We start from the raw sequence: 53910 nt of genomic DNA, 5'->3' as shown, positions 1-53910 counted from the left end.
CGCATGTGGTCGACGGCGCGGCGCATGACCTCGGCCTCCTCGTCGGCACGGGTGTGCCACTCGCAGCCGGGAACCAGCGAGCCGCAATGGAATTCCTTCATGGGATTTTCTCCTTTCCTCCTGGGAGCCTGCGCCTCTCATGGGCACACGAAGCTCCGCCACCTTTGTTGCGCGCCCTGTCGTAGCAGTCGGTTTGGGGGCACGTATGGGGGAACAAGCATAACACGGTTCGGCGGTTTTGGTTGCCGTGGGCGCGAAAAAGGCGGAGCAGCGCTGCTCCGCCTCTCTACGCTAACCCGGAGAAAGACCAACTCGGTCTAGTTCCGGGCGGTCCGTCACTTCATGATCTTGACTGCCTCGGCAACTTTGTTCTTGCCGCTCATGTCCCAGGAAACGCGAACCTTTTCGCCGGCCTTCAGGCCAGGATCCTTGAAGGTCTTGGGCAGCGTAAAGGTGGATCCATCGTCCAGAACAAGGCTCATGGCCGTTCCGTCATAGGTCTTGACCGTTCCCGTGGTGTGCTTGACCGCGGCAAAGGCGATCGAACCGGAAGCGAGAAGGGCAGCGGCGGCAGCCGAAACAATGAGTTTGCGCATGGTAAGTACTCCTGGAAAAATGCGGGCATTCGATTGGGAAAATGCTCCGCTTCGTTAAGGGCCGTCTGGTTGCGTCGAGTCGCAGTTCGGGAGCGAACCACCGGCGCTTCCCGACCCGGAAACGACAAATAATCCTTTTATTTCAATTGCCTATTAGACGAAAAAGATAATCAGGGCGCCACATTGCATGCCCAGATTCGGCGAATGGGACAGCTTTGCGGCTCACGCTCCGCTCACCGAATTTTTACGGCCACCTGACCTCCGGCGGCAGGCTTGACAGGATCGAGGCGACATTGCCGCCGGTCTTCAGGCCGAAGATGGTGCCGCGATCGTGAAGAAGGTTGAATTCGACGTAACGGCCGCGGCGAATGAGCTGTTCGTCGCGGTCGTCATCGGTCCAGTTTTCGTTGAAATGGGCCCGAACCAGGTGGCCGTAGACGACAAGAAAAGAACGCCCGACATCCTGGACAAAATTCAAATCGGCGTTCCAGCCGCCTTTGTCCTCAGCTGAATGCAGCCAGTCGAAAAAGATGCCGCCGACGCCGCGCGGCTCGTTACGGTGCGGCAGATAGAAATACTCGTCGCACCAGGCCTTGAATTTGGGGTGGTCGGCGACCGCGGCGTTCTTCTCGCAGGCAAACTGCATGGCGCGGTGGAAGGCGATCGTATCGGGGTCGTCCTCGGTGCGGTGGCGGTCGAGCACCGGTGTCAGATCGGCACCGCCGCCGAACCAATGGCGCGACGTCACGACCATGCGCGTGTTCATATGCACGGCCGGCACCTTGGGGTTCCAGGGATGCGCGATCAGCGAAATGCCTGATGCCCAGAAGCTCGGGTCTTCCTCGGCGCCGGGCATCTGCTTCCTGAATTCTGGCGAGAACTCGCCATAGACGGTCGAAGTGTGGACGCCGACCTTCTCGAAGACGCGGCCCCGCATCATCGACATGGTGCCGCCGCCGCCCTTGCCCTGGTCGCGTTCCCACGGTGTCTTTTCGAAGCGGCCGGGCGACCATTCGGCCAGCGGTCCCTGCAGTTCCTGTTCGATCTGCTCGAAGGTCGCGCAAATGCGCTCGCGCAGCGTCTCGAACCAGAGCCTGGCCTTCATTTTCTTCTGTTCGATGTCGGCTGGCAGGCCTGCCGGTATTTCTGGTCGTTCCAAATCAGGTCTCCGGTCTCAGCCGACAAAGGACTCGTCTTTTCCGGGCGCGATCCCTAATCTCTTAAGGGCAAGGGTCAAGTCCCGTCTGACCACGAGCAAGGAGTTACCTCGTGCGCACCCCGGCCAGACCGCCGCTGCACGGCCTGAAGAAAAGGCTCGACCGTTCGCGCGCCGAGCACGAGCGCATGCCGCGCGACGGCTTCCTTCGCGAAACCTTCGTCCTGCCGCGCTCGGATGCGCGGCTCAAAGCCAAGGAATGGTTCGAACGCTTTCCCAAGCAAGCCTACTGGACCGAGATCGAAAGCTGGTTCGAGCGGCCGGGCGACGTCATCGAATTCACGATACGGCGGCTGCCGGCGGCGGATTAGGACTCCACCAGCAGCCGCCTTGCCCCCGGCCCTTGGGCACTCAACCGGTCTTCCTTGTTCCGCAGTGGGCATTTGTCGATCGACATGCAGCCGCAGCCGATGCAGTCGGTCAGGCCGTCGCGCAGCTTCTTCAGTTGGCTGATTTTCTGATCGAGGTTGTCGCGCCAAGCCGTTGAAAGCAGATTCCAATCCTCGCGCGTCGGCGTGCGGCCTTCAGGTAATGATTCAAGTGCAGCGCCGATTTCGGCTAGCGAAATGCCGACCTCCTGGGCAACCCGGATGATGGCCACCCGCCGCAGCACATCGCGGCCATAGCGTCGCTGATTGCCGGACGTGCGGTGGCTGCGGATCAGCCCGCGCGCCTCGTAGAAATGCAGCGCCGACACCGCCACGCCGCTGCGCATGGCCACCTGGCCGACCGTCAATTCCTTTACCGGAGCCATCTCGATTTTTCCGCTTGACCTCAACTTAAGTTGAGCTTGTAGCCAAGAAAACGTGGATGTGCAAACGAAGGAGAAGGCGATGTGCGCCTGGACGAAGATGACGGGAGTTGACGGTGAACCGCTAGAGCAGTTCACCATTTCACGGAAACGGTTAACTGCTCTAAGTCCTTGTCTTGACGCAATTCCGGACGGAAAACCGCTTCGCACTTTTCCTGGAATTGCTCTAGCCGAGCTGCCGGATGGCTTCGCCGGCGGCCATGGCGACCGACAGTGCGACGTTGATGCTGCGCGTGCCCGGCTGCATCGGGATCGTCAGCCGCGCATCCGCCGCCTGATGGACAGGATCCGGCACGCCAGCGGATTCGCGACCGAACAGAAGAACGTCACCTTTGGCGAAGGCGAAAGCCGTATAGGCGGTCGCGGCTTTGGTGGTGAGCAGCACCAGCCGGCGCGCGCTCGCTTGGCGCCAATCCTCGAAGGCGTTCCAGTCGACATGCCGGGTCAGGGCAGCCATTTCGAGGTAGTCCATTCCGGCTCGTTTGAGCGCCTTGTCGGAGAGCGGGAAGCCGGCCGGCTCGATGATGTCGACGCCGAGACCGAGGCAGGCGGCGAAGCGCAGGATTGTTCCGGTGTTGCCGGCGATGTCAGGCTGGTAGAGGGCGATGCGGAGACCAGAGTTCATTTCCGCGTCTTTCTAATAAGTGGCAGATCGGCCACAGCGGACTCCTGGTTTTGGAAATTGCTGGACCTGCGGGTGGCCATTTTCTGCGAAGTCGATTATACCGCACGCATTGTCAACCCGAACCGATGGAGGGGTATTTCATGATGACCATGCACATCCAGCGCCCCTCTCGTGGGCTTACCTGCCTGCCGGCGGTATCGGTACGACGATTTACCTGACTTCTGAGATCTGATCGCACCGATTCCCGCCGAACCCAGTTTTCGGCTTTCGAAGGAATCCTGCGATGTTTTTCAACCTGTTGAAGGGGCCAAGCGCCCCACCTGAGCGTGTCCTGACCGAGGCCTGTTCTCGCGTCCCGACCGATGCAATCCGCGCCTCCCGCCGAATGCCGGCGCACGATGTTGCTTCGCCTTTTTATCTCTATTTTCACACGGAGGACGGACCGATGTTCGATCCCTACAGAATACCTGGTTCAAGAAGCCTGCACGAGCGCAAGACGGCGACCTGGGCGTTGCTGATCGGCGAGACCTATTCGTCGGCGGTTCACGCCGAGAGCCGCCGGCGTCCGCATCGCGGCATGTTGCCGGATGTCGATTTCTCGCGTGCGGTTCCCGACCACAGCCGGCCGTCGTTGGTGCGCCGGATCATCCGGCTGATCCGACCGGGCACGAAAAACCGGGCTGGCGGCGGCGTGCCGTCAGCTCAGTCGAACGCGGCTGTCGGCGAAAAGCCCGCAAGTCCCTATATTGCGCGAAGCAGGACCGATGGCCCGGGTGATTCCGGGCCGTCGGTCCCCGACTTCGTACGCTCCGGGGACCTTTCCCACGCCGCGTGAGCGGAAAACTGATTTGTGAGCATCACTATGTTTACCTGGTTTGAAAAAAGGCTCGATCCGTTCCCCGCAGCGGAACCGGTCGAGCCGCCGAAGACACTGGTCGCCTTCTGCGTGCATTATACGCGCGGCGCCTGGCCCTATATCCTGATCGACGCGGTGCTGGTGACGGCAATCGCGGTGGCCGAAGTGTGGATGTTCGGCTTTATGGGCCGCATCGTCGACTGGCTCTCCGGCCAGAACCGCGAAACCTTCCTGCAGACCGAGAGTTGGAAGCTCGCCGGCATGGCGTTCGTCGTGCTGTTTGCGCTGCCGGGCACGGTATGGCTGCATTCGCTGCTCAACCAGCAGACGCTGATGGGCAACTACCCCATGCGCATCCGCTGGCAGGTGCACCGCTATCTCTTGAAGCAGTCGATGAGCTTCTACCAGGACGAGTTCGCCGGCCGCATCGCCACCAAGCTGATGCAGACAGCGCTCGCCGTGCGCGAATGTGTCATCAAGGTGATCGACGTCTTGAACTACGTTATCGTCTATTTCCTCGGCATGCTCTTCATCGTTGGTTCGGCCGACTTGCGGCTGGCGGCCCCGCTTGGCGTCTGGCTGCTCGGCTATATCGGGCTGTTGCGCTACTTCATCCCGAAGCTTGGCAAGGTCGGCGAGGCGCAGGCCAATGCGCGCTCGACCATGACCGGCCGCGTCGTCGACAGCTACACCAACATCCAGACGGTCAAGCTGTTTTCCCATGCGCGCCGCGAAGCCACGTTCGCCAGGGAAGGCATGGCAGGCTACCTCGACACGGTCTACCAGTCGATGCGGCTGGTGACGGTGCTTTACGGCCTGCTCTACATCCTCAACGCGCTGCTCCTGTTTTCAGTAACGGCGCTGGCGCTGTGGCTGTGGCTCGGCCAGGCGGTGACGATCGGCGCTGTCGCAGTGGTCATCGGCCTGGTGCTCAGGATGTGGGGCATGTCGCAGTGGATCATGTGGGAAATGTCCGGCCTGTTCGAGAACATCGGCACGGTGCAGGACGGCATCGCCTCGATCTCGCTGCCGCGTCTGGTCGAGGACCGGCCGGGGGCGAAGGATATTGCGGTCACCAAGGGCGAGATCCGCTTCGACGACATCCGCTTCCACTACGGCAAGCAGAAGGGTGTCATCGAGAGCCTGTCGCTGACGGTGAAGCCCGGCGAGAAGGTCGGCATTGTTGGCCGCTCGGGTGCAGGCAAGTCGACGCTCGTCAACCTGCTGTTGCGCTTCTACGATCTGGAGAACGGCAGGATCCTGATCGACGGCCAGGAGATCGCATCGGTGACGCAGGATTCGCTGCGCGCGCAGATCGGCATGGTCACGCAAGACACCTCGCTGCTGCACCGGTCGGTGCGCGACAACATCCTCTACGGCCGCCCAGATGCCACGGAAGAGATGCTTGTCGAGGCAGCCGGGCGGGCCGAGGCGCTGGAGTTTATCGGCGGGCTTTCGGACCACACCGGCCGTAAAGGGTTCGACGCTCATGTCGGCGACCGCGGCGTCAAATTGTCCGGCGGCCAGCGGCAACGCATCGCCATTGCTCGCGTTATGTTGAAGGACGCACCGATACTTATCCTTGACGAAGCGACGTCGGCGCTGGATTCCGAAGCCGAGGCCGCCATCCAGGAGAATCTCTACAAGCTCATGCAAGGCAAGACCGTCATCGCCATTGCGCACCGGCTGTCGACCATCGCGGCGATGGACAGGCTCGTCGTCCTCGACAAGGGTCGCGTCATCGAGGAAGGGTCGCACGAGGAACTCGTCGCCAGCGGCGGGCTCTACGCGCAGCTCTGGCAGCGCCAGTCGGGCGGGTTCCTGCTCGACGACGGCCCGGTCGATGCCGCCAATGACGCTGTGGCCAAGGGAGAAGCCGCGGAGTGATGACTTCAGCATGATGACAGCCGTCTATCGCTGGTTCGAGAACTGGGTCTATCCGTTCAGGGAGCCAGCGACTCTTCGGCCACCGTCAAGCGTCGGCGGCTTCCTCTGGCACTATGTCGGCCAGGCGAAGTTCGCCTTCTTTGCCATGCTTGTCATCGGCGGCATCGCGCCGTTGATCGAGGCCGGGCTGTTCTACTTCGTTGGGCGGCTGGTCGACATTCTCGACCAGCTTCCCGGTGAACGCAGCTGGCACGCGCTGTGGACCGCTGCCGGGCCTGAGCTGGTGTTCATGATCGTGGTGGTGTCGGTCATCCGCACCGTCGTCGTCGGACTGTCGGCGCTGGTCAACGAACAGACGATCACACCGGGTTTCTACAATCTGGTGCGCTGGCAGGCGCACCGGCATGCATCGCGCCAGTCCTACACCTTCTTCCAGAACGATTTCGCCGGCCGCATCGCGACAAAAGTCTGGCAGGCGGGGCAAGCGACCGGCGACCTGATGGAGAGCTTCATCGAGGTCATCTGGTTCATGCTCATCTATACGGTGACGACGCTGGCGCTGGTCGCCGGGCTGGATCTGCGCCTGGCCGTGCTGGTGGTGGTCTGGATTCTCGCTTTCGCCTGGCTGGCCAAGCTCTATCTGCCCTCGATCCGCAGGCATGCCGAGGCCACGGCTGAAGCTGGCTCGATGATCAATGGGCGCATCATCGATTCCTATTCCAACGTGCAGACGCTGAAGCTGTTCTCGGCCGATGGCGACGATCGCTACATCCGGAACGGCTTCGACATCTATCTCGACGCGCTGCGGCCTTTCACCCGCCGGTTGACCGGCGTGCGCATGGCGCTGACGACGCTGTCGGGCATCATGATCACCGCGATCGGCTGCTTTGCCGTCTATCTCTGGGTCGAAGGGTCGATCACCGTCGGCGCCGTCGCCTTCACGCTTTCGCTGGTCCTGCGGCTCAACATGCTGCTCGGACGGGTGATGATGCAGCTCAACGGCATATTGCGAAACCTCGGTGTGCTGGAAAACTCCAAGGCGCTGATCTCGCAGCCGCTTGGGCTTGTCGATGCGCCGGATGCGAAGGAGCTTGTCGTGGCCGGCGGTCGCATCGAGGTGAAGAATGTCGAGTTCCACTACGGCAAGGGTTTTGGCGTGCTGAACGGGATCAACCTTGTCGTCAGGCCGGGCGAAAAGGTCGGGCTGGTCGGGCCGTCGGGCGCCGGCAAGACGACACTCGCCAATCTGATCCTGCGGCTCTACGACCTCGAGAGCGGACAGATCACCATCGATGGGCAGGACGTGTCGAAGGTGACGCAGAACTCGTTGCGCGCCAATATCGGCGTCGTCAGCCAGGACACCGCGCTGTTCCACCGCTCGCTGCGCGACAACATCAAGTTAGGCATGCCGGATGCAACCGACGCCGAGGTGGTCGCGGCGGCGAAGAAGGCCGAGGCGCATGATTTCATCCTCGGTTTGYGCGACAACCGGGACCGTGCCGGCTACGAGGCCTTTGTCGGCGAGCGTGGCGTCAAACTGTCGGGCGGCCAGCGCCAGCGCGTGGCGATCGCCCGCGTCTTCCTCAAGGATGCGCCGATCTTGATCCTCGACGAGGCGACCTCGGCACTCGATTCCGACATCGAGGCGGCGATCCAGGAGAACCTGACCCGGCTGATGGAGAACAAGACGGTGATCGCCATCGCGCATCGGCTGTCGACCATTGCCGCACTCGACCGGCTGGTGGTGCTGGACGGCGGCCGTATCGTCGAACAAGGCACGCATGACGAACTGGTGGCGCTGGACGGGCTCTATGCGCGGCTGTGGAAACGGCAGTCCGGCGGCTTCCTCTATCACGAGGAAAGCGTGCTGGAAGAGACGCGGCCGGCGGAGTAGAACGCGATCATGTCGGTCAGAATGCCCTCGAATTTTGGACAAAGCAGCGCGCAGGAGAGCGCGCTCGACCTGCTCGGCCACGAGATCCTGGCCGAAAAAGCGGCGGCCCTCGGCCGTACCGGCCAGCGTGTCGAGGAAACGCTGAAGAAGCTGCGCGAGAATCGTGAGCAAGACCAGCGCGCCCGGCTGCTGAAGGAGGCTGCGGAGGCGGTGCACGCCTATTTCATCCAGCGTGAACTCTGCGGCTTGCGCCGGCATGAGTCGGTGATCCGCGAGTACGACATCCCAAGGGCGGTTCTGGTTAGGCTCGGCGCCAGCTAGAGATCATCGGCCGGCAAACAATCATTCCAGCCATTCGGTGATGAAGCTGCCGCTTTCGTGGATGTCGGTCGATTCGAGCGGGCCGGGTCCAAGATTGGTGAATTTGTGCGGTGTATTCGGCGGCACGATCAGGATCTGGCCGGCCGTGGCCTCGATCTGCTTGTCGCCGATCGTGAACAGGCCGGTGCCCTGGCGGATGATGAAGATCTCGCAATAGGGGTGGGTGTGCAGCCGCGGGCCGCCGCCGATCTCCGGCTGGTAATTGAAGATCAGGCAGGAGTTGGAGCCGTAGGCGCTTAGTTGCAGTTCGCCTTGCCAAAGGCCGGGCGTCCTGGTCCAGGTCTCGCGGTCGATGATGTGTGCCATATCGGCGAGACTAGATCACGGCAACCTGTCCTGTCGAGACAGGGCGGGGAGCCTCGGATTTGCTGAGATTCCCCCGTTATTTAGCCGCCTTTGCCGGCCGTTTGGCATCTGGCCGACTGACACGCTGTTCTGTCCCCGCGACAATCTGCCCTTGTGGCCTCACCCCGCTGGACAAAAACGGGCTTCACGCATAAACCGAAATCCAAATGCCGGAGGAATTCGCTAGCTTGTTCGCCATGCGCTGTCGGGCCGGCGCGATGGAGCGGGGAACAAAGCTCGACCGCCGGCTCGGAAGAGGCGAAAGGATCAGGCACCCGTGAGCGCAACCGACACCCAGGATCCCAACCGTCGTGATTTTCTTTACGTCGCCACCGGCATGGCCGCAGTGGTCGGCGCAGGGGCCGTCGCGTGGCCGTTCATCGACCAGATGCGCCCCGACGCCTCGACGCTGGCGCTGGCCTCGGTCGAGGTCGATGTTTCCTCGCTGACCCCTGGCATGTCGCTGATCGTCAAATGGCGCGGCAAGCCGGTCGTGGTGCGCAACCGCACCGAGCAAGAGATGAAGGACGGCGAGACCGTCAACCTTGCCGACCTCAAGGATCCGATCGCCCGCAACGCCAATCTGCCGGCCGATGCGCCTGCGACCGACGCCAACCGCACCACGCCCGGCAAGGAAGCCTGGATGGTGATGGTGCAGGTCTGCACGCATCTGGGCTGCATTCCGCTCGGCCAGGAAGGCGATTTCGGCGGCTGGTTCTGCCCGTGCCACGGTTCGCAGTACGACACCGCCGGCCGTATCCGCAAAGGCCCGGCGCCGGAAAACATGGCCGTGCCGGTATTCAAGTTCATTTCCGATACCAAAATCCTTATCGGTTGAGGCAGGGGATATTTCGATGAGCGAGGGACACTCGACCTATACGCCCAAGACCGGTATCGAACGCTGGTTCGACGCCCGCATGCCGCTGCCGCGCATGGTCTATGACAGCTTCATCGCCTATCCGGTGCCGCGCAACCTGAACTATGCGTGGACCTTCGGCGGCATCCTGGCGATCATGCTGGTGGCGCAGATCCTGACCGGGATCGTGCTGGCCATGCACTATACGGCCGACACCAATCTCGCCTTCAATTCGGTCGAGAAGATCATGCGCGACGTGAATTCGGGCTGGCTGTTGCGCTATATGCATTCCAACGGCGCTTCGTTCTTCTTCGTCGCCGTCTACATCCACATCTTCCGCGGACTTTATTACGGCTCCTACAAGGCGCCGCGCGAGTTGCTGTGGATCCTCGGCTGCATCATCTACCTCCTGATGATGGCAACCGGCTTCATGGGCTATGTGCTGCCCTGGGGTCAGATGAGCTTCTGGGGCGCCACCGTCATCACCGGCTTCTTCAGCGCCATTCCGCTGGTCGGCGACTGGATCCAGCAGCTGCTGCTCGGCGGTTTCGCCGTCGACAATCCGACGCTCAACCGCTTCTTTGCGCTGCACTATCTGCTGCCGTTCATGATTGCCGGCGTCGTCGTCCTGCACGTCTGGGCGCTGCATGTGGTCGGCCAGTCGAACCCGACCGGCATCGAGGTCAAGTCGAAGACCGACACCGTCGCCTTCACGCCCTATGCGACCATCAAGGACGCGTTCGGCATGATAGTGTTCCTGTTCCTCTTCGCCTATTTCGTCTTCTACCTGCCGAACTTCCTCGGCCATCCGGACAATTACACGATCGCCAACCCGCTGAAGACGCCGGCCCACATCGTGCCGGAATGGTACTTCCTGCCGTTCTACGCGATCCTGCGCGCCATCACCTTCAACATCGGGCCGATCAACTCGAAGCTCGGCGGCGTGCTGTGCATGTTCGGCGCCATCGTCATGCTGTTCCTGGTGCCGTGGCTCGACACGTCCAAGGTGCGCTCGGCGGTCTATCGCCCTTGGTACAAGCTGTTCTTCTGGCTGTTCGTCGCCGACGCTGTCCTGCTTGGCTGGCTTGGCTCGCAGCCGGCGGAAGGCGGCGGTCTGTTGACCCTCATGATAGGTGAGGTCTCGGGCAACTACGTTGGCTACGCTCAAGCGGCGACACTGTTCTACTTCGCCTTCTTCCTGGTCGCGCTGCCGGTGCTGGGCCTTATCGAGACGCCGCGCAGACTGCCGAATTCGATTACCGAGGCGGTGCTGGAGAAGAACAAGGGTGCCGGTGGGGGACATCCGGCCGGTGCGACCTCCGCGCCGGAAACCAAGGGCTGAGCGAGAATCTAAGGGGATTTGGCATGAAGAAGATTCTCACCTCGCTCGCCCTGCTAGGCGTGTTTGCTGGCGGCATCGGAGCGGTCGGCACCGTGGCGATGGCCGCTGAAGAGGCGCACAACGCGGCAGCACCGACGCATTTCCCGATCGACGAACCGAAGGAAATGGACTGGAGCTTCGCCGGCCCGCTCGGCACCTACGACAAGGCGCAGCTGCAGCGCGGCCTGAAGGTCTACAAGGAAGTCTGCTCGGCCTGCCATTCGATGAATTTAGTGGCGTTCCGCACGCTGGAAGGCCTGGGCTATTCGGAGGCGCAGGTGAAGTCCTTTGCCGCCGAATACACCATCCATGACGGTCCCAACGATGCCGGCGACATGTTCGACCGCCCGGGCAAGCCGTCCGACTATTTCCCGGCGCCGTTCGCCAATGAGCAGGCAGCCGCTGCCTCCAACGGTGGCGCTGCTCCGCCGGACATGTCGCTGCTGGCCAAGGCACGCGGCGTCGAGCGCGGCTTCCCGCGCTTCGTGTTCGACATCTTCACCCAGTATGCCCAGGGCGGCCCGGACTACATCCATTCGCTGCTGACCGGTTACGACCAGACGCCGCCGGCCGGCATGGTGATCCCGGAAGGCACGCACTACAATCCTTACTTCATGTCCGGCGTGTCGCTGAAGATGCCCAAGCCGCTGTCCGACGGCCAGGTCACCTATGATGACGGCTCGCCGCAGACGGTCGACCAGTATTCGCGCGACGTCTCGGCCTTCCTGATGTGGGCGGCGGAACCGCATATGGAAGATCGCAAGAAGACCGGCTTCCGCGTGCTGGTGTTCTTGGCTCTGTTCGGGACGCTGATGTATCTGACCAAGCGCAAGGTATGGGAAGACGTCGCGCACTAAGCGCTGCCAGCCACGTATAAAAAAGGGCGCCGAGAGGCGCCCTTTTGCTTTTCCGGAGGCGGCTTGTCACACGGCCGTCACTGCCGCTGGCGATCCTGTGGCGCCCTCATCAAAGGATCGCACCCATGAAAAGATACGCATCGCTCGCGGCAGGACTGCTGCTGCTCATCGCCGGCTCGGCCGCCCAGGCCGAAGACGCAAAACCCTTCATCACCAACAAGGACGTCGACCTGACGATGATCCTGCCGCCGCCGCCGGCCAACGATTCGGCCGAGACCAAGGCCGAGCTTGGCGCCGTGCTGACGCTGCAGGTGACGCGCACGCCCGAGATGGAGGCCAGCGCCATTGCCGACGCCGAGGAAGACGTCTGGCGCTTCACCAATGTCATGGGGCCGAATTTCAACAAGGAAAAGCTGCCGAAATTCGCAGCCTTCTTCGATCGCGTCGTGGCCACCGAAGGCGCTGTCGTCGACCCGGCCAAGGATGTCTGGAAGCGCCCGCGTCCGCACCAGCTCAGCGACCTCGTCAAGCCGGTGGTCAAACTGTCGAGCTCAGGGTCCTGGCCTTCGGGTCATGCCACTGTCGGCACCATGATGGGCATCATCCTGGCCGACATGATTCCGGAAAAGCGCGCCGAGATCATGGCGCGTGCGGCCGAGTATGCTCACAACCGCGTGGTTGGCGGCATCCACTATCCGTCCGATGTCGAGATGGGCAAGATTTCCGGCAGCGTCATTGCCGCCGTCCTGCTCAACCGCGACGACTTCAAGGCCGAGTACGATGTCGCCAAGGCCGAGTTGCGTTCCGATCTCGGCATGTAAGCTATTCACGACAGTCGGTTTTCGACGGGAAGGGGCGCCAAAGGCGTCCCTTTTTCGTTCATGGCTGTGACCAAGAGGCAGTTCGGCAATTCGCCCGTTGGCACGGCGGCGTCGGATTGATATTCGACGCAGCGAGTTTCTTTCGCCATGGCATTTGGAAATCGATGATGCGGCTACGCGACTGTCACAACTTTTCCGATTTCCGGCGCATGGCGCAGCAGCGGCTGCCGGGGCCGATCTTCAATTACATAGACGGCGCCGCCGACGATGAGGTCACCTACCGCCGCAACACCGAAAGTTTCGAGAGCTGCGATCTCGTCCCCAACGTGCTGCGCGGTGTGAGCGAGATCGACATGTCGGTGACCGTCATGGGCCAGAAGCTGGCAATGCCGGTCTATTGCTCACCGACCGCCTTGCAACGGCTGTTCCATCATCAGGGCGAGCGTGCGGTGGCCAAGGCTTCGGCCAAATTCGGCACCATGTTCGGCGTGTCCTCGCTGGGCACGGTGAGCCTCGAGGAGGCGCGCAAGATCAGCAGCAGCCCGCAGGTCTACCAATTCTATTTCCATCGGGATCGCGGCCTAAACCGGGCGATGATGCAGCGGGCAAAGGCGGTTGGCGTCGAGGTGATGATGCTGACCGTCGACAGCATCACCGGCGGAAACCGCGAGCGCGACAAGCGCACCGGCTTTGCCATTCCCTTCAAGCTCAACCTTGCCGGCATGCTGCAGTTCGCGCTCAAGCCGGGCTGGGCGATCAACTATTTCACCCATGAGGGGTTCAAGCTGCCGCAGCTCGACGAGCATGTCGACATGGGCGGCGGCACGATGTCGATCAGCCGCTACTTCACCGAGATGCTCGATCCGTCGATGACGTGGGACGACGTCGCCGAGATGGTCAAGCTGTGGGGAGGTCCGTTCTGCCTCAAGGGCGTCATGTCGGTGGAGGACGCCAAACGTGCCGTCGAGATCGGCTGCAGCGGCATTGTGCTGTCGAACCATGGCGGTCGGCAGCTGGACGGCTCAAGGGCGGCTTTCGACCAACTGGCCGAGATCGTCGATGCCGTCGGTGACAGGATAGACGTCATCATGGATGGCGGCGTGCAACGCGGCACGCATGTGCTCAAGGCGCTGTCGCTCGGCGCCAAGGCTGTTGGCGTCGGGCGCTACTATCTGTTCCCGCTGGCGGCGGCCGGCCAACCAGGCGTCGAGCGGGCGCTCGAGCAGATGCGGGTCGAGATCGAGCGCGGCATGAAGCTGATGGGCTGCAGTTCCATCGAACAATTGTCGCGCACGAATCTCCGTTTCAGGTAGTCGAACGGGAGCGACCGGTCATGGCGGATACGGACAGGGACGTAATAAGGGCGGTTATCGATCGGCAGTTCGCCAGTCTCAGTTGGGATGAGAACGCCGCGCCGGAATGGGACGGCTTTGCCAACGATTTTCTGGAGGGCGCCAGCCTTTATCCGGCTGCCCGTCCGGCAAGGCGCATCGGCATTGCCGATTTTGTCGAGCGGATGCGCGGCCTGTCGCTCACCTCGCTGCGGTCGTTGCAGGAAACCGTGCTGGGTGCCGATATCTGCGTCTTTGGCAACATCGCGATCGCGGCTGTCGCGGCCGAGATGATTGAGAACGGCGCCGAGACCAACCGGTCGATGGAAATGCTGCTGCTGGTGAAGAGCGAGGGGCAGTGGAAGATCGTTGCCCAGGCGTGGGACAGAGCGAGCGAGGCCAATCCTTTGCCGGATGCGCTTGTTTCGGCCGCCACATCGCGCTAGCCGTTGTCGTCGCGCCTCGCGCCGGGGATCTGTCCCTGCGTCGTTTCACACCTGTCCTGGATCATCCGGAGCCGCCTTATGAAACCTTCGCTCGAAGACACGCTGCTCGCCGCGATCCGCACCATTCCGGACTATCCCAGGCCCGGCATCCTGTTTCGCGACATCACCACTCTGCTCGGCAATGCGCGCGCCTTCCGCCGCGCCATCGACGAACTGGTGCATCCCTATGCCGGCCAGAAGATCGACAAGATCGCCGGCATCGAGGCGCGGGGCTTCATCCTTGGTGGCGCCGTCGCGCACCAGCTTTCGGCCGGCTTCGTGCCGATCCGCAAGAAGGGCAAATTGCCTTACGAGACGGTGCGCGTCGCCTACAGCCTGGAATACGGGCTGGACGAGATGGAGATGCACAAGGACGGCGTTGCGCCGGGCGAGAAGGTGATCCTGGTCGATGATCTGATCGCCACCGGCGGCACGGCGGAAGCTGCGGTGAAACTGCTGAGGCAGATCGGCGCCGATATCCTTGCCGCCTGCTTTGTCATCGACCTGCCGGATCTCGGCGGGCGCGCCAAGCTGGAAGCACTGGGTGTGCCGGTGCGGACGTTGATCGGGTTCGAAGGGCATTAGAGTAGGGAGTAGGGAGCTCCGCATTCCATGCAAGGCGCAGCACTCACTACTGCCTACTGCCTATTCCCTACTTCCTACCCAGCCTTCACCAGCACGGCGCTGTCGAACTCCAGCACCTTGTCGCCTGTCGAATCGATCCCCTCCGAGCGCAGCGCGAGCAGCCGCCAGCCGGGGCGGGTGGCGAGCGGGCGATGGGACAGGGCCGTGCGCATGAAGGTGACGGTCTCTCCGGCATAGACGGGCTTTGGCCATTTCAGATTCTTGAAACCGGGCGAGGGACCGAATTCGGGCACCGGACCCAGGCCCGTCCACCCGGCATCCATGCGGGCCTCGACACTAAGTTTCATCCAGGTTGCCGCGGTGTGCCAGCCTGAGGCGCAGAGGCTGCCGAACACGCTTTTCTTCGCCGCCTCCTCGTCGACGTGAAAGGGCTGCGGATCGTATTTGCGGGCGAACGCCTTGATCGCCTCGGCGTCGAATGTGTGCGAACCGAGGTTGATGGTTTCGCCAATGCGGAAGAACTCGTCGAGGCTCATGCGCCGGTCTCCCGGGTCAGGAACATGACGGTGTTTTCGAGTTCAAAGACGCTTTCGCCACGCTGGTTGAGCAACTCGCTGCGAAACGTGACCAGGCCAAGCTGAGGGCGTGACTTCGACAGGCGCTTGGCCAGCACACCGGTCCTGCCGGAAAGCGTATCGCCTTCCAGCACCGGCTTCTTCCATTTGACCTGGTCGATGCCGGGCGCACCTTGCGCGGTCGAGTCGAGCAGGAAGGCGTCGCACAACATGCGCATGAAGATCGCACAGGTGTGCCAGCCGGAGGCAGCGAGCCCGCCAAGGATGCTGGCCTTGCCGGCTTCCTCGTCGAGATGCATCGGCTGCGGATCGAACTCGGCGGCGAATTCGACGATCTCGGCCGCACTCACCTTTTTGGCGCCGAGGTCGATCGACGCGCCCTCGGTGAAATCCTCATAGGCCCAGCTTTTTCCGGTCATGATCCTAATCCGGTTCAAGGTTGTACGATCACCGGGCATCCGGATGCCGTCCGGGCGGCGTTTGGTCAAGCGAATTCTGTTGGGCCTAAAGCGCCTCGCGTTTGAACGGAAATCAGGCAACGCGCTTTAGTTCTTTGTTTTTATGCATGTCGTTCTCTCAAAACCGGGACCACTTTTGAGCGACATGCATTAGAGCCAGCCGCGGCGGCGGAAATACCAGAAGGGCAGGATCGCCGACAGGATCATCAGGCCGATAGCGAAGGGATAGCCGAGCTCCCATTTTAGCTCCGGGATGATGTCGAAATTCATGCCGTAGATCGAGGCCACCAGCGTCGGCGGCAGGAAGATGACGGCAGCAACCGAGAAGATCTTGATGATGGCGTTCTGCTCGATCGAGATCATGCCCAGTGTGGCATCGAGCAGGAACGAGATCTTCTGCGACAGGAAGGTGGCGTGGTCAGCGAGCGACAGCACGTCGCGCGACACGGTCTTGATGCGGGCGCGGATGTCCTTGCTCATCTTGGTCTGCGTCGCGACATGGGCGAGGAAGCCGGTGAGGCGCTGCAGCGAGATCAGGCTGTCGCGGATCGAGGAGGCGATGTCTTCCTTGCGGCCGATGGCCTTGAGCAGTTCCTGGAAATCGCGGTTGCGCTTGTTCACCTTGGTCGAACGCGCCTCGAAAATGTCGCGCGAGATCGTCTCGATGTCACGGCCTGCGCGTTCGAGAATGTCGGCGAGGCGATCGACGATCGCTTCCAGCAGGCCGATCAGAATGGTGTTGCCCGTGGTGCAGCCGGTCGCCACCTTCTCCGCGCGCAGCGGAAAGGTTTTGAAGGCCTTCGGCTCATGATAGCGGATGGTGACCAGCCTCGGACCGGCAAGCACAAAGGTGACCGGCGACATCAGCGGATCGTCGACCTCGGTCTGCGCCGGCAGAGTGGCTGTCATGAAATAGGCGCCGTCCTCGATGTAGAGGCGGCTCGAAATCTCGATCTCCTCCATCTCCTCGCGCGTCGGAATGGCAACGCCGAGCCAGGTCTCGATCGTCGTCTCTTCTTCCTTGGTCGGGTTCAGAAGGTCTGCCCAGACGACCTGATCGCCATTGGCCACGAGATCATCGGCGAGGCGCAGGCGGTCATTGTCGACGACGAAGGCCTTGATCATCGCCGCTCTCCGTTGGTTGAGCCCAAGAGGTTTCGTTCGATAGCGATGGGTCTTGCACGCGCGGCCGTTCCCCGCGGGGACGGCCAAGTCGCATGCAGACGGCCTTAGACCCGGTGCCAAGGGCAGTCAAGCGAAGCAGCATACCGGTTCTTCCACTTGACGAACCTGTGATCGGCCGCCGTCAGCGCGCCGCCTGCGATCCCGTCCGCAAGCTCAGGTGTTGAACTTGAACAGCAGGACGTCGCCGTCCTGGACGACATATTCCTTGCCTTCGTCGCGCGCCTTGCCGGCTTCCTTGGCCGCCACTTCGCCGCCCAGCGTGACATAGTCGTTGTAAGCGATGGTCTGGGCGCGGATGAAGCCGCGCTCGAAGTCGGTGTGGATGACACCGGCGGCCTGCGGGGCCTTATCGCCCTTGTGGATCGTCCAGGCGCGCGTCTCCTTCGGCCCGGCGGTGAAATAGGTGATGAGGTGCAGCAGATCGTAGCCGGCGCGGATGACCTTGTTCAGGCCAGGCTCGTCGAGCCCGAGCGAGGACAGGAATTCCATCTCCTCTTCGTCGGAGAGCTGGGCGACTTCGGCCTCGATCGCGGCCGAGATCACAACGGTGCCTGCGCCCTGCGCGGTCGCCATCTTCTCGACAGCCACAGTGTGCTCGTTGCCGGTGGCGGCGTCGGCCTCGGCGACGTTGCAGACATAGAGCACCGGATGCGAGGTCAAGAGGTTCAGCCCCTGCAGGATGCGCAGATCTTCCGCTGAAATGCCCTTGAGCAGGATGCGCGTCGGCTTGCCGGCCTGGAGGAGCTCGAGTGCAGCCTCCATCATCGGCAGCACGGTGGTGGCTTCCTTGTCCTTGCTGCCGGCGCGCTTGCGGAACTGCACGATGCGGCGCTCGAGGCTGTCGAGGTCGGCGAGCATCAGCTCGGTCTCGACTGTATCAGCGTCGGCGACAGGGTCGATCTTACCCTCGACGTGGGTAATGTCATCATCCTCGAAGCAGCGCAGCACATGCACGATGGCGTCGACCTCGCGGATGTTGGCGAGGAACTGGTTGCCCAGCCCTTCGCCCTTGGAGGCGCCGCGCACCAGGCCGGCAATGTCGACGAAGGAGATGCGGGTCGGGATGATCTCCTTCGACTTGGCGATCGAAGCGATCTTCTGCAGGCGCGGATCGGGCACCGCGACCTCGCCGGTGTTCGGTTCGATGGTGCAGAACGGATAGTTGGCGGCCTGCGCCGCCGCCGTCCTGGTCAACGCGTTGAAAAGCGTCGACTTGCCGACGTTGGGCAAGCCAACGATGCCGCATTTGAAACCCATGTGTCCGGTCCTATCGGGAAATAGAAATTTGATGAGGGCTATGGGCGATAGGGGTGAGGAACGTCAAGCCCTGCGGTCCCGATAGCGTCGACGCTCAGTCCTTCTTGCCGAACAGTTTCTTCAGCATGGCGGCCATCGGGCCGCTTTCCGGCAGCTTGGCAGGCGCCGGCTGCGGCCGTGCCTGGCGGATGTGGCTCTGGGCTTTCGGGCTCTGCGTTTTCGGCGCCTTGGGCGGCGGCCGGTCGTCATCGCCGGTCGGCACGAGCTTGTCGCGCAAGGCCAGCGTCACCCGGTTCATGAAGGAACTGTCGTCGCCCTTGGCGAGCAGTCCGGCATCGTCCGCGATGGTATCCAGCAGCACGCCCAGCCATTCGCGATCGGCCTTGGCGAAATCGCCAAGCACATGGCCGTGCACCATTTCCCGGACGCCGGGATGGCCGACGCCGATGCGCACGCGGCGAAAATTCTTGCCGACATGCTGGTCGAGCGAGCGGATGCCGTTGTGGCCGCCGGCGCCGCCGCCAACCTTGACCCGCAATTTGCCGGCCGGCAGGTCGATCTCGTCATAAAAGACGGTCAGCGCTTCGGGGCCGATCTTGTAGAAGCGCAGAGCTTCTCCGACCGCCTGTCCCGACAGGTTCATGAAGGTCTGCGGCTTGATCAGGAGAATCTTTTCGCCGGCAATGGTGCCTTCGGCGATCAGGCCCTGGAATTTCTTCGACCAGGGCGAAAAGGAATGGCGGCGGGCGATTGCGTCCGCCGCCATGAAGCCGACATTGTGCCGGTTATCAGCGTATTTCGCGCCCGGATTGCCGAGGCCTGCAAACACAAGCATCGCGCGCTCCGGGCTCGAAAATTACTTCTCTTCGGCAGCAGGAGCCGCCGCTTCGGGGGCTGCCGCTTCCACCGTCTCTTCCGTCTCCGGCTTCATCGCCGAGGAGCCGGCAATCGTCGCGATGGTGAAGTCGCGGTCGGAGATCACCGGCTTGACGCCGGCCGGCAGGGTCACCGCCGAGATGTGGATCGAATCGCCAATGTCGGCGCCGGTGAGATCGACGGTGATGAATTCCGGGATCGCATTGGCCGGGCAGTGGAACTCGACTTCGTGACGCACGATGTTGAGCACGCCGCCGCGCTTGATGCCGGGCGACTTGTCTTCATTGATGAAGTGGACAGGCACGTCGACATTGACCTCGGTGTCCTTGCCGATGCGCAGGAAGTCGACATGGACTGGGAAATCCTTGACCGGGTCGAGCTGGAAATCCTTGGGCAGAACCTGGATTTTCTTGCCGTCGACATCGATCGTGGCGATCGTGGTCAAAAACCCGCCGCCATGGATTTTGTAGAAGACGTCCTTGTAGTTCAGCGCGATAGCCAGGGGAGGCTGTCTGTCGCCGTAAATGACTGCAGGCACTTTACCGTTACGGCGAACTGCACGGGCGGACCCCTTACCGACCTGTTCGCGCGCTTCGGCCTTGAGCTCGTAAGTATCGTGGCTCATGGCATTTCCTTTCGCGTGTTATGGAGCGTTTGCGGCGGGCAAATTGCCTGGACCGTAAACGTCGAAAGCCGCCAGGCCTGGATGTCCGAATGCGGGAAGCCGCATACGCGGACCTTTATTCGGGATCACAAGGGAAGGCAGCCTTCCGCCGCGTTGCCTCCAAGGGTGTCTACGCGGGTGGCGGCTCTATAGCGGAAGGCGGGAAAGGGTGCAAGTCTTGGGCCGCAAGGGGGCAGGGTCATTCCTGATTGCCGCTCAACGCGTCGCGCAGGGTCTGGATCTGCCGGTTCAGCGCGTCGAGCTGAGGCAGCGTCATGCCCGAGCGCTCGATCAGGGTTTCGTTGAGGCAGTTGCACTGGACGAGCAGCGCGCGACCGGCCGACGTCAGGTCGACCTGCACCTGGCGCTCATCGGTCTGGCTGCGCTGGCGGGTGACGAGCCCTGCCTGTTCCATGCGCTTGACCAGCGGTGTGATGGTGCTCGATTCCAGGGCGAGCCTGTGCGCAATGCTGCCGACCGACATGCCGTCGGCCTCGGCAAGCGCGTTGAGCACGAGGTATTGCGGATAGGTGATACCCATCTCGTCCAGCATCGGCTTGTAGGTTCTGTTGATCGCCATGCTGGTGGCGTAAAGCGTGAAACAGAGCTGATTGTCCAACGGGAGAGGCACGACGCATTCCTTTGCCGACTGAGCGTTTCAGATATGTACCACGAAAAATGATATCGCGATACATATTTTCTGTAGACAAGGGTTTCGATCTGCGCTAGTCATATCGTTATCGCGATATTGATTATCGCGAAAGACAATCAATGGAGATTGAGATGACCAAGCCCGGCAGCAGCACGATCACCACCAAGGACGGCACCGAGATTTTCTACAAGGATTGGGGAACCGGCCAACCCATCGTCTTCCATCACGGCTGGCCGCTGAGCAGCGACGACTGGGACGCCCAGATGCTGTTCTTCCTGTCGAAGGGCTACCGCGTCATTGCCCATGACCGGCGCGGCCATGGCCGTTCGACACAGACGGATACCGGCAACGAGATGGACACTTACGCCGCCGACGTCGCGGAACTTGTGGCGCATCTCGACCTCACGAACGCTATCCATGTCGGCCATTCGACCGGCGGCGGCGAGGTGGCGCGCTATGTCGGGCGGTATGGCTCGGGCGGCCGTGTCGCCAAGGCGGTGCTGATCGGCGCCGTGCCGCCGATCATGGTCAAGTCCGCGGCCAATCCCGGCGGCCTGCCGATCGAGGTGTTCGACGGTTTCCGCTCCGCCCAGGCTGCCAACCGCGCCCAGTTCTTCCACGATGTTGCGGCCGGCCCGTTCTACGGCTTCAACCGTCCCGGCGCTCAGGTCTCACAGGCTGTTGTCGAGAATTGGTGGCGCCAGGGCATGATGGGCGGCACCAAGGCGCATTATGATTGCATCAAGGCGTTCTCGGAAACCGACTTCACCGACGATCTGAAGGCGATCGACGTGCCGGTGCTGGTCATGCATGGCGACGACGACCAGATCGTTCCGATCGCCGACTCGGCGCTGCTGTCGGTCAAGCTTCTCAAGAAGGGCGAGCTCAAGGTCTACAAGGCCTTTCCGCATGGCATGGCGACGACCCATTCCGATGTCATCAATGCCGACCTGCTGGCCTTCTTCAAGGCATAGAATCGTCCACTTGGATATACAAAGGCACCCGCCGTCAGGCGGGTGCTTTTGCTTTCATCGAAATGTCGGACAGTACCTACTTGTCGAGAAAACCAGTGATCAGCTTGACGGTCGCGTCGGGGTTTTCCTCCATGATCCAGTGACCGGAGTCAGGCACGATGCCGCCTGTGACATCGGTCGCAACAAGCCGCAATGTATCGGCCTGCGTTGTGCCGGCGGATTTTTCCCCGCCAACAGCCAGCACCGGCATGGTCAGTTTGCCGCCGGCGGCGAGCATCGCCTGGTTGTCGATCGCGTCCTGGTCGAAGGCCTTGAACTGCTCGAAAGCGTCATGCATCGCATGCGGGCGGGCATAGAGTTTGGCGTAGTGCCTGCGTGTTGCCTCGTCGATCTTCTTGGGGTCGGCCGACAGCTCGTTGTAGAAGCGGTCGAGATAGATGCGCTCGCGCCCCGCGACCAGCCGCTCCATATCCGGGCCGCGGAAGTTGAAGTGCCAAAGCAGCGGGCTTTGCTTGATCTTTTCCCAGTCGCCGATGCCGGGCAGCGGCGCATCGATGATGACCCATTTGGTGATGCGCTTGGGATATTGCGCGGCAAGCGCATAGCCGACCATGTTGCCGATGTCGTGGGTGACCAGATCTGCCTTGTCGATCTTCAGGGCGTCCATCACGCCGGCGATATCGACGGCCTGGTTCTTCTTTGTGTAGCCCGCTTCCGGGTGGGCAGACAGACCCATGCCGCGCAGATCCGGCACGATGACGGTATGGTCCTTCGCAAGTGCGTCCGCCGCCGCACCCCACATGTCTCCGGTATCGGCAAAGCCGTGCAGCAGCACGACGGCGGGACCTTTGCCGCCGACGCGCACATAGAGTTTGGTGCCGTTGGTTTCGACGGACTGCGTCTTGAATCCCGGTGGAAAAGGAACGATGCGTGCCGTGGCCGGCAAGGTAACAAGAAGCACACCCAACACGGCCAACACGATCTTGCGCATATCATTCTCCAGAGACGTCGGAGGCCCCAAGCCTTCGTTGATGACTATCTCCTAACAGGCTTTTCACCCGGCGTATGGTGAAGAATCAAAGAGGGCGCAGCAAATGCCGCGCCCTCGTATCATTTCCGGAAGATGAGCTGATTTTAGCCGGCGGCGACCTGCGCCTTCCTGGCTTCCTTCATGTTGGGCAGGAAGACCGTCAGCAGGCCGAGCAACGGCAGATAGGAGCAGATCTGGAAGACGAAATCGATGCCTTTCATGTCGGCGACGACGCCGAGCACGGCAGCGGCAATGCCGCCCATGCCGAAGGCGAAACCGAAGAAGATACCGGCGATCGTGCCGACACGCCCGGGCACCAGTTCCTGCGCGAAGACGACGATGTTGGAGAAGGCCGAGGACAGGATCAGGCCGATCAGCACCGTCAGCACCATCGTCCATTCGAAATTGGCGTAGGGCAGCGCCAGCGTGAAGGGCAGCACGCCCACGATCGAGAACCAGATCATCGCCTTTTGTCCGTAGCGGTCGCCGAACGGGCCGCCGAGCAGGATGCCCAGCGCCGAGGCGCCGAGAAACAGGAACAACATGACCTGGCTCATCTGCACCGACACGCCGAACTTATGGATGGAGTAGAAGGTATAGTAGCTGGAGAGCGAGGCGATGTAGGCGTTCTTGGTCAGCACCAGCAGCGTCAGCACCGCCAGCGCTCCCATCACCTTCTTGCGCGGGAAGGGCGAGACGAAGCTTGCCGCCTTGCGATTGCCCTGCGCGGCGCGCATCCGGCTGTACCAGCCGCCGACCCGTGACAAAACGATGATGCCGATCAAGGAGCCGACAGCGAACCAGGAAATGCTGGTCTGGCCGAAGGGCACGACGATGAAGGCGGCGAGCAGCGGCCCCATCGACTGGCCGAAATTGCCGCCGACCTGGAACAGCGATTGTGCCAGGCCAAAGCGGCCGCCTGAGGCAAAGCGGGCAATGCGCGAGGATTCCGGATGGAAGATCGCCGAGCCGATGCCGATGAGCGAGGCCCCGACCAGAAGCAGCGCATAGTGGCCGGCATAGGCGAGCACGATCAGGCCGATCAGCGAGGAAGCCATGCCGTAGGGGAGCGAATAAGGCATTGGCCGCTTGTCGGTGATCATGCCGATGACCGGTTGCAGCAGCGATGCCGTGACTTGGAAGGTGAAGGTCAAAAGACCGATCTGCCAGAAATCGAGACCGTAATTCTCTTTCAGCAGCGGATAGATCGCCGGCAGCAGCGATTGCATGATGTCGTTGACACCGTGGCAAAAGCTCACCGCAAGAATGACGGTGAAGGCGGTCGCCTGGACTGAGGGGAGGCTGGCGCTTGGCTGCGGCGCAATGCTGGTGGCTGTCGTATCGGTCAAGGCAGGCTCCGAGGTCTTTTTGGCGGGTGTTTGCCCGCAGGCAGGCTTAGCGGCCGCTCCTGCGGACCGCCTTAAGGACGCTCGTCTGAAGCGCCTTGGGGGATGGTTGCCTTATAAGCTGCTTGCGAGGCGACTTCTTTCGTGGTTTGGTCCAATAGTTTCGCAAGTGGGCCATAGCCGATGCCACATGGCAGGGACATCTTCCGCGCCGGCAATGCCGATCTCGGCCAATTGCACGAAAGCCGCTGGCAATGGCTGGAGGAGGTTTCCGGGCCGGCGGTGGCTTTGCCGACCGAATATCCTGATGGTTACCACGTGCCTCAACACCGCCACAGCCGCAGCCAGCTACTGCATGCGCTGGTCGGCGTCGTGCTGGTGACGACCAGGTACGGGCGCTGGATGGTGCCGCCCGACCACGCAATGTGGATACCGGCCGGCACCGAGCATTCCGTCGAAATGCTGGGCGATGTCTCGATGCGCTCGCTCTATGTCATGCCGGGCGCGATTCCCGGCCTGCCGGAAGGATTGCGCGTCGTCGGCGTCACCGAGCTGATGCACAGCCTGATCGTCGAATCGGAAAAGCTGCCGCAAGGCGGTGAACTGGAAGGGCGCGGCGGGCTGATCATGAACCTGCTGTTGCACGAAATCCCGACGCTGCCGGAACGGCCGCTCGGCCTGCCTTTCCCGTCCGATCCGAGGCTGGCGGCACTTTGCCGGCGTTTTGTGGCGGCGCCTTCGCCACATGCCACGATCGACGAGTGGGCCGATGCCGCAGGCATGAGCCGTCGCTCGTTCACCCGCGCCTTTCACCGCCAGACCGGGCTGTCACTGTCGACATGGCGTCAGCAGGCCTGCCTGTTCGCGGCGCTGCCCAGGCTCGCCGACGGCGAGCCGATCACCAGGGTGGCGCTCGATCTCGGCTATGACAGCGTGCCGGCCTTCATCACCATGTTCAAGCGGATGCTGGGCGCCTCGCCGCGCGGCTATATGCGCGGCGCGCGCGACGAAGGCATGCGGCGGGCTCCACCTCGCCTTGAGGGTCCGGCGTCCTAAGAGGCACCGGGGGAGCACGCGCCGACGCTGCCTAGTCCAGCTGAACGCCGCTGGCCTTGACGATCGGCTCCCACTTGGCGAGCTCAGCCTTCACATGCGCTCCAAGCTCCTCCGGGGTGGAGGCCACGATCGAGGCGCTGAACTGGGCCATGCGGGCAATCACGTCCGGATCTTTCAGGGATTCAACCGCCGCCTTCTGAAGAACAGCGATCACCTCCGGCGGGGTGCCCGCAGGCGCAAACAGAGCGTTCCAGCTATAGGTTTCATAGCCGGGAATGGTTTCGGCGATAGCCGGGATGTCGGGGAAGGAGGGGACGCGCTCCTTGGTGGTAACGCCAAGCGCTCTCAGCGTCCCGCTCTTGATGTGGCCCGATGAAGACGGGAGGTTATCGAACATCATCGGCACCTGATTGCCGATAACGTCGTTCAAGGCCGGCCCGGCGCCCTTGTAAGGGATGTGCTGCATGCTAACACCGGCCATGGTCTTGAACAGCTCGCCCGAGAGATGCAGCGGGGTGCCATTGCCCGATGAGGCGTAGGCGTATTTGTCCGGATCCTTCTTCAGCAGTTCGATCAGCTCCTTGACGTCCTTGGCGGGGAATTCAGGGTTCACGACCAGGACGTTCGGCACCAGGACCAGCAGCGATATCGGAGCGAAATCCTTCTCCGCATCATAGGGCTTTGTCTTCAGGATCAGCGGGTTGAGCGCGTGCGTGGCAACCGTGCCCATGAGGATCGTGTAGCCATCGGGTTCAGCCCGGGCGACCTGGGCAGCACCAATGCTGCCACCGGCGCCGCCGACATTTTCGACGACAATCTGCTGGCCCAGCTTCTCGGACATCTTGTTGGCGACGAGGCGCGCGACCAGATCGGTTGAGCCGCCGGCGGAAAAGGGGACAACCATGGTGATTGTCCGGTCCGGAAAATCGGCGGCCCAAGCCGCCGGCGCCGAAAAGCCGGCCGCGATGGAAACCGCAAGCCCGAGCAAAGTCCTTCGCCGCATTGGCATCTGCTACTCCTCCATTGTTTGGAGGGGCAGTATGCCATGCCAAGCGCGTCGGGAGAAATGTCTGCTTGCAACAACAACGCAGATTACGGGCCGCTAATGTAGGCGTCCGCTTTATCTGTTTGTTTGACGCAATTCCCCGAGGGAAAGCGCTACGCGCGTCTCCCGGGAAAACCGCTTCACACTTTTCTTGGAATTGCTCTAGTCGAACAGGCTCGACACCGATTCCTCGGTTGCCGTGCGCGAGATCGCCTCGCCCATCAGGTCGGCGATCGAGATGACGCGGATGTTCGGCGCATCGAGCACGCCCTGCGTCGGCTGGATGGAATCGGTGATCACCAGTTCCTGCAGCTTCGAGCCGGCGATGCGGGCAACCGCGCCGCCCGACAGCACGCCATGGGTGATGTAGGCGGTGACGCTGGTGGCGCCGTTGGCCAGCAGCGCATCGGCGGCGTTGCACAGCGTGCCACCGGAATCGACGATGTCATCGATCAGCAAGCAATCCTTGCCGGCGACCGCGCCGATGATGTTCATCACTTCGGATTCACCGGGCCGTTCACGGCGCTTGTCGACAATGGCCAGCTGCGCGTCAAAGCGCTTGGCCAGCGCACGGGCGCGGACCACGCCACCGATGTCGGGCGAGACGACGACGACATTACCGAGCTGCTTGTATTTTGCCTTCACGTCGCGGGCCATCACCGGCACCGAGAACAGATTGTCGGTCGGAATGTCGAAAAAGCCCTGGATCTGGCCGGCATGGAGATCGAGCGTCAAAACGCGGTCGACGCCGGCGCGGGTGATCATGTTGGCGACCAGCTTGGCCGAGATCGGGGTGCGGCCCGACGCCCGGCGATCCTGCCTGGCATAGCCGAAATAGGGAATGACCGCGGTGATGCGCTTGGCCGAGGAGCGCATGAAGGCATCGATCATGATGAGCAGTTCCATCAAATGATCGTTGGTCGGAAACGAGGTGGACTGCAGGATGAAGACATCCTCGCCGCGCACGTTTTCCTGGATTTCGACGAAGATTTCCTGATCGGCGAAACGTCTGACGCTAGCTTTACCCAGCGGGACGTTGAGATAGCGGGCGACCGCTTCGGCCAGCACCCGGTTGGAATTGCCCGCGAAAAGCTTCATGCACCGTTCCTGGCGAAGGATGGGGGAGGTCCTCTTAACCGGGCTTTTAGCGAGCCGTGCCGGTATTGCAAGCCTCGTTGGTCGGAATCCGCCGGCTAATCTCAAAAACGTCAACAGTGACGAAAGCCGGGAACAGGCGGATCAACCGGCGCTGCCGCCGAGCCAGGCCGCGAACTGGTCGATCGTCTGGTCAGCGATCGCCTGCATTGTAGCGGGCGCGACAGCGGGCCAGCCTTCGGTGGCATTGGCGGACGGCGCCTTCTGCTGGCCGTTGATGCGGTGCAGCCGGTTGCCGGCGGGGTCATAGACGTCCCAGACATAGATGACGGTGGTGTCCTTGCCTTCCGTCATGGTCGAGAAGTAGCCCTTCAGCACATGCGTGGCAGCCTGGTCGGCGCTGCCGGCAAGCGTGATGCCGCGCTGCCTGGCGCGCGTCTGCAGTTCGGCCGTTAGCGGCGTTGCCGCTTCCACCGAGGCACCGACAATCGGCGCGATCTGCAGCCGCGTTTTCGACAAAGCGGCGGCGCTCTGCGCGGGGTTGGCGGGTGTGGTGGCGCCGACCGTCGGCGTTGGTGTGGTGACGGGCTCAGTGCCCGGATCTGCCGACGGAGGCTGGGCCGAGGCTGCCGGCGGCGTGATGGCGGACGGTTCGAGGACGTCCTTGGCGTTGGTGCAAGCGGCCAGCACAAGCGCTGCGAGCAATGACACGGTCGTCACATGCGATCGTCTCATCTGCCCGAAAACTCCTTAGCCGTGAACGCCCCCGCGTGGACCAACCATTATGGATTCACTGTACGATCAAGTCGAGATCATGGCGTGAAAGCGGCTTCGGCTGGGATTCGGTGGTCAGATAGGTGCGGCCAAGCGTCATCGCGGTCTCGGTTTCGGAGTCCATGATGATCATGTGCGCGAACAAGGTCATGTTGGGCGCGATCGGCTCGGGATTGCCCTGGTAGAACATCGGTAAGTCCATCCAGGACGGGGCGAAGCGGGCGCCGACCGAATAGCCGCAGGCGTTCAGCCGATGCTTGGTCAGATTGTGCGCTTCCAGCGTGCGGGCATGGGCGTCGAAGACGTCGCCGAAGGTGTTGCCGGGCGTCATCGCCTTCTCGACCGCCAGTAGAGCGGCGCGGGCAGCGTCGAACAGCTCCTGATGGCGCTTCGACACCTTGCCGGTCAGCACGGTGCGCATCATCGGAGCATGATAGTGGTGGAAAACACCCGCCCATTCGAGCGTCAGCTGGTCGTTCTTGGTCAGCTTGCGGCGTCCGGCCTTGTAGCGGCAGAGCAGCGCGTCGATGCCCGAGCCGATGATGAATTCATTGGCCGGATAGTCGCCGCCGCCGGCAAACACCGCGCCCTGCATGGCGGCAAGGATCAGCGCCTCGTCGCCGCCCTGCTTGATCAGCGGCAGCGCCGCGTCGAGCGCGTCGTCCGAGAGGTTGGCGGCCTTTTCGGCCTTGGCGATCTCGGCCGGGCTCTTGAACAAGCGCAGCCGGCCGACAATGCCGGAGGCGTCGGCGATCTGGCCGAAGGTCTGCAACTGCTCGTCGACGCGGCGGCCGTTGAAGGCGGTCAGGCCATGGGTGTCGTATTCGACCCCAATGCGGGCGCCGAGCAAATCGAGGTCGTTGAGCAGGTTGCGCAGGTCGATCGCCGGGTTGGCGCCGTCGCGGTCGGTCCACAGGACGATCTTGTCGATGATCGAGGTGTGGCGTGCCTGACGCAGATCGGCTGAGCGGGTGAGCAGCACCATCGAGCCGTCGGCCTTCACCACCAGGCACTGGAAGAAGCAGAAGCCGAACGTGTCGTAGCCGGTCAGCCAGTACATGCTTTCCTGGGCGAAGAGCAGCACGGCATCGAGCTTCTTCTCGGTCATCTCGATCATCAGCCGGTCACGCCGGGCATCAAATTCCGACCGTTCGAAATGCAGCGCCATTATTCATTCTCCAAAACAATTGCCGAAACCTGCCGACCGTAGTCCGGTTCCTTGCGATGCGTCGTGCGCCGGTAGGAAAAGAAGAGATCCTCCTCGGCATAGGTACAGCGGCCAAGCCCCTCGGCGGTCACGCCGGCCTTCTTGAGCCGGTCGATCGTATAGAGGTTGAGGTCGAACATCGCATGCCCCGGATTGGCCGAAGGCATGAAATAGCCGATGTTTTCGGCATCGGCCTCGACAAAGCGGGCGACGAATTCCGGCCCGACTTCGTAGTTTTCAAGGCCGATGGACGGGCCGAGAACCGCAACGATGCGATCGCGGCGGGCGCCGAGGCTTTCCATCGCGGTAATGGTGTTTTCAAGCACGCCGGTGAAAGCGCCCTTCCAGCCGGCATGCGCCGCGCCGATGACTCGCGCCTCTGCATCGGCAAACAGCACCGGGCCGCAATCGGCGGTCGAGGCGCCGATGGCGATGCCCGGCCGGTCGGTGACGACGGCGTCGGCCTTGGGCCGTGGACCGGGGAAGGGCTCGTTCACGATGACGACGTCGGGCGAGTGGACTTGATGCGCGGTCAACAGATGGCTGGCCGGCACACCCATCCAGGCGGCGACGCGGCGCCGGTTCTCGGCGACCAGCATCTGGTCATCATCCGAGCCGGTGCCGATGTTGAGCCCCTGGTAAATGCCGCCGGAGACGCCGCCGATACGGGTGAAATAGCCATGGCGGATGCCTTGCGGCTTTGCCGCTTCCAGCAGCGACGAGCGAACAGGATCCGGTTTGGTCTGATTCAGCATGGATGGGTTTGTTGTCCGCGCCAGCGCTTTCGTCAAGGCGAAGTTCGGCCAAGCATTTGCGGCAGCCATGCCGCATTGGCTCCGAGTTGGCGAAAAGCAGGCATTCGACTATAGGCAATGGCCAGACAATTTCCGGGGCGGGCGAAAGTTCATGGGCTGGAATCCAGTCAAAAGCCTGATCCGACGGATCCATCAGAACCGGCAGGTGCGCAAGGCGAAGGATTTTCGCAACACGCTGGTGAAAGGCTATTTCCGCACACGCAATGCGGCGTCTGGCGCGGAATTTGCCGAAGACCTGCGGCGGACCGGCGCACGGCATTTTTGCTTCTCCATCGCCTACAACACGCCCTGGGTCATCGATGCGCTGACTAAGGCATGGCTGACCTATTCGAGCGGGATGACGCTGGTGGTCATCGACAATTCGTCCAAGCCGGCAGCGCGGCAGGCGATCGAGGCCATCTGCCGGCGGCGCGGCATTGCCTATTTCGGCCTGCCGCGAAATCCCGAATGGAATCCGAACCGCTCGCATGGCATCTCGATGAACTGGGTCTTCCATAACACCGTGCGCCCGCTGCGGCCCGACCTGTTCGGCTTTCTCGACCATGACTGCTTTCCCGTCGTTGCCCTCGACATAGCCAGGCGGATGGAGGGCAAGGACGCTTACGGCACCAAATATCCCGCCAAAAGAGGCCATGACGGATGGTATTTCTGGGCGGGCCTCTGCTTCTTTCGCTTTTCCGTCGTCGAGGATCTCGAGCTGGATTTCACGCCGCGCTTCGACACCGGGCTCGATACAGGCGGCGGCAATTGGCCAATGCTGCGCGACAGGCTGGATGACCACAACATCGTCGATGCCGCAAAGACCACGATCAGCCTGAAGCTCGGCGGCATCGAGGCCGAGCATCGCATGCTGGACAACAGCTTCTTTCATGTCGGCGGCGCTTCTTATCGCGGCCTGATCAGCACGCGGCCCTATCGCCGGCTGATGTGCGACCATGTCTGGGAGACCTACCTTGGCGGTGTGGCGGGGCGGCTTGTAAACGATCTCTAGACCGTTTCTCCGTTTCGCGGAAACGGCGAACCGCTCTATCTCTTTGTTTTCACGCAATTCCCAAGGGAAAGCGCGCTTCGCGCTTTTCCCGGGAAAACCGCTCACACTTTTCCTGGAATTGCTCTAGCCCGGCTGGTGCGGCAGGATTTTCAGGACCTTGAACAGCGTGCCCATGGCATCGGGTCCGGCCAGGCGCTCGACGGCGTCGGCAATGGTTTGTCGTGCCTCTTCGCTTGCCTGGCTGCCCAGCAAGCCGGCCCGTTCGAGCAACCCCATGGAAAGCAGGAAGTCGCCCTGCGTCGTCAATTCCACATCGAGGCCATGCGCTCGCACGACCGCGGCCAGCGCTGCAAAGTCGACATGTGCGGTGAGATCTGCTTCGCCGGGATTGGCCAGCACATCTTCGGGAGCGTGCTTCCGCACGGCTTGCAATGTGTCGCCGAAACCGGGTTGGAGATGGCCGTAGTCGGGGAATAGGCCGGCGCCGCCATGGCTAGCTATGCGTTCGGCAATGGTTGCCATCAGCGCGGCACCCGCCGGCGCCACCTCGACAACAGCGCCTTGCGGCGCCTCGGCGGCATTGTCCGGCAGCAGCGTTGCCTCGACCGAACCGGCCCCGGCGAAGAAACTCAACTCATCGCTGTCATCGAGGCCGATCATTCGCTCGCGCCATCCGGCGCCGGCGCGAATGAATTGGCGGATCGGCACGGCGTCGAACAATTCGTTGCCGACGATCAGCAGCGGCCCCTGCGGCAGCGTGGCGACGGTTTCGTGCCAGCCGACCTCAACTGAACTCCCGGCAAGCGTCTGCTTCTGGATTTCGGTCAGCCGCGGACTCGTCTCGATCAGCGCGAACGATGCGCCTTCGGCGAGCTCCGGATCGAGCCGCGACAGGGTGCGCAGCATGTCCTTCATCAGCGTGCCACGGCCAGGGCCGATCTCGGCGACGGTGACCGGCAGCGGCCGGCCGATTGCCAGCCAGGCCCGATACAACCAGACGGCGACGAGTTCGCCGAACATCTGGCTGATCTCCGGCGCGGTGACGAAATCGCCGGCGGCGCCGAACGGTTCGCGCGTCGTGTAGTAGCCGTCGCTGGGGTCGAACAGGCAGAGCGCCATGTATTCGTTGACGGGGAGGGGGCCTAGCGCACCGATCAAGTCGACGATGCGGGTTTTCAGCCGTGTCATGCCGGCTGTGGTTGCGGCGCCGGCTTAGCGGTGGCCATCGCCCAGATGCCGGCCAGCACCATCGGCAGCGACAACACCATGCCCATGGTGAGCCAGCCGCCGAGGAGGTAGCCGACCTGCTGGTCGGGTTCACGGAAGAATTCGACGAAGATGCGCGACAGGCCGTAGCCGCAGATGAAGGCGCCGCCGACGAAGCGCGGCGTCTTCAGCTTCAGCCGCGAATGGGTGAGGAGGCGCAGGACCAGGAACAGCACCACGCCCTCGAGCAGGGCCTCGTAGAGCTGGCTCGGATGACGGGGTTCGAGGCCGGCGACACAACCCGCTGGCGACTGCAGGAGACGCTCGTTGCAGAAGACGACGCCCCAGGACACATCGGTGACGCGACCCCACAGTTCGGCATTGACGAAGTTGGCGATGCGGACAAGGCCAAGGCCGACCGGCACGCCTGCCGCAACGACATCGAACAGCGTCCACGTGCGGATGCCGCGCTTGATGGAAAACAGCGTCATGGCGAGGATGACGCCGATGAGGCCGCCATGGAACGACATGCCGCCCTGCCAGATGGCTAGGATGTCTGAGGGATGGTCGATATAGCGCTTCAAATCGTAGAACAGCACATAGCCGGTGCGCCCGCCGAGCACGACGCCGACAGCGGCCCAGACGATGAAATCGTCGAGATCGATGGGCTTCATCGGCAAGACGCCGTCAGGCCACAGCCTGGCGTTGGTGATGAGCCGCTTGGCGTACCACCAGGCGAAAAGGATGCCGACGATGTAGCCGATGCCGTACCAATGCACCGCCAGCGGGCCGATCTGGACCAGGATCGGATCGATGTTGGGGAAGGGCAGCGAAGCCATCGGCAGCAGGAAATAGTCGTTCAACAGGGTCTCCCGGAAGGGTTCGCGTTCGGTCGCGGACCATGCGGCAGGGTTTTGGCGGGGTCAAGGCAAGGTGGTGGTTGCCTGATCGTTAGCGATGGCGGGCTCAACCCTGCGTCTTGCCGGCGACCAACTGCCTGAGCGCATCGTTGATCCTGTCCTGCCAGCCAGGACCATCTTCCTGGAAATGATCGAGCACGGCCCGGTCGATCCTGATCGAAACAAGCTCTCTGACATTCGGGGCGGCCGAGGGTTCGCGAATTGGTGGCGCCGGCTTTTTGATCGGCTTGAAGGCAGCTTCAGCGGCTTCCATCGGATTTGTCGGTCGGCGCGGAGGCGTTGCCATTGGTTGACCCTAAGTGAAAACACGCAGGTTGCGAGGAAACACCACAATAGGCGACTCGTCGCCGTTCCGTACAGAAGGGGCAGCTCGAAAGTCTCTCCCAGCGGTCGCATGAGCCGCGCCGTCAATTTTCGGGGAACAAGATCGCTCCAAGATCCATTGCGCCGTGCAAGATATGCAGTATCTCCACGGTGTCGGCACCAACTCGGTAGAAAATCAGATAGTTGCCGTGGACGCGCCGGCGAATACCTGAGGATCGCTGCCGCTCAAAGACCGGATAGCGCTCCGGCATGGTACGCAGCTCTAGGCAATCGCGGCGCAATTCCTGAATGAACGTGACCGCTCGAAATGGATTGTCGAGCGCAATGTAGTCGCCGATGGCTTCGATGTCCGCCTCTGCCTGGTCCGTGAAGACCAGCCCCTTCATTTGGTCCTCTCTGCCATCGCCTTGTATTTGGCCTCAAGCCTGTCCAGCACCTCGTCGCCGGATTTAACCCGGCCAGCATCGGCATCCGAAATGCCCTTGGCGAGGGCCGCATCGAGGGCGGCAAGTCGCTTCTCCCGCTCCTCGACAAGGCGAACGCCTTCGCGCAACACTTCGCTCTTCGAATTGTAGCGGCCGGTGCTGACGAGCTGATTGACGATGTCTTCGAGCCGTGTGCCCAAATCGGCGCTAATGGCCATGACGACGCTCCTGCAAAATCATTCCGCAACAATAATAGTTATTGGCCGAAATCGCCAGCAATTTTGCGCGGTGGCCGCATCCTGATGCCGCACCAGCTTCAACGTTCTTGCATTCGGCGCGCAGCGCCACTACGTCAATTCGACCAAGCGAGGATTTGCCATGTCGACCGGACCGAACCGCATTCTCGATGAATTCGCCAAGCTGATGACCGATGCCGCGGGCGCCGCGCAAGGCGTGCGCCGTGAGGTCGAGACTGCCTTCAAGGGGCAGGCCGAGCGCATCCTCAACACCATGGACGTGGTGCAGCGCGAGGAGTTCGAGGCAGCGCGCGACATGGCCGCCAAGGCCCGGGAAGAAAACACCAAGCTGGCCGCCCGCATCGATGCGCTCGAAGCCAGGCTAGCCGAATTGACCGGACAGGCCGCACCTGCGGCTGCGGCAAAGCCCAAAGCAAAAAAATAATCCTTAAACTTTTCCACAAAGCACAATCCGAAAAAGTGCTTTGCCGTGAATCGTTTACCGGCAATGCATGAATCTTTGTGACAGCGCCTTTCCACATGCTGATGACGCAGTGCGAAAAATTAGGCTGTTCACGCGACTCCCGATCAATAGACTGAATTTGTTGCATGATTCGGAGCAGGGTCATGCGGCCGGGCGGTGGGGTCCGGTCCGGGGTCTTTGTGTCGTGAAGTCCTGGCCGTCCGAGTTCTAGACAAGATTGTTCGTCGTGTGTGCCCCGCGGAGCGTGTGGCGCTCCCCTGAACACAGGAAGCATTCCATGGAACTTCTCGAACTCGAATTCTCCCGCGAAATCCATCCGGTGGATGTCATCGAGCAGGTGGCCCATAATAATGACTGGTCCTTCGAACGGGCCGGCGATGACGAAATCTCGATCTCGGTTGCCGGCAGCTGGACCGACTATCACGTCTCCTTCTCATGGATGGAGGATTTCGAGGCGCTGCATCTGGCCTGCGCTTTCGACATCAAGGTGCCGGAAGCGCGTGCGCTGGAAGTGATGCGGCTTCTGTCGTTGATCAACGAGCAGATGCTGTTCGGCCATTTTGATCTCTGGGAGCAGGAAGGCGCGATCATGTTTCGCCAGTCGCTGCTGCTCGCCGGCGGGGTCGAGCCGTCGAGCCAGCAGGTCGAGGTGCTTTTGTCGTCGGCGCTGGAAGCCTGCGAATGCTATTTCCAGGCCTTCCAATTCGTCGTCTGGTCGGGGACCTCGGCCAAGGATGCGCTGGCCGGCGTCCTGTTCGAGACCTATGGCAACGCCTGATCGTCGCTAAGAAAAGAAGATGAGTTCGAGCAGCGCGCGCAAGCCCGAGATCAGTTTTGCCGATTTTGATCGTGTCGACATCCGTGCCGGCACCATCATTGAGGCCGAGCCGTTCCCGGAGGCGCGCAAGCCGGCATTCAAGCTGAAAATCGATTTCGGCCCCGATATTGGCGTGAAGAAATCTTCGGCGCAGATCACCAAATATTATGCGCTGGAGACGCTGATCGGCCGGCAGGTGTTTGCGGTCGTGAATTTCCCGCCGCGCCAGATCGGCCCGTTCATGTCGGAAGTGTTGACGCTCGGCTTCCCTGATGAAGAAGGCGCCGTGGTGCTCGGCGCCATCGAGCGCAAAGTGCCGGATGGCGGCCGATTGTTCTAACGGCCCCTAGGCGGCAAGCTTCCGCGGCGTCCCAAGCGCCTCTTCGACTGTATCCATGAACATCTCGGCGCAGGCTTTCCAGCTGTAGCGCATGGCGCGCTCGCGCGCTTCGGCACGGTCGACATTGAGGGCGGCGAGCGAGGCCTCGCGCAGGTCGGTCGACACCGCGCCGCCGATGCCGTCGCCGACAATGTCGATCGGCCCGGTGACGGGATAGGCGGCGACCGGCGTGCCGCTGGCCAGCGCCTCGATGATGACGTTGCCGAACGTGTCGGTGCGGCTTGGGAAGACGAAGACGTCGGCCGAGGCGTAGATTTCGGCCAGTTCATCGTTCGGCCGGTGGCCAAGGAAATGCGCCTGCGGGTATTTCGCCTTGAGCTTGGCCAGTTCCGGCCCCTCGCCGACGATGACCTTGCTGCCGGGCAGGTCGAGATCGAGGAAAGCGGACAAGTTCTTTTCGATGGCGACACGGCCGACGCACAGGAACACCGGGCCGGGAAAGCCGAGGTCCTTCTTCTTGTCCGGGCGGAAATGATCGGTATCGACGCCACGCGTCCACGGCCTGAGCTTGTTGAAACCGCGCGCTGCGAGATCGTCGGCCAGCGACTGGGTGGCGACCAGCGTGCCCTGTCCGGAATTGTGGAAATCGCGCAGCCAGCGATAGGTCCAGCTTTCCGGTACGGGCAGGCGGGCGCTGAGATATTCGGGGAAGCGGGTGTGGTAGCTGGTGGTGAAGGGACGGCCGGCGTTGCGGCAATAGCGCCGCGCCATGATGCCGAGCGGTCCCTCGGTGACGATGTGGATATGGTCGGCCTTGCGCGCCTCGATCAGCCGCGCGACATGGCCGGGCGTGGTCAGCGCCAGCCTGATGTCGGGGTAGGTCGGCAAGGGCAAGGTGCGAAAAATGTTCGGGGTCAGGAAGTCGACCGCAACGTCGAAGGATTTCAGCGTTTCGGTGAGCCGCTCCAGCGTGTGGACGACGCCGTTGACTTGTGGGCGCCAGGCGTCGGTGACCATCAGGATGCGCATGGCGGCCCTTTGCTCGGATCGTCGGTTGCCTTGATGCGATGGCGGAACGGCACCCATGCGGCTGCCCTCGCTTCGCTCCAGCGCACCCGGGCCGGCACGAGGTCGAAGTGAGGCGGCTGAGCCGAATCAACTGAGGTCGCACGCTTCATGCGCGCTCTTGACCATGATTTCATGACGGGCGGATGAAGGTGGTTTTTGGCCGAGCCCGCCTGCCGGGATCATGCTCTGATCAGGCAGGCACCTTGATCACCGCCCGCAGGCCGCCGAGCGGGCTGTCGTCCAGCATGATGTCGCCGCCATGGCTGCGGGCAATGTCGCGGGCGATGGAAAGGCCAAGGCCGGTGCCGCTGGCGTCGAGGTTGCGCGCCTCGTCAAGCCGCACGAACGGTTTGAACACGTCCTCGCGCTTTTCCAGCGGTATGCCCGGACCGTCGTCGTCGATGGTGACGACCAGCGAGCCGCGGCCGTGATTGGCGCTGATCTCCACCGTCTTGGCATAGCGCAAGGCATTGCCGGCGACATTGGACAACAGACGGGCGAAAGCGTGCGGGCGCACATGCACGTCCGGATCGCCGGCGAGCACGGTCGATAGCTTGCGCTTGTGGAGCGACGCCTCCTCGCCGAGCTTCTGGAAATAGGCCTCAAGATCGAAATGGCCGGCATCTTCCGATGCTTCGCCGCGGGCAAAGGCGATATAGCCTTCCAGCATCGACTGCATGTCGTCGATGTCCTGGTTGAGCGCCGCCTTGGTCTCGGGCTTGCCGCCGGCCAGCGCCAGCTGAAGCTTGAATCGGGTGAGGATGGTTCTGAGATCGTGGCTGACGCCAGTCAGCATGGCGGTGCGCTGTTCGAGCTGGCGTTCGATGCGCTCACGCATCTGGATGAAGGCAAAGCCGGCGCGGCGAACCTCCTCGGCGCCGCGCGGGCGGAAATCGCGCGGCATCGGCCGGCCCTTGCCGAAGCTTTCGGCGGCCTCGGCCAGCATCAGGATCGGCCGGATCTGGTTGCGCAGGAAGGGAATGGCGATCGTCAGCAGCACCAGCGAGGTGCCGACCATCCAGATCAGGAAGATGTGGGTGTTGGAGGCATAGGCCTGGCTGCGGCGCACGAAGACGCGCAAAACCTTGCCCTCGAGCTGGATGCGCACCTCGATGATGTTGGAATTGCCGACGGTGTCGATCCAGAACGGGCGGTTGATCTGGCGGGTGATCTCGGTCGACAGGACATCGTCCAGGATCGAGAAGAAGGGCTTGGGTCCGGGCGCCGGCAGCGGGTCGGGCGGCAACAGGTCGACCTTCAGCTGCATGCGGTCTTGCGCGATGCGGATGATGTTGGCGTAGTCGCCGTCGTGCGGATAGGTCTCGATCATGTCGATGATGGCGGCGATGTCGCGCACGGTGGCCTGCGACAGGCGCTGCGTCACGGTTGCCCAGTGGCGTTCCATGAAGTCAAAGGCGACCACCGATTGCAGAAGGATCATCGGCGCGATGACGATGATAAGCGAGCGGGCATAGAGCCGCTTCGGCATATAGAGCGCGACCAGCCGCCAGAACCGGTTCCAGGCGCGCGGCATGGCTTTCAGCGCGCGTGATAGGCGCGCGCCGAAGCCGTCCGGCCGTTCCAGTTGCGTGGTCGCCATGTGTCCTTCCGCTGGTCGCTCGTCGATGGCACTCCTCTATGGCCAAACAGCGACCGTCGCTGGCATTCTATTCCACGCCGAGCCGTTCTGGAACAGCCGTGGCATGGCGGCCGACGACCAGCACGCACGGAATCGCAACTATCGTCATCAAGTGTTCACCGGTGCGTTGCGTTGGAACCACTTCGCGGATCGAGCGTTACGAGCGGATGATCAGACGATTTGCTTACGCCCTTATCTTCGTCCAGGTATCCATGGCGACTGCGCTGGCTACACAGGTATTCCTGTCGACCGCCGAGCAAGCCCGTAGCTCAGAACGCTCGCTGGCGCCTGCGCAAGTTGAAGACGAGGGATGCGCCAAGGCGATGTGGCCGAATATTCCCGAACGATGTCTGCAACGAGTCGAGCCTAAGGTGGTGACGCTCGTGCTCAGCCAAAACAACTGATGGCGAATGGCTCTTTCTGACTTGCAGGCCGCCATTCGCGCTGCCGCAGGACCAGACACGGTCCGTTAAGCCTCGCGTAATCTCTGCAATCTATCCTGAATGCCAGATTGTCGAGGGTGACATGAAGCGCAAGTCGATAATGGTCTTTGCCTTCCCAGCTCTGATCCTGCTGATCCTGGCAGGGGAGCGCATGGCGGCCTTCTTGCTGGGAGCCTATCCGGCCAGTCCCACAATGTGGCGGATTTGGCTAGAACTAAGGCCGCTGTCGACGATGTTCTGGCAACAGATCGATCTCTATCTGGGAGCGTCGATGGTCCTCGATGCTTCCATCCTGGCCGCCGCGTCGATCGTTTGCTGGACGGCGTGCCGCACAAGAAAGTCGGCTGCCTTCTTCTTCCTTGCAAATCACGTCGCGCTGCTTTTCGCCGGGTTGATGATCGCCGCCACCAGCCATTCCGAAACAGCGAGCACGATCGCCTCGTTCACGGTGCCCGGGGGCCTTCCATTCTCACTAATGGTCGATTTCACCTTTAAGAACAGCCTTGTGCTGCTTCTGGGTCTGACAGCATGCGCCTATTGCCATGTTGCCTTCCTCAGCGAAGCCCGACAGCGATCCGGAGCGCTGGCCGCGAGGCTTGTTGCTCTGCAGCGAGATATCTAGCCCACGTCTTCCAGGCGCTAGTTGATCTTTCTGTAGTAAACCTTGCCGTCGGCCTGTTGTATGCGCTGGTAGTTGGGGCTTGGGGCAGGCGCTGCAGCTGCGACCCTGTTTTTCGGCGGACGCGGCGCATCGACAACGCTGGGCTCGGTCGCGCCTTCACCATCGAGAACGGCGGGTGCCTCCGCCATGCTACTGGTCGTGTCGACGGAAGGTTCCGCTGCGCTCGACATGATTTCGTCATGGGCAAGAGGCGGGTTCTGTTCCAGTCGGGCTATGCTCCGGTTGATTTCACCAAAGCTGCTCTGCAGTTGACTGTCGAGTTTTTCAAACCGGCTCTGAAAACCGTTGTTGACGGTATCCAGCCGGCCCCCGATTCGTTGTTCGAACGTGCCGAGTTGTTCCAGGCGCGCTTCGAGAAAGCGCATATCGCTGATGCCGCGGTAGAGATAAATCGCGGCTACCACATTCACCAAGGTGAGCAGGGACGCGCCGATGATGACAGCGCCGATAATGGTTTTGTCGCCCGGTTTCCCAACGACAGCCTGCTCTGCAATGCGAGTTGGTGTCCCAATCTCGATTGCCGGCATGTCCGGTTCGCTGATCATCGTCATTGGACCACCACCTTTGCGCCGACCGCGACGCGCTTGAAGAGATCGATCACATCGGTGTTGGTAAGGCGAAAGCACCCCGATGTTCCGTCGAAGCCAACCCCTGACGGATCGTTGGTTCCGTGTATCCGATAGAGCGTGTCACGCCCGTCCCGAAGCAGATAGAGCGCCCTGGCGCCGAGTGGATTGTAGGGACCGGCAGGCACCATTTGCGGCAGCTCCGGCTGGCGGGCGCGCATTTCGCGGGGCGGGCGCCATTCCGGCCATTCGGTCTTGGCCCCCACCTTGACGATCCCGGTCCAGCCAAATCCGTCGCGACCGACGCTGATCTGATAGCGAAGCGCCTGGCCTTGTCGGGTCACCAGATAAAGCGCTTTCTCGCCCTTGCGGATAACGATCGTTCCAGGTTGTTCCGTGGTTTCGAAGGCGACGGTCTTGCGCAGGCTGGGGCCCATTGCCGGCAGCGGCGGCCGATCCGAAAGTGCCGATCGCGCGCTGGCGAAGTCCTGGACCGACATCGCCAGCGCCATACCCATGACGCAGGCCAATCCCGGGCCAATCCGATACCTACCTGGCCGATACCTATTTGGCAGCGTCATCAAGCCGCTCTTTGAACATCCGCTTCAGGTCTTTGTTGAAGCGCGCACGCCCATCCACCTCGGCAGGCAGGATAGCACGGTTCAGCGCATCGGCCAGAAGCGCATTGTCCAGCGCGACCGATTTGATGTGCGGCGCCTTGAAAATCTTTTCCAGCTCGCTGCGCGAAAAGTGGTTCCCGAACCATTTGCGCTTGTGCTTGTTGGCGACCAGCGTGATGCTGACAGCATTGCCACGCAACTCACGGATCTTCTTGTAGAGCCGCTTGCCTTGCCGCAGCGAGGCGACGTTGAGTTCAAAGACGATGAAGATCTCATCGCTCGTCGACAGCACGGAATTGTGCCAGCGCGTTTCGATGTTCGGCAGGTCGATGACGATGTCGTCGAACCGGTAGGCGACGAGGTCCAGGAGCCGGAAGACAAAATCGCTGCCCTGCGGTTCGAAAGGCAGTTGCGGCCTCTCGAAGGAATAGAGCGTCAGCCCGGACGGACGCGAGAGCTTGATGACATCCATCAGCTCGACATCGAGTCTCTCCGGCATGCCGATGATGCCGCCGAGGTCGAACTGGTTGAACTGGTTGAGATAGGCGCCGCAATTGGCGCTCTGGAAATCGAGGTCGACCAGGCAGGTGGAAGCCCCGCGTTCCTTCGATTTCGACGCCAGGTGCTCCGCCGCCGACAGAGCGAGCGTTGTCGCGCCGGCGCCGCCGCTGGCGCTGATGAAGGTGATGATGCGGCTTTTCGTTCCCTGGTTGCCGGTGTCGTGGAAGGTCACCGCGTTCAGCAATTCCTTGCCGTCGAGCGGCTTGTGCAGCCAGTCCGAAGCGTTCATGCGCACCAGCACGCGCGTCTGCTCCGACGACAGCTCGTCGGAGACCGCGATCAGCGGCACGGTTGCCCAAAGGGCGCGCGCTTCGACGATGTCCGGCCTGCCGAGCAACTCGCCATTGCCGAGGTCGAGGATGACGATGCCGGGGCGCGTGTCGGCGGGCGGACCCCTAAGGAAGTCACCGGTTTCGGAAACCCTGACGTCGTAGATCGCCAGCGCATCGAGCCGCGTCGCCACCTCGCGCTTGAAATTCGCATCCGACGAGAACAGCGCCACCTGCTTTCGCTTGGTCGGTGTAACCTTGGTGTTGATGGCGTTCATGGTGCCCACGTGCTCTTCATGTCTTCGCCCGTAACCGTGCTCAGCATGGAGGGCATGGTGATGTTTCCGAATCCGAGCAGTCCGGCCAGGAAGAAAAACTGAAAGGGATGATCGGTGATGCTGACCGTGATGGTCGGCACCGGGCCACTGGGGCGCGTCCAATAGCCGAGGCCGGAGGCGGCGTATTCGATCCGCACTTCTGACTTTTCCAGCATCGGCAGGAAGTCATGCATTCCGGCACGGTTGGTGGTGCCGTCATAGATCGCGTCGAACGAGTCCTGGCTCGCGTTCTCGGGCTTGCACAAGCCTCCTCCGATACTGCAGCAAGCGACACCTGCTGTGCTTGCGGTGCAGACATAATCATACGTGCCGGCCGGCACCGCGGTTCCGACTTTGGTCACATCAGCCTGCGTTATTGTTTCTGATGGAAGGCCGAGTGCTACAGGGCCCGAAATCTGCGCCAGTCTTGCGCCAGCTTGCACCGCTTTGTTTCCAGCGTTCCATTGGTAAAAGGCGTAGCCGAAATCGACGAAGCCAAGCAGAAGCGTCAATAGCAATGGCAGGGCGATGGCCATTTCGACCATCGCGGTGCCCGACTGCTCGGCGCAAATACTTCGGCTTCCCATCACCATCCGATGACCCGTTCTTGATGGGAGACACTGAGGGTAAGAGCACCAAAGCCAAGATACGACAAGAAGCCGAGGTCCGTGTAAGAATAGGATGTACTGACCTCTACGACATCGACCGTGCTCTTGTTGCTAAGATAAATCTGGGTGCCCGTGGATACATCGGTCGCATCAAAGGATGTTTTGTCAATGTCAACTGTTTCTGGAAGCCATCCATCCACTCTGGCACTGCCGCTAGAGACCGCCCCATTGGCAGCGAGGTTTTGCGCGCGCGCCATGCAAGTGTCCCAGTCGCTACTGCATCGCGCCATATAGCGTGCCGCATCCTCCACGCCTGCTTCAAGGAGCAGCCGCGTGTTCAGAATGTTGGAGAACTCAAACACACCGGCCGACAACAGCAAGACGAGTGGTACGGTGATCGCGACTTCCACCAAGGCGGCGCCCCTTTCGTCGCCCTGGAACCGCCGGATGATTTGGCCAAGCTTGGTCATGTCGGCTCTACCGGTACAGCTGGGCTTCGTTGCGGAATGCTTTGTCGACAAGGGTGTTGTTCGCAAACCCGCCATCGACGTCGACGATCTCCAGGCTGATGGGTTTCTCACCGGCCGTGGTATCCTCGGGATCCTTGGTGTTGTCCTGCTTTTGTACCGGCGCGTTGACGAATACGCTGGCATAGCCGTCCGGCTTGAGCGAGATGTGGCCATTTATCTTGGCCTTGTTGGCGAGGCAGTCGACGATCGCCATATTGAGCAGCCGCCGGTCGGGGTCCGGTGTCGGGTTGTCGCCCTTGTAGCAAGACGGCGTTCCAGTCTCCTTTGTCGGCGCCTTGGATTTGTCCCCGACGAGCCCGTTCGCAATCTCGTATTTGTAGACGTCGTATCGGGAGGCCGGCGCAGTTTTGGTGCCGGTCGGGTTGGTGGCGCTTGGGACATTGGGGTATGCCACGCCGTGATTGACGGTCCAGTATGTGGACCAGAAGGTTGCATTGGCGATCTTGTCGGACATTCCCTTCGTGTCGACATAGTTCGTTCCGGGCGGAAGCGGCAGCGCCGTTCCATCGGTGACAGGGTCATATTTGCTGCAACCGGTCTTCTGGCCCTTGCGGACATTGCTGGCGGGTCGGTAGTTCCAGTCCTTGTTGTTCTTGTTCAGCGAGCCGCTATAGAGATCGAATCGGGTGTTCAGCCCCGTGTTGACCTGCCCCAAGGTGACGCCCGTTTTCGTGGTGAGCGCCTCGCGGTTGTAGCAAGTGCCTGCCGTTCCCATCGCTATGGCATCGCGCAGCGAGGTCAGGTTGTTGTCGATCAACCCGAAGTTGCCTGGTCCGGGGTTGGAATCCACCTTGAGGATGCGGAATTCCCGGCTGTAGGTATCGCCCGATGCGAAGGCCTGCTGGATTGTCTTGCTGGTCGAGGTGTCGGTCGTCTCGAACGGGTTGCACATGAAAATCGGCACGGTTTCGCAGATCGACTGAACGAATCCGGCCACGGCCTGTGGCCGGATGTCCATAGTGTCGTTGCCGCCGATAAAGCTTGCAGGAAAGATGGTTGCGAAAGCGCCGGCGCCATCTGCCAAGCCTGACGCATTCACCGTGACTTCGGCGAATGTCGCGGACTTGGAGTCAGACGCCACCCAGTTGACACCGTCGGCGTCAGTACCGTTGGCGAGCAACCTGGTATTGTCGCTCGCAGGTATCCCGGTCAGATAGGTGATCGTCACATCCCCTAGTGCGAGCGTGTGGTCACCCGAAGTCGAAAACAGGGTCTTGTTTTTGGTCAGAAGCGTCGTCGCCGCGTGGGTTGCCCGTGCAGTCGAATCCGCTCGGCCATCCAATTCGGCTGCGGCGGCAAGCGCAAGAGCATCGACACCCTTCTGAAGATCATTGTGCAGTCCGCTGGCCCGACTCATATCGATGGCCAACAATGCGAAGCCAACCAGCACGGGCAGCATGATCGCGACAAGGATCATCGCTATGCCGCGTTGATCGTTCCAGAACGCCCTAATGGTCCCCAACATGACCTTACTCTCTGCTTCCTTGCACCTGGCCCCTCGTCCCGCCCGGCGCATTGCGACCGCATCCTTCTGTTCAATTCGCTCCGTTGGTCACGCCCGACCCGCCGACATTGACCGTCATCGCAGGCGGTGGCGGTGGTGGCGGTGGAAATTTGTAGTTGTGCGCGACAAGCGCAGCCCGCGTGCCGTCGCCTTCGATATGTGTGTTCTTCGCGTTCGGATTGAGCGGATCGACCGTCTGCAGCAGCGAATTGAATTTCTGCGTGTCGCCGGCGGCCAGGGTCACCGAATCATAGTGGTTCAGATAGTCGGCGGCGCAGCCCGATAGGGCACCGGCGCACAGAATGAGGATCAAGGCGCTATTTCTTGACATAGAGCATCTTGTCCTTCGATTTGAAGTCCAGCATGTGGCCATAAGGGCCAGTCACACCGTCTCCCGTTTCATATTTTCGGATCATGTCCTTGTTCACCTCGAGCTGCCCGAGGATGAAGAACTCCGGATCGTTGGCCGGCCGGGTCTTGTCGAACGGCGTCGCCAGCTGCTCGCCGGGCTTTACCGGCCGCACGATATGCGGTGTGACGATAACGACCAGTTCGGTTTCTTCCTTCTGGTTGCTCGAATTGCGGAACAGTGTGCCGATGACGGGAACTTGGCCAAGCCAAGGCACCTGCTTCTGAAGCTTGGTGGTCTTGCTGGACAGAAGTCCGCCGACGGCGAAACTCTGGCCATCGCGCAGTTCGACGACGGTCTGCAGTTTGCGGTTGGTGAAGATCGGGTCGCCGGCATTGGTGAAACTGGTGAGATCACTCACTTCGGGCGCCAGCTTCATATGGATCTTGCCATCGTCCAGCACCACCGGTGTGAACAGCAGATTGACGCCAAACTGCTTGAAATCGATAACAACCTGGCCATTGGAGTCGATGCTGCGGATAGGGATTTCGCCGCCGGCGTTGAAGCTGGCCGTCTCGCCTGAAAGAGTGGTCAGGTTGGGTTCGGCCAACGTGCGCACCACGCCCTTGGCCTCAAGTGCCTCGATGATCAGGTCGACTTTGATGTTGCTGTCGATGACGCGGGTTATCAGTGCCGCGAAGGGATTTGTGTTCGACAGCAGGCCGGTGACCAGGTCTCCTGGGCCGAGCACTACATTGTCCGCGTCGACGGCGGCGACACCCGTTCCGGTGCGGGTCGTGCCGCTGCCGTTGGTGCTCCTGATCGAGACGCCGAGGTCTCGCCCGGCATTGCGCTTGGCTTCGAGAATGCGCACTTCCAGGTTCACTTGCTGGCTGTCGTCGACAATGACGGAATTTATGATGGCGTCGGGGCCATACTGCTGCACCACCTCAACGATCGACGCCAGCGTGGCGCCATCCTTGACGTGGCCGGCAAGCCTGACCTTGCCATTGATCGAACCGATCTCGATGCGTGACTTCGGCGCCACCTGGCGGATCGCCTGCGCCATGTCGCTGACGTCGACGCCGACCTCGATCTGGATCACGCCCAGCGAGCGCTTTTCCGGGGAGAAGAGATTGACCGTGGTGGTGCCGGCGCTCTTGCCGATGACGTAAAGCGTCCGGTCGGTCATCGGCTGGGCATCGGCGATCTTCTCGTCGCCGACGACGATATCGCCGAGATTGGCGCTCACCTGGAGGGTCACCGACTGCGACATGGGCAGGAAGACGCGATGGACGCTCGGGTTCGATACGTCGATGAAGCGGTCGGCTGCTTCAGCCCCAAGGCTCGACGTCAGCAACGCAGCCAAACAGGAAAGCGCGGCCGCCGCTACCCTCATCCAAAACCCCTGCATCCCCATCTCCCAAACTGCTGCCGCTGGCAGCCCCCGCTTCGCCGCGTCCCTTTATGGTTGTCGCGGCACGTCATAGGATTCGAGCTTCACGCCGCGAAACACGCCCACTGTAACATTCTTTGGCGGTGCAGGCTCCAAATACTTGATAACTTCCTTGACGACTTCTTTTGATGCGGGTGCCGTCACCACGGCCGGAACCGGCTTGACCTTGCTCAACTGGTCGAGCTGATTTCCCACCCTGTCCACGGCCTTTTCCAATCCGGCGATCTTGTCATCCGCGCGCTGGCGTTCGGCGGCGGCTGCGGCGTCGGCCGCGGCCTGCTTGTCCAGTTCGGCTTGCCTCTTTGCGACATCGGCCGGCGTCTCGCCGTTCAGGTCGGAAAGCGTGACGCGTTCGGTCGTCTCGCCCTTGTTGGCGGCGGCCTGGCGCAGTGCAAGAGACAACTGCCCCGCGCCGGCGGCCAGCGTCAGTTTCTGCGCGTCCTTTGTGGTGGCTTCTAGCGTCACCGACTTAACCACCGTCGGGTTGTCCTTGCTCACGTCAGCGACCTGGTCGACGGCGAGCACTTTCATGCTCTGCAGCAGAACGTCGACAAAACTCTTGTCGGCACCGTCATCGCCGCGCACCGAGCGCGTCAACAGCACATCAACCCGGTCGCCCGGGAAGACGAAGCCGGCGACTCCCAGCACGTCGTTGACCCTGATGGAAACGGCCTTCATGCCCTCGCCGAGCACCGCCGAAAGCGTGGCGCGCTGGCCTGGACCGGTGATCTTGCTGGCGAGGATCGGCTCATTGGTGCTGATCGCCTGCAGTGCTTGCCTTGCGCCACTGCCGGCCAAGGCTTCCTTGGTCGTCTTGAACGCCCCAGCCGGGACCGCGCCCGCAGGCCAAGCTATCTCATGCAATTTGTCGGCGCTCAATGTATCGCCGAACTTCAACGGCATTGCCGCAACAACGATCGTAACGCCTTTGCCGTTTGATTGAGCCAAGGCACTACGCTGGCCAGCCAGCCAGATGTTGATCAGCACGACCGCCAGCACCCCGAAGACGCCGGCGAGGACTATCATAATAAGCGTGTTGGCGCGCATAACCCCAACCCCCAAGCCAATAGAGCGGGAACTCGCCCGCCACGACTGAATTCAGGCCCGGGTTTGGACAACCCGGGCCTGATGTCGATCAAACGATCAAGAACCGGCACCGCTGGAGCAAGAGCCAATCGTGCTGTCGAGCGCAGTGCAAAGGCCGCTGAAACGGCCCGCGACCCAGAGACCAATACCGATGATAAAGCCGATAGAGGCCACCGCGATGATGCCGATCAAGATAGAATACTCGACCATAGCAGCGCCGTTTTCATCGTCGCGGAACTGCCGGGTCATCGTCATGAGCTTGTTCATGTCAATTTCTCCCTCTGGAGGTTTCAACCCGACGAGACAGAGCCAAGGATGAACCCCATACCCAAGCATCCCCCGTCACCTCAATCCTAGGTCGCACCAAAAAGCAGAGTCAAACGGATTAACAATTCCTTAACCTTCGAATACCTGATCGGCAGCCACTTAAATTTCGACAAGATCTTGATTCGCTTAATTTTTCAAGTCGTCTTAACCATTCATTCACAATTCCGCCGTGGTCCGGTGGCGGCGCAATTGATTTAGCGGTTCTGCATATTCGTTTATATCTAATGGGTTAGAGATGGCTTCCGGAAGCGCACGGCTTGTTGCGTGCCGAAAGGTTCCGTGAGGCTCGGCGGAAGGGCGCTTCCAGGAAAGATGAATCGTTTTTTTCCGAAACCCGTTTTTAACTATGTTGTAAGTATCGGTTGCCTAGGCCTTGTTCCGCGCTTGTGCCCCTCGTGGTTAACGCTTAGTTTCGGCTTGGGGATTCTCAGAGGGCTGGGCGAGATGTTGGGCCGCTTCATCAAGGGACCGAGTGAGCCGCAGGCGCTGCAGCAGCTAGCGCCGGTGCCAGCAAGCGTGTCGGCACCGGCCCCATCGCCGGAAGTCGAGCCACACGGCGACGATTTTCTGACGCTCAAGGTCGAGCTTCATCGACACCTGATTGACAGGTTCAATCTTTCCGCGCTTGAAACAGCCTCCAAGGACCAGATCCTCAACGAGATCCGCCCGATCGTGCGCGAGTTCGTTCGCATTCGTGCCGTGCCGCTAAACGCCCGCGAGCTGGATCAGTTGACCAGCGACACGGCTGACGAGATGTTAGGCCTCGGACCGATCGAACCGCTGCTCAAGGACGATTCCATCACCGACATCCTCATCAACACGCACGACCGCGTGTTCATCGAGCGGCGCGGCGTGATCGAGGAGACGGCAATCCGTTTCCGGGACGAGGCGCATCTGTTGCGTGTCATCAACAAGATCGTCTCGGCCATCGGTCGGCGCGTCGACGAATCGGCGCCCATGGTCGACGCTCGCCTGGCAGACGGCTCGCGCGTCAACATCGCGGTGCGACCGATTTCCGTAGACGGCCCGCTGGTGTCGATCCGCAAATTCTCCAAGAATCCCTATTCGCTCGAGCGCCTGATGGCGTTCAATTCGATACGCCCGCCAATGATCGAGCTGCTGCGGATCGCCGTCCAGGCGCGCAAGTCGATCCTGGTTTCCGGCGGCACCGGCAGCGGCAAGACCACCTTGCTAAACGCGCTCTCGAGTTACATCCCCGCCAGGGAGCGCCTGATCACCATCGAGGACGCGGCGGAACTGCAACTGCAGCAGCCGCATGTCGGCCGTCTGGAGACACGGCCACCGAATGTCGAGGGTAGAGGCGAGGTTCGTCAACGCGAACTGCTGAAGAACGCGCTTCGCATGCGGCCGGACCGCATCATCGTCGGCGAGGTTCGCGGCGAGGAGGCCTTTGACATGCTGCAGGCCATGAACACCGGCCATGAGGGGTCGATGACCACTATCCATGCCAACACGCCTCGCGATGCTATTTCTCGTCTGGAGCAGATGGTCGGCATGGCCGGCATGCCAATGACGCACGAATCCATCCGGGCACAGATTGCTTCAGCCATCGACATCATCGTGCAGACGCAGCGGCTCGCCGATGGCGGCAGGCGCGTAACGTCGATTTCCGAGATTACGGGCATGGAAGGCAACGTCGTCCAACTGCAGGAGATCTATAATTTCGTGAGGCGCGATGTAGCCGCGGATGGAACGATTGTCGGGGATTTTCGCGCCACCGGTATCCGTCCACGCTTCGCGCCAGAGGCCGCAACGCTGGGGCTCCATTTCGCCAAGGATGCCTTCAACCCGCAGGTCCCCCTCTGATGCTTACCGGACAGGCGCTCCTTTATTTCATCTACATGCTTGCGGCAGCTTCGGTGATCCTTGCCGGCGAAGCCCTTTACCTTTCTCTGGCCGGTCGCCGCTCCCGAATCGTGGCAGTGAACCACCGGCTCCGCCGTCTCGCTGATGAAGCGCCCGCGGAGAAAACCTTGCAAGGGTTGCTGCGAGAACGCGGCCTGACCGATTCAGGAGATTTTGTCTTCGGCTTTGTCTCGCTGAACAGGCTTTATACCCAGTCCGGCATCACCGGAAACCCGATGACCTTCGCAGCGTCGTTTTTTTTGGCTGGCCTGGCGTCGGCTTTGCTGCTCTGGCTTTTCCTGCACGTTGCGGCGCCGGCAGCCTTCATCATCTTTCTCCTGGTGGGCTTTGCCTTGCCCGTTCTTGTTTTGCGGCGGGCACGTAACAAACGGATTAAGAAATTCGCCAAGCAATTGCCCGATGCACTGGACATGATCGTTCGTTCCTTGCGCGCAGGCCATCCTGCGTCAGTTGCGATAGGTCTCGTTGCCCGCGAGATACCTGATCCGCTTGGCACGGAATTCGGCATCGTCTCTGACGAGATTACTTTCGGTCTTAGCATGGAGCAGGCCGTACGGAAATTATCGGAACGGGTCGGCTTCGAGGGGCTCCATTTGCTATCGGTGTCCCTTTCGATCCAGTCGAGGACCGGCGGCAATCTTACCGAAATCCTCGCGAATCTCTCAACCGTGCTGCGGGAACGCCAGAAACTGCGGCTGAAGATCAGGGCGTTGTCGGCCGAAGGCCGGGCCTCGGCCTGGATCATTTCCTTGTTTCCGCTCGTCATGTTTGGGGTGCTCATGCTCATCGCGCCCCACTACTACGGCAAAGTCTGGAGCAGTCCTCTCATTACGCCTACATTCGTCATCTTCGGTAGCTGGGCCCTTTTGGGAGACTTCATCATGTACCGAATGGTTAGTTTCGATTTCTGACAGGAGCGCGTCATAAATCTGTTTTCGAACACCGACGACCTGACTTTCTTTGTATCCATCGCAGTCTTCGCGTCGGCGGTGGCGCTGTTCCTGTTTGCGGCGCTGGTTTTCCTGCCGGCACTGCAAACGCGGAAGCTGGTCGCGGACAGCCTTTTGGGCGAAGGCGCTGTCGATCCGCGATCGATCCTGGGACGGGACCGCCTCGCCAAGATCGCGGCGCAGAAGCCGGTTGACGCTTACTTCAGGTCGATCGAGAAAGAACGCGCCGAGCCCAATGCTCTGGAGGCGAAACTTTTCCGCGCTGGATTTTATCGAGCGGGTGCACCTCTCATCTACACGGTTTGTCGCCTCGGCGCCGTTTGTATAGGGTTTCTGGCCATGTTTGCCCTGCTGTCGTGGGTGATGCCGCCACGACTGCCGGGATTCTTAACTTTCGGTGGCGCGGCCTTGTTTGGGTTAGGCTGCATCGTCATTCCGAGCATCATGCTCGACCGATTCGAGAATTCACAGAAACAGATCTATCGTCGCGCCTTCCCTGATTTCATGGATATGATGATCACTTGCGCAGACGCCGGTATGAGCCTCGAGGCCGCGGTCGAACGGGTAAGCCAGGAACTTGCGGCCACGCACAAATGGCTGGGAATTCAGCTAACGATCATGAATCTGCAACTGCGCGCCGGCAAGCCACTTCGGGAAGGGCTTCGCGAACTGGCTGACCGCATTGGCCTTGACGAGGCGCGGGCGCTGGCCGTGCTGTTCCGGCAGTCGGAAGAACTAGGCACCAGCTTGACTGACGCCCTGCGTGTCTATAGCGCGGAGATGCGCAGCCAGAGGATTCTGCAGGCGGAAGAGCGCGCCAACGCCTTGCCTGTCAAAATGATGATCCCACTGGGACTCTGCATCTTTCCGGTGGTGATGATGGTAATCATGCTGCCGGTGGTCATTCGCATGAAGGGCATTTTCTTCTAGTTGCGTATATGCTTTGGTCCTAATATGGGTCGGGGGACTCACGGGGAGATTGTATGAAAAGGCCAATTGCAGTCGTGGCCGGCCTGTTCATGGCGGCACTCGTCGGCTGCCAGACGAACGGGGCGGACGGTGTCGTTCGAACCAACGAGCCGTCGAAAGGCGACGTGACGTCCTTTGGCGATGCGTTCGACGGATTGAAGACGGTTGGTGACGTCGAATATTATGCCTCGGATCAAGCCGTCGCAGAGGCCAAGAATCAGTTCCGCGCGGAAAATTACGGCAATGCCGGCGCCCTGTTCTTCAAGGCGACGCAACTGGCTCCCAATGATGGTGGCGCCTGGATGGGATTGGCCGCCTCCTGCGACCGGATACACCGCTTCGACCTTGCCGACCGGGCCTATGGCCGTGCCTTCAAGCTGGTTGGCGCGACGCCCGAATATTACAACAATGTCGGCTATTCCTACCTGTTGCGCGGCAAGCTGCAGGACGCGCGCAGCAATTTCCTCAAGGCCTACGAACTGGCGCCCAATGATCCGACCGTGGCCAACAATCTGAAGCTGCTATCGTCCAGCGTGCAGAACATCGAGCGGTAGAGCCCCAACATGTTGCTTGCCGCGTCGCTGCTGCTGAAGGCGCTCGCCCTCCCGCTTCTCGCGAGGATTGCATGGCTGGACTTCACGACACAGAAAATATCCAATCGTGACGTGCTGCTGCTTTTATGCCTCGGGCTGGGATCGCTGCAATTCCTATCGATCTTATTCGGATCATGGTGGGACATGGGCCTGAGCGCGTTAGCTGGCCTCGTGCTGTTTCTTGCGCTCTTTCCGTTCTGGGCCTTGCGCAAGGTCGGAGCCGGCGACGTAAAGCTGATGGCGGTCGTTCCGTTTCTGACAGCTGGAAGCGGTCTCGCCGTGTTCTCGGTGCTGCTGTTGGTTTTCGCCGTCGCCACCGTGGCGATCATGAAAAACCCTTTCATGCTGCCGGCCGGCGCGTTTCGCCTCTATGTACAGCACATGGACCGCAAGGGCGTCGTGCCCTTCGGCGTGCCAATTTCGGCGGCAGCGATCTGCACGATAGCGTTCCAGATTTATGCAAGTCTGGCGCTGGTGGGCAGTTCGGGGATACTGCGGCAGCTTAACTAGCGCTTGATTCCGGAGATTTTCTTCTATGTCGATAGCGCGGCTAGCGATCCGTAGCAGTTCGCAGGCGTGGCGCGCTAATCAGCCATTTTTCGTGGCGGTATTCGCCTATTTTCTACTCGCGCTTATTGCCGCGGCGCATTGGAAAATCGTCATCAACTTAAAAATATATAATAAAAATTTCCTATTTTTTGGGGCAACGGTGACCCTGATCCTTCTTGCCGTAGTCCTGGTTCGGTTGGCTATTCAACGGCCAGAGCAACCGTTGCGTGCCATGAAGGATCTCATGCTGGCCAACAACCTGCCGGATCGAATTGCAGCCGGACTGCCGGTTGCGCTCGTCATTCCGCTCTTTTTCTCGATGTTCACCAGCATCAAGGGAGGACTCAGCAAGATCCAACCATTCTATGCCGACCCGTCCCTGGTGGCGATCGACAGGGCAATTCATGGCGGGGTCGATGCATGGAGATTTCTTCATCCTGTGCTTGGCTTTGGCCCTGTCACCTTTTCGCTGAACGTTCTTTACAATCTTTGGTTTGCTGAGGTTTTCATCGTTTTGTTTTGCGTCGCTTTTTCAACGAGGGACGGGCGGCTGCGTTCCCAGTTTCTGGTTACGTTCGTCCTTACCTGGGTGTTGATAGGTAACGTTTTGGCGGCGGCCTTCGCTTCAGTTGGGCCAGTATTCGTTATGCCCTTTTATGGCGAAGGTACGTTTTCTCCCCTGATGGACTACCTTCAAACGACCAACTTGACCTATCCCGTCTCGGCGCTGGATACGCAAAATTATCTGCTGGCCAATGCCGGGCTTGATGGTCCACGCTTGGGCAGCGGCATTTCAGCTTTTCCATCGTTGCACGTGGCTGTCGCGACCCTGAACGCGATTTATCTCTGGCGTTTTGGGCGTTTACTCCGCTGGGCGAGCATTGCGTTTCTGGCCGCAATCCAGCTGGGCTCGGTGCACCTAGCCTGGCACTACGCGGTCGATGGATACGCTTCCATGCTGTTGACGCCAATCATCTGGGCTATTGCAGGACGGCTGTCGAACGCCCAGCCTGGCCTTCAGATCGGTATGAAAGATCGTCGGGCCGAAATGGACTGAGCTTGCCTAAATCGCCATTAAACCCGGCTAGGAGCCTGTCCCCGTATTTGGGTGTGGAATGAGCGGTCGGCGGCGGGCTGCGCCTAGACAGCTGGATTACGGCGTGATTCTTTGGGGCATGAGCAAGACGTTTCGCCCCTGGCTGATCGATCAGCCGCAGCTGTTTCCGGCCTCCGATCAGCCGCAGCTGTTTCCGGCCTC

63 protein-coding genes (1 of these 63 only partly in view) are annotated in these 53910 nt (G+C 61.4%); 26 read left to right on the top strand and 37 right to left on the bottom strand.

What is annotated here, in order from left to right:
* From AC1DYO_RS04290 to hemF, 3 genes are all read right to left on the bottom strand, one after another.
* On the bottom strand, window positions 1-101 hold the 5' portion of the coding sequence (locus AC1DYO_RS04290) for a DUF1059 domain-containing protein (protein WP_112561098.1). 85 nt of this gene lie to the left of the window's left edge; the window shows 101 of its 186 coding nt (coding positions 1-101); its start codon is at window positions 99-101; its stop codon lies off the left edge, out of view.
* A gap of 234 nt (window positions 102-335) precedes the next feature.
* Window positions 336-596, bottom strand: coding sequence for a DUF1344 domain-containing protein (locus tag AC1DYO_RS04285; RefSeq protein WP_477260653.1), 261 nt, complete (start codon window positions 594-596; stop codon window positions 336-338).
* A gap of 244 nt (window positions 597-840) precedes the next feature.
* On the bottom strand, window positions 841-1755 hold the full coding sequence (gene hemF, locus AC1DYO_RS04280) for an oxygen-dependent coproporphyrinogen oxidase (RefSeq protein WP_477260651.1): 915 nt from the start codon (window positions 1753-1755) through the stop codon (window positions 841-843).
* 110 nt (window positions 1756-1865) lie between these two features.
* On the opposite strand from hemF, the gene AC1DYO_RS04275 reads away from it, so the two are divergent.
* Window positions 1866-2123 carry a hypothetical protein gene (locus tag AC1DYO_RS04275; protein WP_112396426.1) on the top strand — a complete coding sequence of 86 codons (258 nt, stop codon included), beginning with the start codon at window positions 1866-1868 and terminating at the stop codon, window positions 2121-2123.
* Here AC1DYO_RS04275 and soxR read toward each other — a convergent pair.
* Together soxR and AC1DYO_RS04265 are read right to left on the bottom strand one after the other, a co-directional pair.
* Window positions 2120-2566 carry a redox-sensitive transcriptional activator SoxR gene (soxR, locus tag AC1DYO_RS04270; protein ID WP_477260649.1) on the bottom strand — a complete coding sequence of 149 codons (447 nt, stop codon included), beginning with the start codon at window positions 2564-2566 and terminating at the stop codon, window positions 2120-2122. The genes AC1DYO_RS04275 and soxR overlap by 4 nt on opposite strands.
* Before the next feature lie 223 nt (window positions 2567-2789).
* Window positions 2790-3248, bottom strand: a complete 459-nt coding sequence (locus AC1DYO_RS04265; RefSeq protein WP_477260647.1) for a tRNA (cytidine(34)-2'-O)-methyltransferase — start codon at window positions 3246-3248, stop codon at window positions 2790-2792.
* Between the two features lie 445 nt (window positions 3249-3693).
* On the opposite strand from AC1DYO_RS04265, the gene AC1DYO_RS04260 reads away from it, so the two are divergent.
* Genes AC1DYO_RS04260 through AC1DYO_RS04245 form a run of 4 tightly spaced genes read left to right on the top strand, consistent with a single transcriptional unit; the run spans window position 3694 to window position 8206 of the window.
* Window positions 3694-4083: a hypothetical protein gene (locus AC1DYO_RS04260; RefSeq protein ID WP_477260645.1), complete on the top strand. Its 390-nt coding sequence runs from the start codon at window positions 3694-3696 to the stop codon at window positions 4081-4083.
* 27 nt (window positions 4084-4110) lie between these two features.
* Window positions 4111-5991: an ABC transporter ATP-binding protein gene (locus tag AC1DYO_RS04255; protein ID WP_477261443.1), complete on the top strand. Its 1881-nt coding sequence runs from the start codon at window positions 4111-4113 to the stop codon at window positions 5989-5991.
* A gap of 10 nt (window positions 5992-6001) precedes the next feature.
* Window positions 6002-7885, top strand: a complete 1884-nt coding sequence (locus AC1DYO_RS04250) for an ABC transporter ATP-binding protein (protein ID WP_477260643.1) — start codon at window positions 6002-6004, stop codon at window positions 7883-7885.
* Between the two features lie 9 nt (window positions 7886-7894).
* Complete coding sequence (locus AC1DYO_RS04245; protein ID WP_477260641.1) at window positions 7895-8206, top strand: DUF6665 family protein; 312 nt, start codon at window positions 7895-7897, stop codon at window positions 8204-8206.
* A 21-nt stretch (window positions 8207-8227) separates the two neighbouring features.
* On the opposite strand, the gene AC1DYO_RS04240 is transcribed toward AC1DYO_RS04245, so the two are convergent.
* The gene (locus tag AC1DYO_RS04240; protein ID WP_477260639.1) at window positions 8228-8572 is read right to left on the bottom strand and encodes a cupin domain-containing protein; all 345 of its coding nucleotides are present in this window, start codon (window positions 8570-8572) and stop codon (window positions 8228-8230) included.
* A gap of 316 nt (window positions 8573-8888) precedes the next feature.
* Here AC1DYO_RS04240 and petA point away from each other — a divergent pair, with 316 nt between their 5' ends.
* The 7 genes from petA to AC1DYO_RS04205 all read left to right on the top strand — a co-directional run bounded on the left by petA (window position 8889) and on the right by AC1DYO_RS04205 (window position 14927).
* Complete coding sequence (gene petA / locus AC1DYO_RS04235; protein WP_181061343.1) at window positions 8889-9449, top strand: ubiquinol-cytochrome c reductase iron-sulfur subunit; 561 nt, start codon at window positions 8889-8891, stop codon at window positions 9447-9449.
* Between the two features lie 16 nt (window positions 9450-9465).
* A complete protein-coding gene (locus AC1DYO_RS04230) occupies window positions 9466-10809 on the top strand; it encodes a cytochrome b (RefSeq protein WP_477260637.1) in 1344 nt (447 codons plus the stop codon).
* Between the two features lie 23 nt (window positions 10810-10832).
* Window positions 10833-11705, top strand: coding sequence for a cytochrome c1 (locus AC1DYO_RS04225; protein ID WP_181061345.1), 873 nt, complete (start codon window positions 10833-10835; stop codon window positions 11703-11705).
* Between the two features lie 125 nt (window positions 11706-11830).
* Window positions 11831-12526, top strand: a complete 696-nt coding sequence (locus AC1DYO_RS04220) for an acid phosphatase (protein WP_477260635.1) — start codon at window positions 11831-11833, stop codon at window positions 12524-12526.
* Between the two features lie 167 nt (window positions 12527-12693).
* Entirely contained in the window at window positions 12694-13839 is a 1146-nt protein-coding gene (locus tag AC1DYO_RS04215) for an alpha-hydroxy acid oxidase (RefSeq protein ID WP_477260633.1), read from the top strand.
* A 20-nt stretch (window positions 13840-13859) separates the two neighbouring features.
* Complete coding sequence (locus AC1DYO_RS04210; RefSeq protein WP_477260631.1) at window positions 13860-14303, top strand: nuclear transport factor 2 family protein; 444 nt, start codon at window positions 13860-13862, stop codon at window positions 14301-14303.
* A 78-nt stretch (window positions 14304-14381) separates the two neighbouring features.
* A complete protein-coding gene (locus AC1DYO_RS04205; RefSeq protein ID WP_477260629.1) occupies window positions 14382-14927 on the top strand; it encodes an adenine phosphoribosyltransferase in 546 nt (181 codons plus the stop codon).
* Between the two features lie 74 nt (window positions 14928-15001).
* On the opposite strand, the gene AC1DYO_RS04200 is transcribed toward AC1DYO_RS04205, so the two are convergent.
* The 7 genes from AC1DYO_RS04200 to AC1DYO_RS04170 all read right to left on the bottom strand — a co-directional run bounded on the left by AC1DYO_RS04200 (window position 15002) and on the right by AC1DYO_RS04170 (window position 20573).
* Window positions 15002-15463, bottom strand: coding sequence for a MaoC family dehydratase (locus tag AC1DYO_RS04200; protein ID WP_477260627.1), 462 nt, complete (start codon window positions 15461-15463; stop codon window positions 15002-15004).
* Window positions 15460-15921: a MaoC family dehydratase gene (locus AC1DYO_RS04195; protein ID WP_477260625.1), complete on the bottom strand. Its 462-nt coding sequence runs from the start codon at window positions 15919-15921 to the stop codon at window positions 15460-15462. The genes AC1DYO_RS04200 and AC1DYO_RS04195 overlap by 4 nt, the downstream gene beginning before the upstream one ends.
* Before the next feature lie 189 nt (window positions 15922-16110).
* The gene (corA, locus tag AC1DYO_RS04190) at window positions 16111-17085 is read right to left on the bottom strand and encodes a magnesium/cobalt transporter CorA (protein ID WP_477260623.1); all 975 of its coding nucleotides are present in this window, start codon (window positions 17083-17085) and stop codon (window positions 16111-16113) included.
* A gap of 213 nt (window positions 17086-17298) precedes the next feature.
* Complete coding sequence (gene ychF, locus AC1DYO_RS04185; RefSeq protein WP_477260621.1) at window positions 17299-18402, bottom strand: redox-regulated ATPase YchF; 1104 nt, start codon at window positions 18400-18402, stop codon at window positions 17299-17301.
* 94 nt (window positions 18403-18496) lie between these two features.
* Window positions 18497-19237, bottom strand: a complete 741-nt coding sequence (pth, locus tag AC1DYO_RS04180) for an aminoacyl-tRNA hydrolase (RefSeq protein WP_477260619.1) — start codon at window positions 19235-19237, stop codon at window positions 18497-18499.
* 21 nt (window positions 19238-19258) lie between these two features.
* Window positions 19259-19903 carry a 50S ribosomal protein L25/general stress protein Ctc gene (locus AC1DYO_RS04175; RefSeq protein ID WP_023670037.1) on the bottom strand — a complete coding sequence of 215 codons (645 nt, stop codon included), beginning with the start codon at window positions 19901-19903 and terminating at the stop codon, window positions 19259-19261.
* 238 nt (window positions 19904-20141) lie between these two features.
* Window positions 20142-20573: a MarR family winged helix-turn-helix transcriptional regulator gene (locus tag AC1DYO_RS04170; RefSeq protein ID WP_477260617.1), complete on the bottom strand. Its 432-nt coding sequence runs from the start codon at window positions 20571-20573 to the stop codon at window positions 20142-20144.
* A 152-nt stretch (window positions 20574-20725) separates the two neighbouring features.
* Here AC1DYO_RS04170 and AC1DYO_RS04165 point away from each other — a divergent pair, with 152 nt between their 5' ends.
* The gene (locus AC1DYO_RS04165) at window positions 20726-21568 is read left to right on the top strand and encodes an alpha/beta fold hydrolase (RefSeq protein WP_477260615.1); all 843 of its coding nucleotides are present in this window, start codon (window positions 20726-20728) and stop codon (window positions 21566-21568) included.
* A 76-nt stretch (window positions 21569-21644) separates the two neighbouring features.
* On the opposite strand, the gene AC1DYO_RS04160 is transcribed toward AC1DYO_RS04165, so the two are convergent.
* A complete protein-coding gene (locus AC1DYO_RS04160) occupies window positions 21645-22559 on the bottom strand; it encodes an alpha/beta fold hydrolase (RefSeq protein WP_477260613.1) in 915 nt (304 codons plus the stop codon).
* Window positions 22560-22702: 143 nt separating this feature from the next.
* On the bottom strand, window positions 22703-23947 hold the full coding sequence (locus AC1DYO_RS04155) for an MFS transporter (protein ID WP_477260611.1): 1245 nt from the start codon (window positions 23945-23947) through the stop codon (window positions 22703-22705).
* Window positions 23948-24127: 180 nt separating this feature from the next.
* Here AC1DYO_RS04155 and AC1DYO_RS04150 point away from each other — a divergent pair, with 180 nt between their 5' ends.
* Window positions 24128-25000, top strand: a complete 873-nt coding sequence (locus AC1DYO_RS04150) for an AraC family transcriptional regulator (protein ID WP_477260609.1) — start codon at window positions 24128-24130, stop codon at window positions 24998-25000.
* 31 nt (window positions 25001-25031) lie between these two features.
* Here AC1DYO_RS04150 and AC1DYO_RS04145 read toward each other — a convergent pair whose 3' ends face one another.
* The 5 genes from AC1DYO_RS04145 to pgeF form a co-directional block, all read right to left on the bottom strand.
* Entirely contained in the window at window positions 25032-26009 is a 978-nt protein-coding gene (locus tag AC1DYO_RS04145) for a Bug family tripartite tricarboxylate transporter substrate binding protein (RefSeq protein ID WP_477260607.1), read from the bottom strand.
* 198 nt (window positions 26010-26207) lie between these two features.
* Complete coding sequence (locus AC1DYO_RS04140) at window positions 26208-27143, bottom strand: ribose-phosphate pyrophosphokinase (RefSeq protein WP_477260605.1); 936 nt, start codon at window positions 27141-27143, stop codon at window positions 26208-26210.
* A gap of 141 nt (window positions 27144-27284) precedes the next feature.
* Complete coding sequence (locus AC1DYO_RS04135; protein WP_477260604.1) at window positions 27285-27875, bottom strand: hypothetical protein; 591 nt, start codon at window positions 27873-27875, stop codon at window positions 27285-27287.
* A 55-nt stretch (window positions 27876-27930) separates the two neighbouring features.
* Window positions 27931-29082, bottom strand: a complete 1152-nt coding sequence (locus AC1DYO_RS04130; RefSeq protein WP_477260602.1) for a M24 family metallopeptidase — start codon at window positions 29080-29082, stop codon at window positions 27931-27933.
* Window positions 29082-29876, bottom strand: a complete 795-nt coding sequence (pgeF, locus tag AC1DYO_RS04125; RefSeq protein WP_477260600.1) for a peptidoglycan editing factor PgeF — start codon at window positions 29874-29876, stop codon at window positions 29082-29084. Before pgeF ends, AC1DYO_RS04130 begins: the two co-directional genes overlap by 1 nt.
* Before the next feature lie 151 nt (window positions 29877-30027).
* Here pgeF and AC1DYO_RS04120 point away from each other — a divergent pair, with 151 nt between their 5' ends.
* Entirely contained in the window at window positions 30028-30927 is a 900-nt protein-coding gene (locus AC1DYO_RS04120) for a hypothetical protein (RefSeq protein ID WP_477260598.1), read from the top strand.
* A gap of 123 nt (window positions 30928-31050) precedes the next feature.
* Here AC1DYO_RS04120 and AC1DYO_RS04115 read toward each other — a convergent pair whose 3' ends face one another.
* The 5 genes from AC1DYO_RS04115 to AC1DYO_RS04095 form a co-directional block, all read right to left on the bottom strand.
* On the bottom strand, window positions 31051-32115 hold the full coding sequence (locus AC1DYO_RS04115) for a class I SAM-dependent methyltransferase (protein ID WP_477260596.1): 1065 nt from the start codon (window positions 32113-32115) through the stop codon (window positions 31051-31053).
* On the bottom strand, window positions 32112-32996 hold the full coding sequence (gene lgt, locus AC1DYO_RS04110; RefSeq protein WP_477260594.1) for a prolipoprotein diacylglyceryl transferase: 885 nt from the start codon (window positions 32994-32996) through the stop codon (window positions 32112-32114). The genes AC1DYO_RS04115 and lgt overlap by 4 nt, the downstream gene beginning before the upstream one ends.
* 103 nt (window positions 32997-33099) lie before the next feature.
* Window positions 33100-33339, bottom strand: a complete 240-nt coding sequence (locus tag AC1DYO_RS04105; protein ID WP_477260592.1) for a BrnA antitoxin family protein — start codon at window positions 33337-33339, stop codon at window positions 33100-33102.
* Window positions 33340-33460: 121 nt separating this feature from the next.
* Window positions 33461-33763, bottom strand: coding sequence for a type II toxin-antitoxin system RelE/ParE family toxin (locus tag AC1DYO_RS04100; protein ID WP_477260590.1), 303 nt, complete (start codon window positions 33761-33763; stop codon window positions 33461-33463).
* A complete protein-coding gene (locus AC1DYO_RS04095; protein ID WP_477260588.1) occupies window positions 33760-34020 on the bottom strand; it encodes a type II toxin-antitoxin system ParD family antitoxin in 261 nt (86 codons plus the stop codon). Before AC1DYO_RS04095 ends, AC1DYO_RS04100 begins: the two co-directional genes overlap by 4 nt.
* A gap of 160 nt (window positions 34021-34180) precedes the next feature.
* On the opposite strand from AC1DYO_RS04095, the gene AC1DYO_RS04090 reads away from it, so the two are divergent.
* From AC1DYO_RS04090 to AC1DYO_RS04080, 3 genes are all read left to right on the top strand, one after another.
* On the top strand, window positions 34181-34483 hold the full coding sequence (locus AC1DYO_RS04090; protein WP_477260586.1) for an accessory factor UbiK family protein: 303 nt from the start codon (window positions 34181-34183) through the stop codon (window positions 34481-34483).
* A 316-nt stretch (window positions 34484-34799) separates the two neighbouring features.
* The gene (locus tag AC1DYO_RS04085) at window positions 34800-35300 is read left to right on the top strand and encodes a type III secretion system chaperone family protein (RefSeq protein WP_006202532.1); all 501 of its coding nucleotides are present in this window, start codon (window positions 34800-34802) and stop codon (window positions 35298-35300) included.
* A 19-nt stretch (window positions 35301-35319) separates the two neighbouring features.
* Entirely contained in the window at window positions 35320-35679 is a 360-nt protein-coding gene (locus AC1DYO_RS04080; protein WP_477260584.1) for a tRNA-binding protein, read from the top strand.
* 6 nt (window positions 35680-35685) lie between these two features.
* On the opposite strand, the gene AC1DYO_RS04075 is transcribed toward AC1DYO_RS04080, so the two are convergent.
* Window positions 35686-36708, bottom strand: a complete 1023-nt coding sequence (locus AC1DYO_RS04075; RefSeq protein ID WP_477260582.1) for a glycosyltransferase family 4 protein — start codon at window positions 36706-36708, stop codon at window positions 35686-35688.
* A gap of 229 nt (window positions 36709-36937) precedes the next feature.
* On the bottom strand, window positions 36938-38347 hold the full coding sequence (locus AC1DYO_RS04070) for an ATP-binding protein (RefSeq protein ID WP_477260580.1): 1410 nt from the start codon (window positions 38345-38347) through the stop codon (window positions 36938-36940).
* Between the two features lie 38 nt (window positions 38348-38385).
* On the opposite strand from AC1DYO_RS04070, the gene AC1DYO_RS04065 reads away from it, so the two are divergent.
* Together AC1DYO_RS04065 and AC1DYO_RS04060 are read left to right on the top strand one after the other, a co-directional pair.
* Window positions 38386-38790, top strand: a complete 405-nt coding sequence (locus tag AC1DYO_RS04065; protein ID WP_477260578.1) for a hypothetical protein — start codon at window positions 38386-38388, stop codon at window positions 38788-38790.
* A 121-nt stretch (window positions 38791-38911) separates the two neighbouring features.
* Window positions 38912-39451 (top strand): hypothetical protein, encoded by a 540-nt coding sequence (locus AC1DYO_RS04060; protein ID WP_477260576.1) that lies wholly within the window; start codon window positions 38912-38914, stop codon window positions 39449-39451.
* A gap of 17 nt (window positions 39452-39468) precedes the next feature.
* Here AC1DYO_RS04060 and AC1DYO_RS04055 read toward each other — a convergent pair whose 3' ends face one another.
* The 10 genes from AC1DYO_RS04055 to AC1DYO_RS04010 all read right to left on the bottom strand — a co-directional run bounded on the left by AC1DYO_RS04055 (window position 39469) and on the right by AC1DYO_RS04010 (window position 47644).
* Complete coding sequence (locus tag AC1DYO_RS04055) at window positions 39469-40062, bottom strand: hypothetical protein (protein WP_477260574.1); 594 nt, start codon at window positions 40060-40062, stop codon at window positions 39469-39471.
* Window positions 40059-40595, bottom strand: a complete 537-nt coding sequence (locus AC1DYO_RS04050) for a L,D-transpeptidase (protein ID WP_477260572.1) — start codon at window positions 40593-40595, stop codon at window positions 40059-40061. Before AC1DYO_RS04050 ends, AC1DYO_RS04055 begins: the two co-directional genes overlap by 4 nt.
* Before the next feature lie 46 nt (window positions 40596-40641).
* Window positions 40642-41805, bottom strand: coding sequence for a CpaE/TadZ family protein (locus AC1DYO_RS04045; protein ID WP_477261441.1), 1164 nt, complete (start codon window positions 41803-41805; stop codon window positions 40642-40644).
* The gene (locus AC1DYO_RS04040; RefSeq protein ID WP_477260570.1) at window positions 41802-42437 is read right to left on the bottom strand and encodes a TadE/TadG family type IV pilus assembly protein; all 636 of its coding nucleotides are present in this window, start codon (window positions 42435-42437) and stop codon (window positions 41802-41804) included. The genes AC1DYO_RS04045 and AC1DYO_RS04040 overlap by 4 nt, the downstream gene beginning before the upstream one ends.
* Window positions 42431-42922 carry a TadE/TadG family type IV pilus assembly protein gene (locus tag AC1DYO_RS04035; protein ID WP_477260568.1) on the bottom strand — a complete coding sequence of 164 codons (492 nt, stop codon included), beginning with the start codon at window positions 42920-42922 and terminating at the stop codon, window positions 42431-42433. Before AC1DYO_RS04035 ends, AC1DYO_RS04040 begins: the two co-directional genes overlap by 7 nt.
* Before the next feature lie 7 nt (window positions 42923-42929).
* Window positions 42930-44447 carry a TadE/TadG family type IV pilus assembly protein gene (locus AC1DYO_RS04030; protein ID WP_477260566.1) on the bottom strand — a complete coding sequence of 506 codons (1518 nt, stop codon included), beginning with the start codon at window positions 44445-44447 and terminating at the stop codon, window positions 42930-42932.
* A 70-nt stretch (window positions 44448-44517) separates the two neighbouring features.
* Window positions 44518-44799 carry a hypothetical protein gene (locus tag AC1DYO_RS04025; RefSeq protein ID WP_477260564.1) on the bottom strand — a complete coding sequence of 94 codons (282 nt, stop codon included), beginning with the start codon at window positions 44797-44799 and terminating at the stop codon, window positions 44518-44520.
* 4 nt (window positions 44800-44803) lie between these two features.
* Window positions 44804-46249, bottom strand: coding sequence for a type II and III secretion system protein family protein (locus AC1DYO_RS04020; RefSeq protein ID WP_477260562.1), 1446 nt, complete (start codon window positions 46247-46249; stop codon window positions 44804-44806).
* A gap of 51 nt (window positions 46250-46300) precedes the next feature.
* Window positions 46301-47338 carry a Flp pilus assembly protein CpaB gene (gene cpaB, locus AC1DYO_RS04015; RefSeq protein WP_477260560.1) on the bottom strand — a complete coding sequence of 346 codons (1038 nt, stop codon included), beginning with the start codon at window positions 47336-47338 and terminating at the stop codon, window positions 46301-46303.
* 96 nt (window positions 47339-47434) lie between these two features.
* Window positions 47435-47644, bottom strand: a complete 210-nt coding sequence (locus AC1DYO_RS04010; RefSeq protein ID WP_477260558.1) for a Flp family type IVb pilin — start codon at window positions 47642-47644, stop codon at window positions 47435-47437.
* Between the two features lie 504 nt (window positions 47645-48148).
* Between AC1DYO_RS04010 and AC1DYO_RS04005 the strand changes: the two genes are divergently transcribed.
* Genes AC1DYO_RS04005 through AC1DYO_RS03980 form a run of 6 tightly spaced genes read left to right on the top strand, consistent with a single transcriptional unit; the run spans window position 48149 to window position 53709 of the window.
* A complete protein-coding gene (locus AC1DYO_RS04005) occupies window positions 48149-49531 on the top strand; it encodes a CpaF family protein (RefSeq protein WP_477261439.1) in 1383 nt (460 codons plus the stop codon).
* Window positions 49531-50502: a type II secretion system F family protein gene (locus tag AC1DYO_RS04000; RefSeq protein WP_477260556.1), complete on the top strand. Its 972-nt coding sequence runs from the start codon at window positions 49531-49533 to the stop codon at window positions 50500-50502. The genes AC1DYO_RS04005 and AC1DYO_RS04000 overlap by 1 nt, the downstream gene beginning before the upstream one ends.
* 18 nt (window positions 50503-50520) lie before the next feature.
* Window positions 50521-51471, top strand: coding sequence for a type II secretion system F family protein (locus AC1DYO_RS03995; protein WP_477261437.1), 951 nt, complete (start codon window positions 50521-50523; stop codon window positions 51469-51471).
* A 53-nt stretch (window positions 51472-51524) separates the two neighbouring features.
* Window positions 51525-52064 carry a tetratricopeptide repeat protein gene (locus tag AC1DYO_RS03990; RefSeq protein ID WP_477260554.1) on the top strand — a complete coding sequence of 180 codons (540 nt, stop codon included), beginning with the start codon at window positions 51525-51527 and terminating at the stop codon, window positions 52062-52064.
* Between the two features lie 9 nt (window positions 52065-52073).
* On the top strand, window positions 52074-52613 hold the full coding sequence (locus tag AC1DYO_RS03985; protein WP_477260552.1) for a prepilin peptidase: 540 nt from the start codon (window positions 52074-52076) through the stop codon (window positions 52611-52613).
* Between the two features lie 25 nt (window positions 52614-52638).
* On the top strand, window positions 52639-53709 hold the full coding sequence (locus AC1DYO_RS03980; RefSeq protein ID WP_477260550.1) for a phosphatase PAP2 family protein: 1071 nt from the start codon (window positions 52639-52641) through the stop codon (window positions 53707-53709).
* Window positions 53710-53910 lie beyond the last annotated feature (201 nt).

The organism is Mesorhizobium sp. P2_F5 (assembly GCF_056403715.1).
The sequence above is the reverse complement of the archived record's forward strand: the minus strand, read 5'-3'. Positions and strand labels throughout refer to the sequence as shown.

Excerpts from the sequence above, each read along its gene's own strand:
- AC1DYO_RS03990 (WP_477260554.1), top strand. The coding sequence starts at position 51,525 with ATGAAAAGGCCAATTGCAGTCGTGGCCGGCCTGTTCATGGCGGCACTC.
- soxR (WP_477260649.1), bottom strand. The coding sequence starts at position 2,566 with ATGGCTCCGGTAAAGGAATTGACGGTCGGCCAGGTGGCCATGCGCAGC.
- corA (WP_477260623.1), bottom strand. The coding sequence starts at position 17,085 with ATGATCAAGGCCTTCGTCGTCGACAATGACCGCCTGCGCCTCGCCGAT.
- AC1DYO_RS03985 (WP_477260552.1), top strand. The coding sequence starts at position 52,074 with ATGTTGCTTGCCGCGTCGCTGCTGCTGAAGGCGCTCGCCCTCCCGCTT.
- AC1DYO_RS04090 (WP_477260586.1), top strand. The coding sequence starts at position 34,181 with ATGTCGACCGGACCGAACCGCATTCTCGATGAATTCGCCAAGCTGATG.
- AC1DYO_RS04100 (WP_477260590.1), bottom strand. The coding sequence starts at position 33,763 with ATGAAGGGGCTGGTCTTCACGGACCAGGCAGAGGCGGACATCGAAGCC.
- AC1DYO_RS04055 (WP_477260574.1), bottom strand. The coding sequence starts at position 40,062 with ATGACGATGATCAGCGAACCGGACATGCCGGCAATCGAGATTGGGACA.
- cpaB (WP_477260560.1), bottom strand. The coding sequence starts at position 47,338 with ATGCGCGCCAACACGCTTATTATGATAGTCCTCGCCGGCGTCTTCGGG.
- pth (WP_477260619.1), bottom strand. The coding sequence starts at position 19,237 with ATGCTTGTGTTTGCAGGCCTCGGCAATCCGGGCGCGAAATACGCTGAT.
- ychF (WP_477260621.1), bottom strand. The coding sequence starts at position 18,402 with ATGGGTTTCAAATGCGGCATCGTTGGCTTGCCCAACGTCGGCAAGTCG.
- AC1DYO_RS04120 (WP_477260598.1), top strand. The coding sequence starts at position 30,028 with ATGGGCTGGAATCCAGTCAAAAGCCTGATCCGACGGATCCATCAGAAC.
- AC1DYO_RS04285 (WP_477260653.1), bottom strand. The coding sequence starts at position 596 with ATGCGCAAACTCATTGTTTCGGCTGCCGCCGCTGCCCTTCTCGCTTCC.
- AC1DYO_RS04000 (WP_477260556.1), top strand. The coding sequence starts at position 49,531 with ATGCTTACCGGACAGGCGCTCCTTTATTTCATCTACATGCTTGCGGCA.
- AC1DYO_RS04230 (WP_477260637.1), top strand. The coding sequence starts at position 9,466 with ATGAGCGAGGGACACTCGACCTATACGCCCAAGACCGGTATCGAACGC.
- AC1DYO_RS04065 (WP_477260578.1), top strand. The coding sequence starts at position 38,386 with ATGGCCAAACAGCGACCGTCGCTGGCATTCTATTCCACGCCGAGCCGT.
- AC1DYO_RS04060 (WP_477260576.1), top strand. The coding sequence starts at position 38,912 with ATGAAGCGCAAGTCGATAATGGTCTTTGCCTTCCCAGCTCTGATCCTG.
- pgeF (WP_477260600.1), bottom strand. The coding sequence starts at position 29,876 with ATGCTGAATCAGACCAAACCGGATCCTGTTCGCTCGTCGCTGCTGGAA.
- AC1DYO_RS04075 (WP_477260582.1), bottom strand. The coding sequence starts at position 36,708 with ATGCGCATCCTGATGGTCACCGACGCCTGGCGCCCACAAGTCAACGGC.
- AC1DYO_RS04205 (WP_477260629.1), top strand. The coding sequence starts at position 14,382 with ATGAAACCTTCGCTCGAAGACACGCTGCTCGCCGCGATCCGCACCATT.
- AC1DYO_RS04080 (WP_477260584.1), top strand. The coding sequence starts at position 35,320 with ATGAGTTCGAGCAGCGCGCGCAAGCCCGAGATCAGTTTTGCCGATTTT.
- AC1DYO_RS04040 (WP_477260570.1), bottom strand. The coding sequence starts at position 42,437 with ATGGTGATGGGAAGCCGAAGTATTTGCGCCGAGCAGTCGGGCACCGCG.
- AC1DYO_RS04130 (WP_477260602.1), bottom strand. The coding sequence starts at position 29,082 with ATGGCGCTGCATTTCGAACGGTCGGAATTTGATGCCCGGCGTGACCGG.
- AC1DYO_RS04030 (WP_477260566.1), bottom strand. The coding sequence starts at position 44,447 with ATGTTGGGGACCATTAGGGCGTTCTGGAACGATCAACGCGGCATAGCG.
- AC1DYO_RS04050 (WP_477260572.1), bottom strand. The coding sequence starts at position 40,595 with ATGGGTATGGCGCTGGCGATGTCGGTCCAGGACTTCGCCAGCGCGCGA.
- AC1DYO_RS04020 (WP_477260562.1), bottom strand. The coding sequence starts at position 46,249 with ATGCAGGGGTTTTGGATGAGGGTAGCGGCGGCCGCGCTTTCCTGTTTG.
- AC1DYO_RS04165 (WP_477260615.1), top strand. The coding sequence starts at position 20,726 with ATGACCAAGCCCGGCAGCAGCACGATCACCACCAAGGACGGCACCGAG.
- AC1DYO_RS04175 (WP_023670037.1), bottom strand. The coding sequence starts at position 19,903 with ATGAGCCACGATACTTACGAGCTCAAGGCCGAAGCGCGCGAACAGGTC.
- AC1DYO_RS04045 (WP_477261441.1), bottom strand. The coding sequence starts at position 41,805 with ATGAACGCCATCAACACCAAGGTTACACCGACCAAGCGAAAGCAGGTG.
- AC1DYO_RS04140 (WP_477260605.1), bottom strand. The coding sequence starts at position 27,143 with ATGAAGCTTTTCGCGGGCAATTCCAACCGGGTGCTGGCCGAAGCGGTC.
- AC1DYO_RS04095 (WP_477260588.1), bottom strand. The coding sequence starts at position 34,020 with ATGGCCATTAGCGCCGATTTGGGCACACGGCTCGAAGACATCGTCAAT.
- AC1DYO_RS03980 (WP_477260550.1), top strand. The coding sequence starts at position 52,639 with ATGTCGATAGCGCGGCTAGCGATCCGTAGCAGTTCGCAGGCGTGGCGC.
- AC1DYO_RS04245 (WP_477260641.1), top strand. The coding sequence starts at position 7,895 with ATGTCGGTCAGAATGCCCTCGAATTTTGGACAAAGCAGCGCGCAGGAG.
- AC1DYO_RS04195 (WP_477260625.1), bottom strand. The coding sequence starts at position 15,921 with ATGACCGGAAAAAGCTGGGCCTATGAGGATTTCACCGAGGGCGCGTCG.
- AC1DYO_RS04085 (WP_006202532.1), top strand. The coding sequence starts at position 34,800 with ATGGAACTTCTCGAACTCGAATTCTCCCGCGAAATCCATCCGGTGGAT.
- AC1DYO_RS04225 (WP_181061345.1), top strand. The coding sequence starts at position 10,833 with ATGAAGAAGATTCTCACCTCGCTCGCCCTGCTAGGCGTGTTTGCTGGC.
- AC1DYO_RS04265 (WP_477260647.1), bottom strand. The coding sequence starts at position 3,248 with ATGAACTCTGGTCTCCGCATCGCCCTCTACCAGCCTGACATCGCCGGC.
- AC1DYO_RS04255 (WP_477261443.1), top strand. The coding sequence starts at position 4,111 with ATGTTTACCTGGTTTGAAAAAAGGCTCGATCCGTTCCCCGCAGCGGAA.
- AC1DYO_RS04240 (WP_477260639.1), bottom strand. The coding sequence starts at position 8,572 with ATGGCACACATCATCGACCGCGAGACCTGGACCAGGACGCCCGGCCTT.
- AC1DYO_RS04260 (WP_477260645.1), top strand. The coding sequence starts at position 3,694 with ATGTTCGATCCCTACAGAATACCTGGTTCAAGAAGCCTGCACGAGCGC.
- AC1DYO_RS04220 (WP_477260635.1), top strand. The coding sequence starts at position 11,831 with ATGAAAAGATACGCATCGCTCGCGGCAGGACTGCTGCTGCTCATCGCC.
- AC1DYO_RS04005 (WP_477261439.1), top strand. The coding sequence starts at position 48,149 with ATGTTGGGCCGCTTCATCAAGGGACCGAGTGAGCCGCAGGCGCTGCAG.
- AC1DYO_RS04215 (WP_477260633.1), top strand. The coding sequence starts at position 12,694 with ATGCGGCTACGCGACTGTCACAACTTTTCCGATTTCCGGCGCATGGCG.
- AC1DYO_RS04010 (WP_477260558.1), bottom strand. The coding sequence starts at position 47,644 with ATGAACAAGCTCATGACGATGACCCGGCAGTTCCGCGACGATGAAAAC.
- AC1DYO_RS04150 (WP_477260609.1), top strand. The coding sequence starts at position 24,128 with ATGCCACATGGCAGGGACATCTTCCGCGCCGGCAATGCCGATCTCGGC.
- AC1DYO_RS04145 (WP_477260607.1), bottom strand. The coding sequence starts at position 26,009 with ATGCCAATGCGGCGAAGGACTTTGCTCGGGCTTGCGGTTTCCATCGCG.
- AC1DYO_RS04115 (WP_477260596.1), bottom strand. The coding sequence starts at position 32,115 with ATGACACGGCTGAAAACCCGCATCGTCGACTTGATCGGTGCGCTAGGC.
- AC1DYO_RS04200 (WP_477260627.1), bottom strand. The coding sequence starts at position 15,463 with ATGAGCCTCGACGAGTTCTTCCGCATTGGCGAAACCATCAACCTCGGT.
- AC1DYO_RS04135 (WP_477260604.1), bottom strand. The coding sequence starts at position 27,875 with ATGAGACGATCGCATGTGACGACCGTGTCATTGCTCGCAGCGCTTGTG.
- AC1DYO_RS04035 (WP_477260568.1), bottom strand. The coding sequence starts at position 42,922 with ATGACCAAGCTTGGCCAAATCATCCGGCGGTTCCAGGGCGACGAAAGG.
- AC1DYO_RS04070 (WP_477260580.1), bottom strand. The coding sequence starts at position 38,347 with ATGGCGACCACGCAACTGGAACGGCCGGACGGCTTCGGCGCGCGCCTA.
- AC1DYO_RS04210 (WP_477260631.1), top strand. The coding sequence starts at position 13,860 with ATGGCGGATACGGACAGGGACGTAATAAGGGCGGTTATCGATCGGCAG.
- AC1DYO_RS04160 (WP_477260613.1), bottom strand. The coding sequence starts at position 22,559 with ATGCGCAAGATCGTGTTGGCCGTGTTGGGTGTGCTTCTTGTTACCTTG.
- AC1DYO_RS04105 (WP_477260592.1), bottom strand. The coding sequence starts at position 33,339 with ATGGCAACGCCTCCGCGCCGACCGACAAATCCGATGGAAGCCGCTGAA.